This window comes from Thermomonas sp. (assembly GCF_029945965.1).
In the GTDB taxonomy this organism is placed as follows: Bacteria; Pseudomonadota; Gammaproteobacteria; order Xanthomonadales; family Xanthomonadaceae; genus Thermomonas.
In genome coordinates, this window is the sequence record NZ_JAQSDO010000019.1 from 1 (window position 1) to 57,671 (window position 57,671).

The 57,671-nt window shown below is 62.7% G+C and carries 51 protein-coding genes, 2 pseudogenes and 1 riboswitch (1 of these 54 running past the window's edge); of the genes and pseudogenes, 20 read left to right on the forward strand and 33 right to left on the reverse strand.

What is annotated here, in order from left to right; genetic code table 11:
* From PSV05_RS12015 to PSV05_RS12025, 3 genes and pseudogenes are all read left to right on the forward strand, one after another.
* Positions 1-786 (forward strand): hypothetical protein (locus tag PSV05_RS12015; RefSeq protein ID WP_300065546.1); only part of this gene is annotated, 786 nt, incomplete at its 5' end.
* Positions 787-914: 128 nt separating this feature from the next.
* Positions 915-2,003: pseudogene (locus PSV05_RS12020) on the forward strand (IS3 family transposase).
* 79 nt (positions 2,004-2,082) lie between these two features.
* Positions 2,083-2,211 (forward strand): annotated as a pseudogene (locus PSV05_RS12025) (DUF488 domain-containing protein); the annotation flags it as partial.
* Positions 2,212-2,214: 3 nt separating this feature from the next.
* On the opposite strand, the gene PSV05_RS12030 reads toward PSV05_RS12025, so the two are convergent.
* The 4 genes from PSV05_RS12030 to PSV05_RS12045 all read right to left on the reverse strand — a co-directional run bounded on the left by PSV05_RS12030 (position 2,215) and on the right by PSV05_RS12045 (position 6,118).
* The gene (locus tag PSV05_RS12030) at positions 2,215-2,889 is read right to left on the reverse strand and encodes a DNA-3-methyladenine glycosylase 2 family protein (RefSeq protein WP_300065548.1); all 675 of its coding nucleotides are present in this window, start codon (positions 2,887-2,889) and stop codon (positions 2,215-2,217) included.
* 87 nt (positions 2,890-2,976) lie between these two features.
* Positions 2,977-4,038, reverse strand: coding sequence for an SRPBCC family protein (locus PSV05_RS12035; protein WP_300065550.1), 1,062 nt, complete (start codon positions 4,036-4,038; stop codon positions 2,977-2,979).
* 230 nt (positions 4,039-4,268) lie between these two features.
* Positions 4,269-4,925, reverse strand: a complete 657-nt coding sequence (locus PSV05_RS12040; RefSeq protein WP_300065552.1) for a response regulator transcription factor — start codon at positions 4,923-4,925, stop codon at positions 4,269-4,271.
* Positions 4,922-6,118, reverse strand: coding sequence for a sensor histidine kinase (locus tag PSV05_RS12045; protein WP_300065554.1), 1,197 nt, complete (start codon positions 6,116-6,118; stop codon positions 4,922-4,924). The genes PSV05_RS12040 and PSV05_RS12045 overlap by 4 nt, the downstream gene beginning before the upstream one ends.
* 135 nt (positions 6,119-6,253) lie before the next feature.
* Here PSV05_RS12045 and PSV05_RS12050 point away from each other — a divergent pair, with 135 nt between their 5' ends.
* From PSV05_RS12050 to PSV05_RS12090, 9 genes are all read left to right on the forward strand, one after another.
* Positions 6,254-6,853: a GNAT family N-acetyltransferase gene (locus PSV05_RS12050; RefSeq protein WP_300065556.1), complete on the forward strand. Its 600-nt coding sequence runs from the start codon at positions 6,254-6,256 to the stop codon at positions 6,851-6,853.
* Positions 6,850-7,626: a septum site-determining protein MinC gene (gene minC, locus PSV05_RS12055; protein WP_300065558.1), complete on the forward strand. Its 777-nt coding sequence runs from the start codon at positions 6,850-6,852 to the stop codon at positions 7,624-7,626. The genes PSV05_RS12050 and minC overlap by 4 nt, the downstream gene beginning before the upstream one ends.
* Positions 7,627-7,658: 32 nt before the next feature.
* Positions 7,659-8,471 carry a septum site-determining protein MinD gene (gene minD / locus PSV05_RS12060; RefSeq protein ID WP_300065560.1) on the forward strand — a complete coding sequence of 271 codons (813 nt, stop codon included), beginning with the start codon at positions 7,659-7,661 and terminating at the stop codon, positions 8,469-8,471.
* A 2-nt stretch (positions 8,472-8,473) separates the two neighbouring features.
* Positions 8,474-8,740 carry a cell division topological specificity factor MinE gene (gene minE, locus PSV05_RS12065; protein WP_300065562.1) on the forward strand — a complete coding sequence of 89 codons (267 nt, stop codon included), beginning with the start codon at positions 8,474-8,476 and terminating at the stop codon, positions 8,738-8,740.
* 217 nt (positions 8,741-8,957) lie between these two features.
* Complete coding sequence (locus tag PSV05_RS12070) at positions 8,958-9,455, forward strand: hypothetical protein (RefSeq protein WP_300065728.1); 498 nt, start codon at positions 8,958-8,960, stop codon at positions 9,453-9,455.
* Between the two features lie 77 nt (positions 9,456-9,532).
* The gene (locus tag PSV05_RS12075) at positions 9,533-11,533 is read left to right on the forward strand and encodes a M2 family metallopeptidase (RefSeq protein WP_300065564.1); all 2,001 of its coding nucleotides are present in this window, start codon (positions 9,533-9,535) and stop codon (positions 11,531-11,533) included.
* Between the two features lie 141 nt (positions 11,534-11,674).
* A complete protein-coding gene (locus tag PSV05_RS12080) occupies positions 11,675-12,010 on the forward strand; it encodes a carboxypeptidase-like regulatory domain-containing protein (protein WP_300065566.1) in 336 nt (111 codons plus the stop codon).
* A 48-nt stretch (positions 12,011-12,058) separates the two neighbouring features.
* On the forward strand, positions 12,059-13,138 hold the full coding sequence (locus PSV05_RS12085; RefSeq protein WP_300065568.1) for an aromatic ring-hydroxylating dioxygenase subunit alpha: 1,080 nt from the start codon (positions 12,059-12,061) through the stop codon (positions 13,136-13,138).
* Positions 13,139-13,181: 43 nt separating this feature from the next.
* Entirely contained in the window at positions 13,182-14,525 is a 1,344-nt protein-coding gene (locus PSV05_RS12090) for an amino acid permease (RefSeq protein ID WP_300065570.1), read from the forward strand.
* 6 nt (positions 14,526-14,531) lie between these two features.
* On the opposite strand, the gene PSV05_RS12095 is transcribed toward PSV05_RS12090, so the two are convergent.
* On the reverse strand, positions 14,532-15,788 hold the full coding sequence (locus PSV05_RS12095; RefSeq protein ID WP_300065572.1) for a multidrug effflux MFS transporter: 1,257 nt from the start codon (positions 15,786-15,788) through the stop codon (positions 14,532-14,534).
* Positions 15,789-15,939: 151 nt separating this feature from the next.
* A riboswitch (glycine riboswitch) is annotated at positions 15,940-16,065 on the forward strand.
* Positions 16,066-16,154: 89 nt separating this feature from the next.
* Between PSV05_RS12095 and gcvP the strand changes: the two genes are divergently transcribed.
* A complete protein-coding gene (gcvP, locus tag PSV05_RS12100; RefSeq protein WP_300065574.1) occupies positions 16,155-19,073 on the forward strand; it encodes an aminomethyl-transferring glycine dehydrogenase in 2,919 nt (972 codons plus the stop codon).
* 258 nt (positions 19,074-19,331) lie between these two features.
* The gene (locus tag PSV05_RS12105) at positions 19,332-22,139 is read left to right on the forward strand and encodes a TonB-dependent receptor (RefSeq protein WP_300065576.1); all 2,808 of its coding nucleotides are present in this window, start codon (positions 19,332-19,334) and stop codon (positions 22,137-22,139) included.
* A 115-nt stretch (positions 22,140-22,254) separates the two neighbouring features.
* On the opposite strand, the gene PSV05_RS12110 is transcribed toward PSV05_RS12105, so the two are convergent.
* The 11 genes from PSV05_RS12110 to putP form a co-directional block, all read right to left on the reverse strand.
* The gene (locus tag PSV05_RS12110) at positions 22,255-22,875 is read right to left on the reverse strand and encodes a DUF938 domain-containing protein (RefSeq protein ID WP_300065578.1); all 621 of its coding nucleotides are present in this window, start codon (positions 22,873-22,875) and stop codon (positions 22,255-22,257) included.
* 83 nt (positions 22,876-22,958) lie between these two features.
* On the reverse strand, positions 22,959-25,622 hold the full coding sequence (locus PSV05_RS12115) for a M1 family metallopeptidase (protein ID WP_300065580.1): 2,664 nt from the start codon (positions 25,620-25,622) through the stop codon (positions 22,959-22,961).
* Between the two features lie 173 nt (positions 25,623-25,795).
* Complete coding sequence (locus PSV05_RS12120) at positions 25,796-26,524, reverse strand: PAS domain-containing protein (RefSeq protein ID WP_300065582.1); 729 nt, start codon at positions 26,522-26,524, stop codon at positions 25,796-25,798.
* 8 nt (positions 26,525-26,532) lie between these two features.
* Positions 26,533-27,825, reverse strand: a complete 1,293-nt coding sequence (locus PSV05_RS12125) for an adenylosuccinate synthase (protein WP_300065584.1) — start codon at positions 27,823-27,825, stop codon at positions 26,533-26,535.
* A gap of 198 nt (positions 27,826-28,023) precedes the next feature.
* Entirely contained in the window at positions 28,024-28,212 is a 189-nt protein-coding gene (locus PSV05_RS12130; protein ID WP_300065586.1) for a DUF2065 family protein, read from the reverse strand.
* Complete coding sequence (locus PSV05_RS12135; RefSeq protein WP_300065587.1) at positions 28,212-29,075, reverse strand: protease modulator HflC; 864 nt, start codon at positions 29,073-29,075, stop codon at positions 28,212-28,214. Before PSV05_RS12135 ends, PSV05_RS12130 begins: the two co-directional genes overlap by 1 nt.
* Positions 29,072-30,055, reverse strand: coding sequence for an FtsH protease activity modulator HflK (gene hflK, locus PSV05_RS12140; RefSeq protein WP_300065730.1), 984 nt, complete (start codon positions 30,053-30,055; stop codon positions 29,072-29,074). The genes PSV05_RS12135 and hflK overlap by 4 nt, the downstream gene beginning before the upstream one ends.
* 162 nt (positions 30,056-30,217) lie before the next feature.
* Positions 30,218-31,522, reverse strand: a complete 1,305-nt coding sequence (hflX, locus tag PSV05_RS12145) for a ribosome rescue GTPase HflX (RefSeq protein ID WP_300065589.1) — start codon at positions 31,520-31,522, stop codon at positions 30,218-30,220.
* Positions 31,523-31,656: 134 nt separating this feature from the next.
* The gene (gene hfq, locus PSV05_RS12150) at positions 31,657-31,947 is read right to left on the reverse strand and encodes an RNA chaperone Hfq (protein WP_300065591.1); all 291 of its coding nucleotides are present in this window, start codon (positions 31,945-31,947) and stop codon (positions 31,657-31,659) included.
* 148 nt (positions 31,948-32,095) lie between these two features.
* Entirely contained in the window at positions 32,096-33,055 is a 960-nt protein-coding gene (miaA, locus tag PSV05_RS12155) for a tRNA (adenosine(37)-N6)-dimethylallyltransferase MiaA (protein WP_300065593.1), read from the reverse strand.
* A 31-nt stretch (positions 33,056-33,086) separates the two neighbouring features.
* Complete coding sequence (gene putP / locus PSV05_RS12160) at positions 33,087-34,580, reverse strand: sodium/proline symporter PutP (RefSeq protein ID WP_300065595.1); 1,494 nt, start codon at positions 34,578-34,580, stop codon at positions 33,087-33,089.
* 231 nt (positions 34,581-34,811) lie between these two features.
* Here putP and PSV05_RS12165 point away from each other — a divergent pair, with 231 nt between their 5' ends.
* The gene (locus tag PSV05_RS12165) at positions 34,812-35,879 is read left to right on the forward strand and encodes an alkane 1-monooxygenase (RefSeq protein WP_300065597.1); all 1,068 of its coding nucleotides are present in this window, start codon (positions 34,812-34,814) and stop codon (positions 35,877-35,879) included.
* Between the two features lie 22 nt (positions 35,880-35,901).
* On the opposite strand, the gene folP is transcribed toward PSV05_RS12165, so the two are convergent.
* The 3 genes from folP to PSV05_RS12180 form a co-directional block, all read right to left on the reverse strand.
* A complete protein-coding gene (gene folP / locus PSV05_RS12170; protein ID WP_300065599.1) occupies positions 35,902-36,798 on the reverse strand; it encodes a dihydropteroate synthase in 897 nt (298 codons plus the stop codon).
* A gap of 68 nt (positions 36,799-36,866) precedes the next feature.
* Positions 36,867-38,759, reverse strand: a complete 1,893-nt coding sequence (gene ftsH, locus PSV05_RS12175) for an ATP-dependent zinc metalloprotease FtsH (RefSeq protein WP_300065601.1) — start codon at positions 38,757-38,759, stop codon at positions 36,867-36,869.
* A gap of 65 nt (positions 38,760-38,824) precedes the next feature.
* Positions 38,825-39,487 (reverse strand): SAM-dependent methyltransferase, encoded by a 663-nt coding sequence (locus tag PSV05_RS12180; RefSeq protein WP_300065603.1) that lies wholly within the window; start codon positions 39,485-39,487, stop codon positions 38,825-38,827.
* Between the two features lie 89 nt (positions 39,488-39,576).
* On the opposite strand from PSV05_RS12180, the gene yhbY reads away from it, so the two are divergent.
* Complete coding sequence (yhbY, locus tag PSV05_RS12185) at positions 39,577-39,882, forward strand: ribosome assembly RNA-binding protein YhbY (protein WP_300065605.1); 306 nt, start codon at positions 39,577-39,579, stop codon at positions 39,880-39,882.
* Positions 39,883-39,933: 51 nt separating this feature from the next.
* Positions 39,934-40,308 (forward strand): Mth938-like domain-containing protein, encoded by a 375-nt coding sequence (locus tag PSV05_RS12190; protein ID WP_300065607.1) that lies wholly within the window; start codon positions 39,934-39,936, stop codon positions 40,306-40,308.
* Here the strand turns inward: PSV05_RS12190 and PSV05_RS12195 are convergent, their stop codons facing one another.
* From PSV05_RS12195 to surE, 4 genes are read right to left on the reverse strand one after another with little or no spacing between them, the layout of a single operon-like run.
* The gene (locus tag PSV05_RS12195) at positions 40,309-41,091 is read right to left on the reverse strand and encodes a peptidoglycan DD-metalloendopeptidase family protein (RefSeq protein ID WP_300065609.1); all 783 of its coding nucleotides are present in this window, start codon (positions 41,089-41,091) and stop codon (positions 40,309-40,311) included.
* An 8-nt stretch (positions 41,092-41,099) separates the two neighbouring features.
* Positions 41,100-41,714, reverse strand: a complete 615-nt coding sequence (locus tag PSV05_RS12200; protein ID WP_300065611.1) for a YqaA family protein — start codon at positions 41,712-41,714, stop codon at positions 41,100-41,102.
* A complete protein-coding gene (locus tag PSV05_RS12205) occupies positions 41,711-42,394 on the reverse strand; it encodes a protein-L-isoaspartate(D-aspartate) O-methyltransferase (protein ID WP_300065613.1) in 684 nt (227 codons plus the stop codon). Before PSV05_RS12205 ends, PSV05_RS12200 begins: the two co-directional genes overlap by 4 nt.
* Positions 42,391-43,185, reverse strand: coding sequence for a 5'/3'-nucleotidase SurE (surE, locus tag PSV05_RS12210; RefSeq protein ID WP_300065615.1), 795 nt, complete (start codon positions 43,183-43,185; stop codon positions 42,391-42,393). Before surE ends, PSV05_RS12205 begins: the two co-directional genes overlap by 4 nt.
* Before the next feature lie 84 nt (positions 43,186-43,269).
* On the opposite strand from surE, the gene PSV05_RS12215 reads away from it, so the two are divergent.
* Complete coding sequence (locus PSV05_RS12215) at positions 43,270-43,833, forward strand: Smr/MutS family protein (RefSeq protein ID WP_300065732.1); 564 nt, start codon at positions 43,270-43,272, stop codon at positions 43,831-43,833.
* Here the strand turns inward: PSV05_RS12215 and truD are convergent.
* Genes truD through PSV05_RS12250 form a run of 7 tightly spaced genes read right to left on the reverse strand, consistent with a single transcriptional unit; the run spans position 43,816 to position 50,230 of the window.
* Complete coding sequence (gene truD / locus PSV05_RS12220) at positions 43,816-44,874, reverse strand: tRNA pseudouridine(13) synthase TruD (RefSeq protein ID WP_300065617.1); 1,059 nt, start codon at positions 44,872-44,874, stop codon at positions 43,816-43,818. The two genes, PSV05_RS12215 and truD, sit on opposite strands and share 18 nt — an antisense overlap.
* Positions 44,867-45,349 carry a 2-C-methyl-D-erythritol 2,4-cyclodiphosphate synthase gene (gene ispF, locus PSV05_RS12225; RefSeq protein ID WP_300065619.1) on the reverse strand — a complete coding sequence of 161 codons (483 nt, stop codon included), beginning with the start codon at positions 45,347-45,349 and terminating at the stop codon, positions 44,867-44,869. Before ispF ends, truD begins: the two co-directional genes overlap by 8 nt.
* On the reverse strand, positions 45,346-46,032 hold the full coding sequence (gene ispD, locus PSV05_RS12230) for a 2-C-methyl-D-erythritol 4-phosphate cytidylyltransferase (RefSeq protein WP_300065621.1): 687 nt from the start codon (positions 46,030-46,032) through the stop codon (positions 45,346-45,348). The genes ispF and ispD overlap by 4 nt, the downstream gene beginning before the upstream one ends.
* The gene (gene ftsB / locus PSV05_RS12235) at positions 46,029-46,370 is read right to left on the reverse strand and encodes a cell division protein FtsB (protein ID WP_300065623.1); all 342 of its coding nucleotides are present in this window, start codon (positions 46,368-46,370) and stop codon (positions 46,029-46,031) included. Before ftsB ends, ispD begins: the two co-directional genes overlap by 4 nt.
* Before the next feature lie 15 nt (positions 46,371-46,385).
* Positions 46,386-47,672 (reverse strand): phosphopyruvate hydratase, encoded by a 1,287-nt coding sequence (eno, locus tag PSV05_RS12240; protein ID WP_300065625.1) that lies wholly within the window; start codon positions 47,670-47,672, stop codon positions 46,386-46,388.
* A gap of 30 nt (positions 47,673-47,702) precedes the next feature.
* A complete protein-coding gene (kdsA, locus tag PSV05_RS12245; RefSeq protein ID WP_300065627.1) occupies positions 47,703-48,536 on the reverse strand; it encodes a 3-deoxy-8-phosphooctulonate synthase in 834 nt (277 codons plus the stop codon).
* On the reverse strand, positions 48,533-50,230 hold the full coding sequence (locus tag PSV05_RS12250) for a CTP synthase (RefSeq protein WP_300065629.1): 1,698 nt from the start codon (positions 50,228-50,230) through the stop codon (positions 48,533-48,535). Before PSV05_RS12250 ends, kdsA begins: the two co-directional genes overlap by 4 nt.
* A gap of 195 nt (positions 50,231-50,425) precedes the next feature.
* Between PSV05_RS12250 and parE the strand changes: the two genes are divergently transcribed.
* Both parE and PSV05_RS12260 read left to right on the forward strand, forming a co-directional pair.
* Positions 50,426-52,330, forward strand: coding sequence for a DNA topoisomerase IV subunit B (gene parE / locus PSV05_RS12255; protein ID WP_300065631.1), 1,905 nt, complete (start codon positions 50,426-50,428; stop codon positions 52,328-52,330).
* Between the two features lie 117 nt (positions 52,331-52,447).
* Positions 52,448-54,388 carry a prolyl oligopeptidase family serine peptidase gene (locus tag PSV05_RS12260; RefSeq protein WP_300065633.1) on the forward strand — a complete coding sequence of 647 codons (1,941 nt, stop codon included), beginning with the start codon at positions 52,448-52,450 and terminating at the stop codon, positions 54,386-54,388.
* 46 nt (positions 54,389-54,434) lie between these two features.
* Here the strand turns inward: PSV05_RS12260 and hutG are convergent, their stop codons facing one another.
* The 3 genes from hutG to PSV05_RS12275 form a co-directional block, all read right to left on the reverse strand.
* Entirely contained in the window at positions 54,435-55,217 is a 783-nt protein-coding gene (gene hutG / locus PSV05_RS12265) for an N-formylglutamate deformylase (protein ID WP_300065635.1), read from the reverse strand.
* 10 nt (positions 55,218-55,227) lie between these two features.
* Positions 55,228-56,520, reverse strand: a complete 1,293-nt coding sequence (locus PSV05_RS12270) for an FAD-dependent oxidoreductase (RefSeq protein ID WP_300065637.1) — start codon at positions 56,518-56,520, stop codon at positions 55,228-55,230.
* 74 nt (positions 56,521-56,594) lie between these two features.
* A protein-coding gene (locus PSV05_RS12275) for a DUF418 domain-containing protein (protein WP_300065639.1) crosses the window boundary here: on the reverse strand, positions 56,595-57,671 show its 3' portion. It continues 396 nt past the right edge of the window; only the last 1,077 of its 1,473 coding nucleotides appear in the window; its start codon lies off the right edge, out of view; the stop codon is at positions 56,595-56,597.

A 57,671-nucleotide genomic window follows, 5' to 3' on the forward strand; every position in this document is an offset into this window, starting at 1 on the left:
GGTGGGTCAATTTTGGTTGGAAACCCCGGGTCAGTTTTGCGTGGAAATCAACACCGAGACCGCTTCGCGGCCTCGCTCATGCGTTATCGTGTGCGACGCCGCTCGGCCACTGCGCAGTCCGGCTTAACTCAGGTGTTAGGTGTGCTCATGAAACAACTCATTCTCTTGACGCTACTTGTCCTCTTGTTCTCGGCATGTAGCACGACACGAATAGCAAACCAGTGCCAATATGACAGGGACGCAATGCTGTCCTTGGATGAAGATTCGTTTGATCAGGACCTATCGAATAGCGGCGGCGGCTGGAGAAGCATTGGCAACATTAAAGGCTGTGAACTAGCTGCCGCACAGCTAATTTCGGCATATCGTGCGAAACATCCATCGTCCAGTTCTGTCCTTGCATGGCATGAAGGGCAAATGCTCGCCTCTGCAAATCAATATTCTCGGGCAATACCGCTGTTTGAGATCGCGCGAAAAGATCCAGCTGAAGACAAAGCTGGCTGGAATCACTACGTGGACGCAACAGTCGCCTTTCTCCGGAGGGACAAAGTTGCACTCATTGCTGCAAAGGAAAAACTCGCGGCCACTCCTTATCCAGAAGGGACAGGCATGCCGCCGATCAAGAACGGCTACATAGAATTCCCTGCGCAGCCAGGACAACCCGTCATGAGAATACATTGGCCGCCCAACATTGATGTAGTTGAAGGCCTGATTAATTGCTTCGACAAGTCGTATATCGAGGCAGACGGTACGTCTTGTCGGCCCACTCCTCCTGATCCGCACACCTAACTATTCGTTCAAGCCGGGACCGCTTCGCGGCTCGGCTCATGCGCTATCGTGTAGCACATGGTAATCCCCCCACAGGTTAGCTGCCCCCAGAAGTGGAATTTTCTCGTAATCTTTCCCGAGGAGGTTCCATGAAGACATCGCGATTCACCGACAGCCAGATCATCGGCGTACTCAAGCAGGCTGAGGCAGGCACCCCGGTTCCGGAGTTGTGCCGCGAGCACGGAATCAGCTCGGCCACGTTCTACAAGTGGCGTAGCTAGTTCGGCGGCATGGACGTGTCCATGGTCGCCCGGATGAAGGAACTTGAGGACGAGAACCGGCGCCTGAAGAAGATGTATACCGAGGCTCAACTCAGCGCCGATCTTTTGAAGGAAGCAATGTCAAAAAAATGGTGAGGCCACCTCAACGCTGTGAGATGGCCCGATCAGCGATCGAGGGCAGGCGCACGACCATCCGGCATGCATGCCAGACCTTTGTGAGGTCAGCCAGACCTGCTATCGCTACCAGGCCAAGGCGAACGAGGAGAACGCCAAGATTGCGGACTGGCTAGTGTGGCTGACCACGGTCTATCGCGATTGGGGCTTTGGCCTGTGCTTCCTGCACCTGCGCAACGTGAAGGGCTTTGGCTGGAACCACAAGCGGGTCTACCGCATCTACCGGGAGCTGGAATTGAACCTGCGGATCAAGCCGAGGAAGCGGATCGTCCGGGAGAAGCCCGAACCACTGGCGGTGCCCGAGACGATCAACCAGGTGTGGTCGATGGACTTCATGCACGACCAGCTCAGCGACGGACGCAGCTTCCGGCTGTTCAATGTGTTGGACGACTTCAACCGTCAGGGTTTGTGCATTGAGGTTGACCTGTCGTTGCCTGCCAACCGCGTGATCCGGTCGCTGGAGCAGATCATCGAGTGGCGCGGCAAGCCACGTGTGATCCGCTGTGACAATGGCCCGGAGTACATCAGTGGCGCCTTGCTGGCCTAGGCAGAACGGGAGGGAATCCGCATCGAGCACATCCAATCTGGCAAGCCGCAGCAGAACGCCTATGTCGAACGCTACAACCGGACCGTGCGCTACGCCTGGCTCGCCAGAACCCTGTTCGAATCCATTGAGCAAGTGCAGGACAAAGCGGCGCGCTGGCTATGGACTTACAACCACGAGCGCCCGAACATGGCCTCGGCGGCATCACCCCAATGCAGAAACTGGCACTCGCCGCTTAACTCCACTTTTGATGTCAGCTAAAAATGGGGGGATTACCGTGCCTGAGCATTCATTCTGGAGGGCGCTGGCCTGGTGTTTGCCATTAGCCTCGTCTGATCGCTCGCAAGGCATTGCAGCGTCGGCTGCTATTGCGAGGATGAAGCGCATTGCCACCGCTGGATCCTGCTTGAACTGCTGCAAATCGCTGGCGCGGCGATCACCGACTGACTGCTAATCCTGCGAACGCTTGATGGGCTTGGCTGTCACGGCAGCTGTATCGGCGATCCGCCACAGGAAGAAGCTGGCGTAACTGCGATACGGTCCCCAACGTTCCCCACGCTCGGCCAGTTGCCTGGGCGTTGGCATGACCTCCAGTTTGTCGACCACCTGCGCGCCCTTGCGGATGCCGAGATCATCAATCGGCAGCACGTCAGGCCGACCAAGCCGGAACATCAACATCATTTCCACCGTCCAGCGTCCGATGCCGCGAATCGGCACCAACGCCTCGACGATTGCATCTTCATGCATCGTGGACATGCGGCGTAGGTCGGGAATCTCACCAGCGGCCTCCCGGAGCGACAGGTCACGCAACGCCAGCAGCTTGTTGCCGGAAACGCCGCAGGCGCGAAGTGTGGCGTCATCACAACGAGAAAGCGTGGCGCCGTGAAGGCGTTGACTTGTTATTGCAGTTTCGACCCGCCCGACAATCGTCGCAGCGGCCTTGCCGCTCAACTGCTGGTAAAGGATTGCACGGGCCAACGCGTCGACCGGATCGAACGACTTGCGCCAGCGTGGATCTGCTTCGATCGGGTCGATCCTGCGCATCCAGGTTCCAAGCTTGCGGTCGCGCTGGCACAAATAGTTGAATGCGGTCTCGGTATCGAATCCTCGTGCGTGGCGTGGCATCGTGCCCTTCCTTTCAATAATTTCATTCGCCAAAAAACAAACGCCGCGACAAGCGCGGCGTTTGTTGATCACGGCTACATCGACTGATTACTTCAAAGGCCAGTAGACGTCGAACTCACCGTTCTCGGTAAACGAACCCGTGATGCCGGACTTGTACGATTCGTATGGACGATCCGTGACCTCATAACCAGCGGTCAGCGCCCAAGCACGCAATGCATTACGTACGGTTTCCAGCTCAGCCATGTAGCCGGTGTAGGAGGCCATGGCAACCTTGCCAGGCTTGGTCTGCACGAATTGCACCGGACCCTGCAGGGCAATCTTGCCGGTTTCGCCGCCATCCTTCTTGCGGACAGGCTGGGCGACATCGAAATTGTAGGTTTCACGCCCCAAGTCGGTGGTGATGATCCGCATCGGGCCTGCTGCTTCCAGGCCATTGGCTTCCATCACCCGGCGGAGCCACTCGGTATTCGCGGTCAGCGAGGACTGGATCTGCGAGTTGCCACGGTCCACGTTGCCCGCGGCGACGAACAGTAGATCCTCGGCGGGGCGCTGAACCATCTTGGGCGCGCTCATCTTGGTGCCCGACACCGCGTAGTCGACGTTCGGCACCGCAGCGAGCATGGTGACGATGCGCGACAGGCCCAGCTTCATGTCGTCGCCCACGTTGCGGGCGACATACAGTCCTGAATAACGGCCGATCAGATCCCAGCCATAGTCAACGTCGAAGGTCTGGGTGATCTCGACGTTGCGGTTGTTGCGGCCGGTCGGTTTGAATCTGAACTCGGTGCGCTTGTTACTGCCACGCTCCTGGTTTTCGATCTTGTAGGAGACTTTCTCGCGCGCGAGGCTCTCGGTGATTTGCCACGAGCCCTTGCCGATATGCTTGTTCTCGGACACGTAGTCAAGACGCGCGCCGACACCGGAATCCGGTCCGGAGTAATTCAGCTGTACGCGCGGATCACGCAGGACCAGCGGGTTCCATGCCTTGAAGCGATGCAGGCTGTTCAAGGAATCGAACACAATCGTCATCTTGCGATTAGTCTCGATCTTCTCGAACAGATGCCGTTCCGACGGCAAGACCAAGGCCACGACCAGGTATAGCGCCGCGACGATTGCGAGGGAAATCAGGATCTCGAGCAAACGAGTCATTCAGGAATCTCCGGGAGGGCCGCTAGCGCGGTGGCCGCGCAGACCCGCCATCCTACCAAACCATCAGCGGCCCGGGCGAGGGGGAATGCCAAGAAATCGCGACCGATTGCACCAATTGCAGCTCGAATGCCTTTAGCACGACGCGCTTGTGGTCGCGTACGCCGAGCCTGGACAAGGGTGATAAGGACGCGGCCGCCGCACTGCCACGAGCAGGTCCTATTGACCGGCCACTAGACCAATTGCAGCTCGAATGCCTTCAATACCGCGCGCGTACGGTCGCGTACGCCGAGCTTGGACAGGATGTTGGAGACGTGGTTCTTGATAGTACCCTCGGCAACGCCCAGGGAATTGGCGATCTCCTTGTTGGAAAAGCCCGATGCCATCAGCCGCAGGATTTCAGTCTCGCGATCGGTCAATGGGTCGGGACGATCCAGGCTGACGAACTCGTTGCGCATGTGCTCTAACCCGGACAACAGACGCTGAGTCACCACCGGCTGTACCAGCGAGCCACCGCCGGCCACGGTCTGGATCGCGTTGACCAACTGCTCCAGCGAGACATCCTTGAGCAGATAACCCTTGGCGCCCGCCTTGATACCGGCCAGCACCAACTGGTCATCGTCGAATGTAGTCAGGATGATCGTCGGCGGCAGCGCCCCCATCCGGCCAAGTGCCTGTAAGGCTTCCAACCCCGACATCGCCGGCATGCGCATGTCCATCAAGACCACGTCGGGCTTGACCTGCGGGATGGTTTCGACTGCCTGGCGACCATCGGACGCCTCGGCGACGACCTCGATGCCTTCGGCAAGCGACAGCAGGGAACGGATGCCCTGGCGGACCAGGGTTTGGTCGTCGACCAGGAACACACTGATAGAGACGGGTGGAATCATGCGGCCACTCCTTCGGGGATGCCGGAATCGGCGTTGACGCCGGTCGGCAGGGTCATGGTGAGTTGGAAGCCTTGCCCGGCGCGGGTTTCGATCTCCAACTGACCGCCAAGCTGGCGCAGACGCTCGCGCATGCCCTGTAGTCCGTTGCCGTTTGCAAGCAGATCGGTGCCGGAACCATCATCGCGCACCTGCAGGGTGATGCATTGCCCATCATTGCCAGCATTCAGCCAAAGATTATGGGCGTTGGCATGCCGCACAGCATTGGTGATGGCTTCCTGCGCACAGCGCAGCAACACGTGCGCGCGCTCCGGATCGTCCACCGTCAACGGCTGCTGGACATCCATGTGGATGGCAAGCTTGGGTACGTTCTCGGCCAACGGGCGCAGTGCAGCGCCGAGGTCGATCGCCCCGCTGTCGCGCAATTGGCTGACCGCTTCACGCACGTCGGTGAGCAGCAGCCTGGCCAAGGTATGCGCCTGTTGCACGTGTTCCTTGACCCGCCCATCCGAAAGATGACCAGCCACTTCAAGATTCAGGCTGAGCGCAGTCAGGTGGTGGCCCAGCAGGTCATGCAATTCGCGGGAGATGCGGGTGCGCTCATTGACGCGCGCGCTTTCCGCCAGCAATGCCCGGGTCGAACGCAGTTCGGCATTGAGTCGGCGCTGTTCTTCCCGCGCTTCTGACTGCTGCAGCGCAACAAGACTGGTGATGAATACGAAGCCGGAGATGCCGGCATACAGCATCGACTGCATCATCGCTTCGAACAGCGGGAATCTCAGGCCAAGCATGAAGACCGGCACCACCGCCAACTGCGCGACCACCAGCCAGACCACACCCAATCGCAGCGGCAGCAACCAGGGCAGCACGCAGGCCGCAACCATCAACAGCACGCTACCAAGGCCGGATTCGCTGTAGAAGCCCAAACCAATCGCAGCCAACGTAGTGACTGTCAGCAGCAGATAGTCCAGTGCCTGCCGGCGCTGACCCAGGCCACGGGTCAGCCACCAGTAGCCGATGCCGAAGGCGAAATAGCACGCCCAGCCCTCCCAGGGCATGACATGGGTAACGCTTTCTTCGCCCAATGGCTCCTGCCACTGGGCGATCCACGAATACAGCAATGGCAGGCATGCCATGGCCCAGGTGAACAGGCCGGCGAAGCGCAACAGGCGGGTATGGGAGAGGCGTGCAAGCATGGCGTCTTATAACCCCTTCCGGCATCTGTGCGCCTGCACCGAAGGTCATGGCCGCCCGGATCGGTGCGTGCGATAATCACGAACAGGTCGCACGCGACCCGGATCATCCGCAACAAGCCACACGGAGCCAAAGGAATGTCGATCGCCATCCGCGACGTGCGCGAGCACGAGCTGGATTCCGTCCTCGCCCTCAACAACGCCGCGGGACCTGCGATCCTCCCTCTCGACGCAGCCAAACTGCGCCAGTTGTTCGAGTCCGCGGAGTATTTTCGCGTGGCCGAGCGTGACGGCACGCTTGCCGGTTTCCTGATCGGCTTCGGTTCCACCGCGAGCCATGAGAGCAGCAACTTCGACTGGTTTGGCCAACGCTATCCGGATTTCTTCTATATCGACCGCGTGGTGGTGGCCAGCCGTCGCCGCGGCGGTGGCGTGGGCCGCGCCTTGTACGCCGACGTGCAGAGCTATGCCGAATTGCGCTACCCGGAAATGGCTTGCGAAGTCTTCCTGCAGACCGGAACGGATCACGCATTGCTGTTCCATGGCAGCTTCGGCTTCCGCGAGGTCGGCCAGCATGTGATGCCAGGCCATGAACTGCGCGGCGCGATGCTGATGAAGCCGTTGTGCAGCTTCGCATGGGTGCGCGAGACCTATGGTGATGCCTTGCCGGACGAGTCCTGGCTGGCGCATCCGCGAATCCAGCCCCAGGCCCACCGTGCAACAGGTACCCGTGCATGAGTACGGCGGTCGATTATGCCCAGGCCGGCGAATTGAAATTTGGCCAGGTCGGCATCGCCAACCTCCGCGTGCGCACCCTCGATGTGGCGCAACTGGCTAACGAGATGCGTGAACGCGTGCAGCGTGCGCCCAATCTGTTCGGACGCGTGGCGGTGGTGCTGGATTTTGGCGGCTTGAGCAAGGTGCCCTCGCCGGAGGAAGCACGCGCCCTGGTCGAGGGTCTGCATGAAGCCGGTGTTTTCCCGGTGGCGTTGGCCTATGGCACCAAGGAAGTCGATCTCTTGTCGCAGGCACTTGGCCTGCCCTTGCTGGCCAAGTTCCGCGTGCAGTACGAACCAGTGAGCGGGTCTTCAGTCCCGGCTGCGACTCCAGCCACGACTGAAGCATCTCCTGCAAAGCCTTCCATCGTTTCAACTGCGACCAAGCCTTCCCTGCCCAAATCCGGCCCCGGCCTGGTGCATGCAACCCCGGTGCGCTCTGGCCAACAGGTCTACGCGGACAATCGCGACCTGACTGTGGTCAGCACGGTGGGAGCCGGCGCGGAAGTGATCGCCGACGGATCCATCCACATCTACGGCCCACTGCGCGGCCGCGCGCTGGCCGGTGCGCAGGGCGATGAAAGCGCACGCATCTTCTGCCGCGAGTTCCATGCCGAACTCGTCGCCGTGGCTGGACACTACAAGGTCTTGGAAGACATCCCGGCCGAGCTGCACGGCAAGCCCGTGCAGGTCTGGCTGGATCAAGGACAACTCAAGCTCGCCGCGCTCGACTGAGCGCGGACAACCCTTCAACGGAGAAAGCCAACTTGGCGGAAATCATCGTAGTCACATCGGGCAAGGGCGGGGTCGGCAAGACTACCTCCAGCGCCAGTATTGCCACTGGCCTGGCGCGTCGCGGCAAGAAGGTCGCAGTCATCGACTTCGATGTCGGCCTGCGCAACCTCGACCTGATCATGGGCTGCGAGCGCCGCGTGGTGTACGACTTCGTCAACGTGATCCATGGCGAAGCCTCGCTCAAGCAGGCGCTAATCAAGGACAAGCGCTACGACTGCCTGTTCGTGCTGGCGGCGTCGCAGACCCGTGACAAGGACGCGTTGACCAAGGAAGGCGTCGAGAAAGTCCTGAAGGACCTGGGCGATGAGGGCTTCGACTATATCGTCTGCGACTCCCCCGCCGGCATCGAGAAAGGCGCGTTCCTGGCCATGTACTTCGCCGACAAGGCGGTGGTAGTGGTCAACCCGGAAGTCTCCAGCGTGCGCGACTCCGACCGTATCCTCGGCCTGCTGGCGTCCAAGACCCGCCGCGCCGAACAGGACGACGGCGAGGTCGGCGCCTACCTGCTACTGACCCGCTACAGCCCATCGCGGGTGGAAGCCGGCGAGATGCTGTCGATCCTCGACGTCGAGGAAGTGCTTGGGCTCAAGACGATCGGGGTGATTCCGGAATCCGGCGACGTGCTCAACGCCTCCAACAAGGGCGAGCCGGTGATCATGGATGCCGAGTCGAATGCCGGCCAAGCCTACGACGACGCGGTGGCGCGAATCATGGGAGAAGACCGGCCGATGCGCTTCACCCAGGTCGAGCGCAAGGGTTTCTTCAGCAAGCTGTTCGGAGGTTGAGCATGTCGATATTTGATTTCCTCAAGCCCAAGAAGAACACCGCTTCGGTCGCCAAGGATCGCCTGCGCATCATCATCGCGCAGGAGCGCAAGAGCGAAGGCCAGCCTGACTACCTGCCGCTGCTGCGTCGCGAACTGCTGGAAGTGATCCGCAAGTACGTCAACGTGGATGTCGATGCGGTCAAGGTGGACGTGGTCAAGGATGGCGAGCACGACGTGCTGGATATTTCGGTCGCACTGCCGGAAGAACGCGCGCAAGCCAGCGCCTGAACTCACCTTCTACTCGCCCCGGCTTGGAGCCATAGGCACGCGACTTTCTCGGGCTCTAAATGCCTGTCGAAGTTCACCTGCCTATGGCCCCAAACCTCATCGAAACCGCGGCTTCCCGAGGTGTGCGAGACGGCAGGAGCTGGCGGCATGGGCGGGGCAGGATTCGCCGGCATTTCGAGCCAAGAAGACTGCCCCGCCCATGCTGCCAGCGACGACGATGCCTCCTCAATCCAACATTCTTACCCTGGCCGACATCGCATTCGACGATGCTGCGGCATTGTTGGCGCGATTCGGATTGAACCTGCAACGCGTCGCCGATGGCGACTCGATCCCCGGCAGCTATTGGGGCGAATGCGAGGCCGGGATCATCGGCAACACCGTGCATGCGCGCACCGACACGCCGGTGCATTCGCTGCTGCACGAAGCCTGCCACCTGATCGTGCTGCCGCCAGAGCGTCGCAGCGGCGTGCATACCGACGCCACCGACAGCATCGAGGAAGAAGATGCCGTCTGCGTGCTGCAGGTGCTGCTGGGCGATGCACTTCCAGACGTAGGGCGCGAACGGGTACTCGCCGACATGGATGCCTGGGGCTATACCTTCCGGCTGGAATCGGCGCGAGCCTATGTCGAACACGACGCCGAAACTGCCTGGGCCTGGCTGCATGAGCACGGCCTGGTTGATGCGGATCGCAAATTGATCCTGCCGCCGGTCTGAGACCTGGAACTTGCAGCCAGCTGCACGCGCGGTCTAGCCTTGCTGTCCCGGCGCATGCGCCGAACCAGGAAGCCGCCGTGACCCTACGCCCCGCCCTGCTTGCACTCGCCATCGTCGGCGCATTGGGCCTTGCCGCCTGCAAACCTGACGCAACGCCAGCCCCGACCACCTCCGGCATTCCCGCACCCCCTGCTTCGGAAACCGCAGACCAGTTCGTCGCGCGGGTCAACGATGAGCTGCGCAACATCAGCGCAGAACTCAATTCTGCGCAGTGGTTGTCGAGTACATATATCAATAGCGACAGCGAACTGGTCGCTGCCAAGGCCAACGAGCGTTGGCTGACCCAGCTCAACGCGTGGATCGAGCAATCCCGACGCTTCGACGGCCAGAAGCTGTCACCCGAAACCGCACGTTCGATCAAGCTGATCAAGCTGATGACCGCGATGCCGGCGCCGAAGGATCCGGCCAAACTGGCTGAGCTCACCAGGATTGCTACACGCATGGAAGGCATGTATGGCGCCGGCAGCTACTGCACGGGTGAAGGCGAAGCCCGGAGGTGCCGCGACCTCGGCCAGCTCAGCGATGTTCTGGCGACCAGCCGCGACTACGACGCACAGCTGGATGCCTTCAATGGCTGGCACACGATCAGCCAGCCGATGCGCAAGGACTACACGCGCTTCGCCCAACTCGTCAACGAAGGCGCGAAGGAAATGGGCTTCGCCGATGCCGGCGAAATGTGGCGTTCCGGCTACGACATGACTCCGGCCGAACTGGCTGCCGAGACCGATCGTTTATGGGATCAGGTCAAGCCACTGTACGAACAGCTGCATTGCTATGCCCGCGGCAAACTGGACGCCAAGTACGGGCCGGACAAGGGCGAAGTGGCCGGCGGGATGCTGCCTGCGCACCTGATGGGCAACATGTGGCAACAGGAGTGGGGCAACCTGTGGGACATCATGCAGCCCTACCCGGGCGCAGGTAGCCTGGACGTGAACTTCGCGCTGCAAGCAATCGCACATGCCGATCTCACCAGCGAACGCAACAAGCCGGTTGATACGGGCGAGTCCGCGGCCCAGCATGAGGTCAATGCCGAGCGTGCTGCCGCATTGGACACGGCCAAGAAGATGGCCGAACGCGCGCAGGATTTCTACGTCTCGTTGGGCATGCAGAAGTTGCCGCAAAGCTATTGGGAGAAGTCGCAATTCATCAAACCGCTGGATCGCGATGTGGTCTGCCACGCTAGCGCCTGGGACATGAACATGGCTGGCGACGTGCGCACCAAGATGTGCATCAACCCGACCGAGGAAGACCTGACCACGATCTACCACGAGCTCGGCCACCTGTATTACGACCTGGCCTACAACAAGCAGCCGCCGATCTTCCAGAACGCCGCGCACGACGGCTTCCACGAAGCCATTGGCGACACCATCGTGTTGGCGATGACGCCGAATTACATGCATTCGGTCGGTCTGGTCGGCGCGCAGCAGCAGAGCCACGAGGCCATGATCAACGCACAGATGCGGATGGCATTGTCGAAGGTCGCGTTCCTGCCATTCGGCTTGATGATCGACCGTTGGCGCTGGGGGGTATTCGATGGTTCGATCAAGCCGGAGAACTACAACAAGGCCTGGTGGGACCTGAAGGCCAAGTACCAAGGCGTGGCGCCGATCAGCCCACGCGGCGAAACCTATTTCGACCCGGGCGCGAAATACCACGTCCCGGCCAACACGCCGTACACCCGTTACTTCCTGGCCCGCATCCTGCAGTTCCAGTTCTACAAGTCGCTATGCGATGCATCCGGCTACAAGGGTCCGCTGTACGAATGCAGCTTCTACGGCAGCAAGGAAGCCGGCGAGAAATACTCGGCGATGTTGTCCAAGGGCGCCAGCCAACCCTGGCAGCAGACCATGAAGGAACTGACCGGCGGCGAAAAGATGGATGCCAGCGCGGTACTGGAATACTTCGCCCCGCTGCAGGAGTGGTTGAAGCAGCAAAATTCGACCCAGCAGTGCGGATGGACGAGCAGCGCTTCAAGCACACACGCTAATCCCCAGCCAAACCCGCCAGCAGCGGGATAACTGTCAACCAAGGGCCACTCAAGGGCCGGCGCAAGCCGGCCCTTGAGTGGATGTGCACCAGATCACCTGCAACATTGCTTTCGGCACATGCAAATGCCACGCAGGTATAGAATTGTTAAAAACCTCCAATCGACTGGCCATATGATGAAGTTCAAGATTCTTGTAATCGCCCTTGGCATGACCGTTGCGTCGTTGTCGCTTTCTGCCAACGCACAATCGACCTCTGGCAATATCACTGGCGAAGCCAAGGCCGGCGACACGATTTACGTGACCAATACCGGCACCGGCCTCAAGCGTGAAACAAAGATCAGCAAGGATGGCAAGTACCAGGTCCGCAATCTGCCGGCCGGTACCTATCAAGTGGTCCCCATGCATGCCGACGGCAGCTTCGAACCATCGCAGCAGCTGGACGTCCGCTCGGGCTCGAGCAGTCGCGTAATGCCGCTATCGAAATCCGCTGAAGCCAACACGCCGTAAGCGGGCGACATCTGGCGCGGTTACCTGATCGGCAGCCATACTGTCGCCATGGACGACTTAGCCCCGCAAGCCCTTGCCACCGCCACCGCACTGCCGGCGCGTTACTACGTTGACGCATCGATGCCGGCGATCGACCGCAGCATGGTGTTCGACCGTAGTTGGCAACTCATCGCGCATGCATGCCAATTGCGCGATGCCGGCGATCATGTAATCGGCAACCTCGCAGGCTTGCCGCTGATCGCGGTACGCGGTGCTGATACGGCCATTCGCGTGTTCCACAACGTCTGCCGACATCGTGCCGGACCGATCGCGCAATGCGACGGGCTTGCCGCTAAGTCATTGCGCTGCCGCTATCACGGCTGGAACTACGGCTTGGACGGCGTGCTGAAATCCGCGCCGGAAATGCAGGATGCGCTGGACTTCGAACCGTCCTCGATCCATTTGCCGCAACTCGCGGTGAAGATCTGGCAAGGTCTGGTGTTTGCCGCAGTGGACGAAGCGCAGGCACCGGATTTTGATACGTTCGTCGCGGGCATCGATGCCCGCCTCGGCGCCGATCGCGGTCTGGAACACTACGACCGCCATCATCGCGTCGGTTACGACATCGCCTGCAACTGGAAGGTCTATGTCGATAATTTCCTCGAGGGTTACCACGTTCCGCACGTGCACCCTGGCCTCAACCGCCTGCTCGACTACCGCAGCTACCGCACCGAGCTGATGCAGTGGCACAACCTGCAATGGAGCCCGCTGGAAAGCGATGCCTCGCTGTATGGCAATGGCGACGCGCTTTATTACTGGCTGTGGCCGAACACCATGCTCAACATCCTGCCCGGCCGCCTGCAGACCAATCGAGTCATTCCGCTGGGCGTGGATCATTGCCGGGTGGAATTCGATAGCTACTACGCGACAAGCGACGATGAAGCTGCCGATGCCAAGCGCAACGCCGACCTGGAGTTCAGCGACGAAGTCCAGCATGAGGACCTCGGCATCTGCGAGGACGTGCAGCGTGGCTTTGCATCCGGTTCGTATGTACCGGGCCGGCTGAACCCTTTGCGCGAATCTGGCGTGCATCATTTCCATGAGATGCTGCGCGCGGCCTATCGCGAAGCCGGGTCGAACGCCGCTTAATCGCGCGTCAAGCATAACCGGCAAATCACAACAGGGATTCCGCATGTCCGAGTCGCAGTACGCCTCAACCGACAGCGGTACCCAGGCAAGCGCCAAACCGCTCGGCTTGTGGATGGCCATCGCGCTGGTCGTGGGCAGCATGATCGGTAGCGGCGTGTTCCTGCTGCCCGCGGCGCTTGCACCTTATGGCGCAGCCAGCCTGGTCGGCTGGGGCATCAGCCTGTGTGGCGCACTGCTGCTGGCCGCGACCTTCGCCAAGCTTGCAGTGCACTGGCCGTGCACCGGCGGCCCTTACGCTTACGTACGCCGCAGCTTCGGTGATGGCGCCGGATTCGCAGTCGCCTGGAGTTACTGGATCTCGATCTGGTCCGGCCTGGCCGGGATCGCGGTCGCCTTCGCCGGCAGCATCGGCGCGATCTTCCCGGCGCTGACCGCGACGCCCGTGCGCGCGGCGACCTGTGCGTTGTGCGCCCTGTGGTTCTGCACCTTCGTCAACTTGGTCGGCTTGCGTTCGGCCGGGCGCATGCAGGTGCTGGTGACCACATTGAAACTGGTGCCGCTGCTGTTGTTCGGGCTCGTCGCGCTGTGGTTCGTCGATGCCAGCAACTATGTTCCGTTCAACCCCAGCGGCAAAAGCTTGCCACAGGTGGCACAGATCACGGTGATCCTGACCATGTGGGCCTTCGCTGGCCTCGAGGTCGCGACTGTGCCGGCCGGGGCAATCCGTGACCCCAAGCGCACCATTCCGCGCGCGACCATACTCGGCACTTTACTTGCCGGCATCGCCACCATCCTGGCCTGCACCACCGTGCTCGGGCTGGTGCCAGCGGACACCCTTGCGCAATCGGGCGCGCCAATGGCCGACGCCGCTGGTCGCTTGTGGGGACCGGGCGCAGCAATGGGAGTCGCGATACTGGCGGCGGTCTCGACCTTTGGCGCAATCAATGGCTGGGTGCTGGTTTGCGCGCAGGTCTCGTTGGCTGCCGCCGACGATGGTCTGTTTCCGAAGCGCTTCGCGCGCCTCGATGCCAATGGCTCGCCAGCCTTTGGGATCTTGATAGGCGCTGTCCTGGCGACAGTGCTGGTGATCGCCAGCTACAGCCGCTCACTGGTAGAGCTGTTCACCTTCATTCTGCTGATCTCGACCTCGGCGATCCTGCTGCCCTACGCCGCCAGCAGCGCGGCCTGGCTGCGCAGCCACGGCGGCAACGGCGGACGCACGGTCGCAGCACTGGCCCTGATCTACAGCGTCTATGCATTGTTCGGGGCTGGCGGCGAGGCACTGGCATGGGGCGCGGTGCTGCTGCTGGCCGGCGTGCCGGTGTATTTGTGGATGCGTCGAACAAATCGAGCAACAATCATCGCCGCACACGACCCGGCAGCCTGACCCGGATTACATCTCGTCGGTAGGTTCCAGCCCCATCACCTGCACGGATGATGCGGTGCGCAGGCGACGCTGATCGCGTTGCTCATGGCGCCAGACAATCCACGCCACGATGCTGAATGTCGATGAGGCCAGTGCCAGTCCAATGCCGGTGCCACTGACGAGCGAGGACAGCACACCCGCGATCACCGCATTGGACAACAAGCCGGTGAACGCCTGCAGCGACGACGCCCCGCCACGCTGCTGCGGATACATGTCCAGGATCGCCAAGGTGAGGATCGGGAATACCAGCGCGATGCCAAATGCATTGAGGCTGATCGGCAACACTGCCCATGGTAGCCGCGGCGCTTCGACCAGCAGGTTGTAGCCGACGTTCAGAAGTGCCGCGGTGCCGCAACAGATGAATCCGATGTTGGCCAGGCGCACGCCATCGATCCGGCCAGCGGCGCGCCCAGACGCGAATGCGCCCAGCATCATCCCGCTGATCATCGGGATGAAGAACCAACCGAACTGGCGCTCGTTCAGGTGCATCAGGTCCAGCACGAATGCGGGTGCCGAGGCGATGTAGAGGAACAGCGCGCCGAAGTTGAGCGCACCAGCGATCGACAGGCGCACGAAACGCGGGTTGCCGAGGATGCCCAGGTAATTGCGCAACAAGGCTGCCGGACGCAGGCGCACGCGCGCTTCGGGCGGATGGGTTTCCGGCAGCGAATACGCCGCCACCACCCACAGCACGGCCGCGAACACCGCCAGGAACCAGAAAATCGCCTGCCATTGGCTCCAGCCCACGATCCAGCCGCCGATGATCGGCGCGACCGCCGGCGCGATGCCGAAGATCATCGAGACATGGCTCATCAAGCGCTGGGCATCGTCGCCCTGCAGCACATCACGGATCACCGCGCGGCCCACGATCATGCCAACACCCGCGCTCAAGCCCTGCAACGCGCGGAACAGCAGCAGCATCGGCATCGAGGTGGACAGCGCACATCCAACCGATGCCAGCACGAACACCGCAAGGCCAGCCAGGATGACCCGCTTGCGACCAATCGCATCTGACAGCGGGCCATGCACCACGCTCATCGCCGCATACGCCAGCAGGTAGACGCTGATGGTCTGCTGCATCGCCAGCTTGCCTGCGCCCAGGTTGGCGCCGATCTGCGGGAATGCAGGAAAAATGGTGTCGATCGAGAACGGCCCGAACATCGCCAGCGCGCCAAGAATGGCGGCCAGCCGACCGTAGGACACCTTGTTCGCCGAGGCATGCATACATGCATGGTACGGCGTGCCTGGTAAGGGACGCGCCATGGAAGCGGCTCTAGCAGCTATAATTCCGCCTGTGCATGGTGGGAGAAGTGGCGCGTAGCGCTGCTGCCGAAGGCGCAACCGCCCGGAATCGCTCAGGCCCGATACCGCCGTGTGACCAAACTCTGGAGAGATCGGCAGCACACGCATGCCGGCGCCGAAGGGGCAAGAAGTCGCTGCAGGTTCCCCTCCCCTGCCTGCGCGCTTCCAAACTCTCAGGCAAAAGGACAGATGGGCGAACGGGGATTTCGAGCGGCGTAGCCGCGAGCCCGTGAGCGCCCATCGGCCAGTTGGCCGATGGGCAGGAACATTCCTCCTCAGCCCCTCCGGATGCCTGCTCTCATGTCGACCCGCACCCCGCTGCGCACGCTCGAACACCACGACGCTTTCATCGAACGCCACATCGGCCCGAACGATGCCGAGATCGCAACCATGCTTGCGCAGATCGGCCACGACTCGCTGGATGCGATGACCGATGCAATCGTGCCCAGCAACATCAAGTCGGCGGCCCCACTGGCCATGCCGGAGGCGATCAGCGAGGTCGAAGCACTTGCAAAGATTCGTGGACTGGCGACGCAGAACAAAGTCCTGCGCAGCACCATTGGACAGGGCTATTACGGCACCCACACACCGAACGTAATCCTGCGCAACATCCTCGAGAACCCAGCCTGGTACACGGCGTACACGCCTTATCAAGCGGAGATTTCGCAGGGCCGCATGGAAGCGCTGATCAACTTCCAGACCATGTGCGCCGAGCTGACCGGCATGCAGATCGCCAATGCCTCGTTACTCGATGAAGGCACCGCCGCCGCCGAAGCGATGACCCTGGCCAGGCGTTCGGCGAAGTCGAAGTCGAATGTGTTCTTCGTCTCCAGCGGCGTACATCCGCAGACCCTGGAAGTGGTCAAAACCCGCGCCGAACCGTTGGGCATCGAACTGGTGATCGGTGCCGATGCCGATGCGCACGCTGTAGACAGCTTCGGCGTACTACTTCAATACCCGGACACCTTTGGCGCCGCCAACGATTACGCTGCACTGGCCGATGCCGTGCATGCGCGTGGCGGTCTGGTCGCGGTGGCCACCGACTTGCTGGCGCTGACCTTGCTTGCGGCGCCCGGCGAATGGGGCGCGGACATCGTGGTCGGCAACAGCCAGCGCTTCGGCGTGCCGTTCGGTTTCGGTGGCCCGCATGCCGCGTTCATGGCCTGCCGCGATGCATTCAAGCGGTCGATGCCGGGCCGCTTGATCGGCGTCTCATTGGATGCCGAAGGCAAGATAGCCTACCGCTTGACCCTGCAGACCCGCGAGCAGCACATCCGCCGCGAAAAGGCGACCTCCAACATCTGCACCGCGCAGGTGCTGTTGGCAGTGATGGCCTCGATGTACGCGGTCTATCACGGCCCGCATGGGCTCATCCGTATTGCCAGCCGCACGCATCGGCTGGCCGCGATCCTCGCACGTGCACTGCGCGATGCCGGCGTGGCAGTGGGCAACGACTTCTTCGACACGTTGCACGTCACCGGCATCAATGCTGCGTCCATCCATGCCAAATCCGTCGCGGCTGGCTACAACCTGCGCCGCATCGACGGCTCAAGCGTCGGTATCAGCCTGGACGAAACCGCCACCCGCGAAGACGTGTTCGCGCTGGCCGCGGTGTTCGGTGCGCGTATTCCAGATATCGACGCAATGGACGCGAACACCGAAGACGGGTTGCCGACTGCACTGCTTCGCACCACGGCATTCATGCAACACCCGGTGTTCAACAGCCACCACAGCGAGCATGAAATCCTGCGCTACATGCGCGCGCTCGCGGACAAGGACCTGGCGATGGATCGGACGATGATCCCGCTGGGCAGCTGCACCATGAAGCTCAATGCCACCGCCGAGATGATTCCGGTGACCTGGCCGGAGTTCGGCAACATCCATCCACTCGCACCCGCCGACCAGGCGCAGGGCTACAAGGGCCTGATCGAGAGCCTTGAAGCGATGCTGGTGGAATGCACCGGCTACGATGCCGTCAGCCTGCAACCCAACTCCGGTGCGCAGGGCGAATACACCGGGCTGCTCGCAATTCGTGCCTACCATGCCTCGCGCGGACAGGCTCAGCGTGACATCTGCCTGATTCCGGAATCCGCGCATGGCACCAACCCGGCATCGGCGCAGCTGTGCGGGATGAGCGTCGTCGTCACCAAATGCGACAGCAATGGCAACGTCGATGTCGAGGACATCCGCCGCAACGCCGAAAAATACAGCGACCGCCTGGCTGCGCTGATGATCACCTATCCGTCCACCCACGGCGTGTTCGAAGAAGATGTGGTCGAGATCTGCGAAATCGTGCATGCGCACGGCGGACAGGTCTACACCGACGGCGCCAACATGAACGCGCTGGTCGGCGTGGCCAAGCCGGGCAAGTGGGGTTCGGACGTGTCCCACCTCAACTTGCACAAGACCTTCTGCATCCCGCACGGCGGCGGCGGCCCAGGTGTCGGCCCATGCGCGGTCAAGGCGCATCTGGCGCCATTCCTGCCGAAGACAGCCACCTACGATGCCTTCGCCACCGAGGGCGTTGGCGCTGGCAACATGGTCAGCGCTGCGAGTTATGGCTCGGCATCGATCCTGCCGATCAGCTGGATGTACATCACCTTGATGGGCGCGACCGGCCTGCGCAAGGCGACACAAGTGGCGATGCTCAATGCCAACTACATCGCCCGAAGGCTGGCACCGCACTACCCCACTCTTTACACCGGTCGCAACGGACTGGTGGCACACGAGTGCATCCTCGACCTTCGCCCGCTGGAAAAGCTCAGCGGCATCAGTGCCGAAGATGTGGCAAAACGCCTCATCGATTTCGGATTCCACGCGCCGACGTTGAGCTTCCCGGTCGCCGGCACGCTGATGGTGGAACCGACCGAGTCCGAGTCCCTGCATGAACTCGATCGCTTCATCGACGCCATGATCCAGATCCGCGACGAGATCCGCATGGTCGAGCGCGGCGAACTGGACCGCGAGGACAACCCGCTCAAGCACGCGCCGCATACCGCCACGCAAGCGGCAGCGGCCGAATGGACGCATGCCTACAGTCGCGAGCTGGCAGTGTTCCCGCTGGCCACGCTGCGCCTGCAGAAGTACTGGCCGCCAGTGGCGCGCGTGGACAATGTCTATGGCGACAAGAACGTGTTCTGCAGCTGCGTTCCGATCGGTGATTTCAAGGACGAACCGGAAGCCTTCAGCGAGCCCATGGCGGTGTGAGTCGCCTGAGCGAATGGGCCAGCATGGCCGCACGCTCCCCCTGTTCCCGTACTCCCCATATCAGCCTAGATTAGGCATGGGGACTTGCGCTTTTCCGATTCCGGAAGGGCTCGAGTAAAAGCCGCCGGCGCATGGGATGCCGGCGAGTGGATTGATACGGTTCCGCACATCCGGGGAGAAACATTGATGCACGCATTTTCGAAGCCGAGGTTCCAGCGCCTTTGCCTAGCGGTCCTTGCCGCATTGGCGATGCCGGCGATGGCACAGCAAGCCAATGAACAGGACACAAAGAAACAGGAACAGGTCAAGACCCTGGACCGAATGACGGTCACTGGTTCGCGCATCAAGCGCACGGACGTGGAGGCAGCATTGCCGATCACGATCATCCAGAAGGCTGAAATCGAAGCACAGGGCATCACCTCGGCGGAACAGCTGCTGCAGCAATTGAACATCGCCAGCAACGGTCCTGACAGCCTCTCCGCCAACAGCGGCATCGCGCCGCCCGGCACGCGAGGCAATAACGGTGTATCCGGTGCCAACCTGCGCGGGCAAGGTGCCGACGCAACGCTGGTCCTGCTCAATGGTCGCCGTGTGGCATCCCATGGGCTGGCCGGACAGGTAGTGGACCTGAACTCCATTCCCTTCGCCGCGATCGAGCGCGTCGAAGTGCTGCGTGATGGTGCTTCGGCGGTGTACGGCACCGACGCCATCGGTGGCGTGATCAACTTCATCACCCGCGACAACTACCAAGGCCTGTCAGTCACTGGCGGCGCTGATGTCACCCAGCAGGGCGGCGGCAACATTTTCCAGGCCAGCGTGCTTGGCGGATTCGGCGACCTGGATACCGACCGCTGGAACGTCTGGGCCGCGGTCAACGTCAAAAAGAACGAGATCCTGCGCGGCAACCAGCGCGATTTTGCCAACAGCTTCCAGCCGGATCGCGGCTTGTCGCCGGACTCGCGAGGCACGCCGTTCGCCACTATCGTCACCGGCACAGGCAGCCTGATTGGAGGCGGCCTTAAGGATCCTGCCTCCGCGCTCACCAAGACCTCGATCAACACGCTCGACCTGCCCGCAGGCGCCGGCTGCGAAAACGGCGGCGAGATGATGGGCCCGTACGATGACAAGATCTGGGCCAGCCCCGGCGCGAGTTTCGCTTGCGCATGGGATTACGGACGTGCGCGCACCATCCAGCAACCGGTACAGACCCTGCAGGGCATCGGCCGCGCCACCTTCAAGATCGGCGACCATCATCAGTTCTTCGCCGAATTCATGGGTTCAAAGGTCACGTCCAAGCGGGTCTTCGAGGCACAACAGATCTCGACCAGCATCGGCGCTGGTGCGACCGCGCTGGACGCCTATGAATTGAATGCGAGTACGAAGGCAACCTACGACTCAGTCTATAACTCACTGCTCAATTACTTCGGGCCACAGGCCAGCCTCGCCTACGGCGCTCCGATCAGATACCGCTGGCGTTGCGAAATCTGCGGCCCTCGCCAACTCGAAACCACGAGCCGCGCCTATCGCCTGCTGTTCGGGATGACCGGCACTGTCGGCACCTGGGACTACGACGTTGGCCTGTCGCGTGCGCAGAGCCGGGCCGAATCGGTGCTCGCGGGCGGCTACTACTTCACACCGCAGCTGAAGGCGGCCCTGAAAACTGGCTTGCTCAACCCGTTCCTGATGCCTGGCCAAGGCCAGTCCCAGGGGGCCTATTCGGCGTTGGCGGCTGCAGATGCCACCGGCCTGCAGTTGTATTCAGGCATTTCGACCACGACCACGTTCGACGCCAGCTTCAGCGGCAGCCTGGGCTTCAAGCTGTGGAGCAAGGAGGATGTGCAGGCCGCGGTTGGCATGGATCTCAGGCGTGAGGAGTACGAGTTCAGTGGCCCGGCAGCATGGTCAGCCGGCAATGCCTTCGTCTTCGGCGCCCCGGGTGACTCATCCAATTACCTGTCGCCAAGGCACCGCAACGTCAAGGCCTTGTTCGCCGAGTTCAACGTGCCGGTATTCGACAGCCTGGAGGTGAACCTCGCCGTGCGGCGCGACCAGTACGACGGTTTTGGTGGCAGCACCAATCCGAAGTACTCGTTCAAATGGAAACCCGTGGACTGGGTGGCTTTCCGTGGTTCGTACAGCACCGGTTTCAAGGTGCCGGATTTTGCCAAGCTGTTCCGCGGCATCACTGAAACCCAGTACACCGGCCTGGACCTGGCTGACCCGTCCATCTGCCCGAATGGCCGCTACAACCCGGACGTAGCCAATTGCAAGGTGCAGATCCGTCCCGACATCGTCACCGGCGGCAATCCGAACCTGCAACCGGAGGAAGCGAAGCAGAAGAGCATTGGCTTCGTGCTCGCACCGACATCCAACATCGATGTCAGCGTCGACTGGTGGGAGATCGAGCGATTCAACACCATCCGCAGCGGCTTCAGCCTGAGCACGATGACCTCGAACTACAACCTGTACGCATCGAACTTCATTCGCGATGCAAGCGGCAACATCATCCAGATCGACCAGCGCTACATCAACACCGGCGGAACCCTGACCAGTGGTATCGAGCTGGACGCAAATGTGCGCGGTGAACTCGCCGGCGGAACCTGGAATGCCCACCTCAACGGCAGTTATCTCGACACGTTCAAGACCAAGAGTTTCGACAACCTGCCCTACACCGGCAACCTGGTCGGCGAGTACGAGCGCTACTTCAACCTGCCGATCAAGTGGAAGCACACGCTGAGTTTCGGCTGGAACAAGGGCGACTGGGCGCACACACTGACCCAGGTCTATCGCGGTGGTTACAAGGATTACCTTCCGCCTGGCATCGTGAATGGATATGTGCCAGTGAACTTCAATCCGAAGGTCGACTCGTACACCACCTACAACTACAGCGTCAGCTGGACGGCCATCCAGCACCTGAAGGCGACCTTCGCCATTCGCAACCTGCTCAACACCGATCCGCCGTTCACCCTGCGCTATCTCGACGATGGCGACGGTGCCGGCTGGGAAGCTCGCGTCGCCGACCCACGCGGACGCTCCTTCAACCTGCTGGTGGAATACACGTTCTGATGATGTGACGGCAGCTCACCACTCCAGGCGGGGTGGTGAGCTTGCAGAGGTTGCGATTACTGCCACTTCAGCTCGATTCGCATCCTGCTTGATGCCGGTCGGGCTTCGAACACGCTCAACTACGCCGCCACACCAGCATGCGGTTGTTGGCCGGCATCGCCACGTCATCGATGCACTGCAGGCCGATACCGGTGGCCAGCGCATCAACCGCTTCGATATCGCGAATCCCGGAACGCGGATCACGCGACTTCAACGAAGCTTCGAATTCGCGGTTGCCTTCACTGCTAAAAGAGCCGCCTTCATTAAACGGCCCATACACGATCACCAGACCCTGATCGGAAAGCATCGCCGGCAAGCAGGCGAAAAGCGCCTGCACTTCCGGCCAATCCATGATGTGCAAAGTATTGGCAGTGAACACCGCATCGAACGGCAGTAATCCGGGAGCAAGTGCCGGGGTGAAATGCGGCGCGGGTTGCGCTACAGCCTGCAATGCAATCGGCGCTGGCGCATTGGCCAGCCCGGCTTCGTCCAGCCACTGCTGGATGCCCGCATGCTGGCTTATATGATCGCTGGATTGCCAGGTGAGCCATGGCATCGCCGCAGCAACATGCACCGCGTGCTGACCAGTGCCACTGCCGATTTCAAGCACATGACGCGCGCCGCCAAGATGGCGATGCAGTACATCGAGGATCGGATCGCGGTTGCGCTCGCAACTGGGCGAAAAGGGCTTTTCCATCAGGTCAGCTCCTGCCACATCAGCATGCGGATGCATGCATGATCACCCATCGCCCCGTTGCGGGGCGATGGGTGTCGCAGCGATCAGTACCCGTTCTTTTTCAACCAGGCATCAATCTGCGGCAGGCGTTGAGCACGCAGCTTGAACCCGGTCTTGATCGCGTTCATCACCGTCTCCGCGTCGCGGCGCGAGGTCGGCGCGATGTATGCATCCGCGTATGCCTTGATCTTGTCGACCATCTTCAAGTTCTTGGCGCCGTAACCCAGGCCCGGATAGAAGCGCGCGCGCGAAGTCGAGTCGACCAGCTTGTCTACCTGTTCACGATGCGCCACTGCGAAGTCGAACGCCATCTCGGAATGTTCACGCGACACCGAGCCGATCATCCCGGCACTGTTGGTCGCGCCCGGCTCTTCGGTCAGGGCCATGTCCAGCGCCCGCTGGGCCAGTGCCTTGTCCTTGGCCGCCGCAAGCAGGCCGTAATATTGGTCGCGGATCATCGACGACTTCTCGTCCTGCGCCATCTTGTGCAGCTTGTCCCAGGTCGCGGCGTCTGCGTTGCGCGCCACGATGCCCAGGATGGTGCGGCGAAGCTCCGGCGGCATTGCCTTCGGATCGGTTGCGGATTTGGCGAAACGGGCACGCGCCTCCGCGATCACCTTGTCGTCGCCCAGCGTGCTGAGGATACCGATCAGGCTGGAGCGCAACTGCTTGGTCGTGGCCGAATCGCCCTCGCGGTTTTCCCAGCCCAGTTGCTGGAACTTGGGCGACAACCGCGAAAGTGCAAACTTGCGAGCGGCGGCCTGGCGCTTGGGATTGCCCTCGAACATGTCATCCAGGCCACCCACGACGCCGGCCACCATCTGCCACAGGTTGGGCGAAGCATCCAGTGGCACCTTGGTGGTCAGGTCCAGCAAATCGGATTCGGGCTGCTGGCCCACTGCGGCCAGCGCGCTGGCATCCATCATCACGCCCAACTGGTCAACCACAGGCAGCTTGTTGAAGCCATCGCTCAGCACCTTGAACTGTGCTGGCGCGTACAGCGTGCGGTAGTAGCCCTTCTGCCCAGCATTCAACAACACCGGTGCGCCGCAGCCCGGCAGCTCAACGCTGGCCTTGTCGTCCACCAGCACATGCACCGCACTGCCACCGCTGCGCACGCTCACCGGCACATGCCAGCGCAACGGCACCTTGCCGGGACGGTCGATCGTGTATTCGCCCTGCTCCAGCGAGACCACGGTCTTGCCGGCCGTGCACGCGGCGCTGGCCTTGATCAACGGAATACCCGGTTGCAGGGTGAAGTCGTGCGCAACCTGGATGAACTGCTTGCCAGGTGCGGCCTTGTCGACTTCCCGCCAGAGGTCATCAGTCACTCCATTGCCGTAGGCATGCTGCTTGATGTAGCTGCGAACGCCATCGCGCCACGCATCGGAGCCGACGTAATCCTCCAGCATGCCGATCACTGCGGAACCCTTGCCATAGGTGATGCCGTCGAATGCCTGGCTAGCCTGTTCCACGGTCGCCACGTGCTGCACGATCGGGTGGGTGGTGACATAGCCGTCGCCACCCATCGCGCCACGACTGGTGTAGGCCGCGTCGACGTTGTCGATGTCCCATTCCGGATGCAGCTTCTGGGTGGTGCGGCCTTCCATCCAGGTGGCGAAGCCTTCGTTCAACCACAGGTCGTCCCACCACGCCATGGTCACCAGATCGCCGAACCACTGGTGGGCGATTTCGTGCGCAGCAGTGGTGAACACCCGCTGCTGGTCGGAAACATTGGAGATGCGCGGGTCCAGCAGCAACGAAGATTCAAAGGTGAAGATCGCGCCCCAGTTTTCCATCGCGCTGAAAAACTGGCTGCGGCCCGGCGCGGCGATGTTGTCGAGTTTGGGCAACGGATACTTCACGCCGAAGTAGTCATCGTATTCGCGCAGCACGTCGCGGCCGGCTTCCAGCGCGAACTGCGCCTGGTCGACCTTGCCCTTCTGCGCGATCACGCCGATCTGCACGCCGTTGTCGTCCAGCGTGGCCCGATCGAAGTCACCCATGCCCAGGAACAAAAGATATGTCGACATCTTCGGCGAGGTCTCGAACACCACCTGTTGCATGCTGTTGCCGGTGTCCTTCGTGCTGACCACCGGCATGTTGCTGACCACCATTTGGCCCGCGGGCGCATTGACCGTCAGGTCAAAGGTCGCCTTGAAGTTGGGCTCATCCCACGACGGAATGAAGCGGCGCGCATCGGAATTCTCGAACTGCGTATACAGCGCACGTTGCTTGCCGCCCTCGGTCTGGTAGTCGAGCGCGAAGAAGCCATTGGCCTGGGTGTTGATCACGCCAGTGTAGTTGGTGGACAGGGTGTAGCTGCCAGCCGCCAGCGGCTTTTCGAAGGTGAAAATCGCGGTCTGGTTGCCGGCATCCACGCTGACCTTGGCGGGCATGGGCTTGCCGCCCTTTGCTACCAGAGTGCTATTGGCAAACGTCATGTTGACCGCCTGCAAAACAATGCTCGAGGTCGGCTCCAGCACCTGCAGGTCGATCCTGACCTTGCCGTCGAAGGCCATCTTGTCCGCGTGCGGGGTGACCTCGATGGCGTAATGGCTCGGCCGCACATTGGCCGGCAGCTGGCTGGTGGCCTTGACCATCGGCGGGTTGGCAGCACGGGAGACCTCGGCCGCGGATTGCGCCGATGCGGTGGAGGCCAGCCCGGTAAGGGCCAAAGCAATTGCAGACACCAGCAGACGGCGCATTGAGAATCCTCGATCAAGTGGTGGGGATGGGCATGAATGGCCCATATCGCGTCGCATCATCCCGGCCCCGGGCGTGCCGCAACAGCCCCGGAAGTCATGCCTGACCGGATGTCGTTCAGATTGAGGCATGCCCAGGCACATGCGCATGGCGCGCCTGGCGCGAACAGCAGTCGTCAGGCCGGCAGGAACGCCAAGGTCAGGCCTTCGACCGCCCCACGCGCGTCATGCAGGGGTTCGCAGATCAGGTCGAATGCCATCGGCTTGCCGTCGGCCACCGAGATCCGGAGATCGGTGATGCGGCGACCTTCACCCAGCATCATCACTTCTGTCAGCTCGCCGGATTCGCACACACTGGAAAGCTGCGGATAAGCCGCCAGCAGCGACTGCTGCTCGACCACATCCATCGCTGCAAACCGCCGTGCTGCCGCAGTCGCGCGTTGAACCTTCAAGCCGGCACCGGCCAGCACCACCATGGCGACCGGCAACTGGTCGAACACGGCCTGGCTGAGGCTATTGGCTTCGAATGCAACACGGCCGACCTCATGGGCGAGCGCGATGCCGTCGATGCGGGTATTCACACCGACCCAGTGACTGATCCGACCTTGATCGTCATGCACGGTGTTCGCCCTGGCGATGAACCAGTAGTAGCGCTGGTCGCTACCATTGCGCAGGCGGAACAACTGCTCGTATGGCTCGCCGGTGGTGATCGAATGCGTCCATCGCGGCGCCGCCACCACGATGTCCTGCGGATGGACCGAGTTACCCCACCCTGTTCCGAGCAATTCTTCTTCGGGTACGCCCATGAATGCCGCGGCCTCGGCATTCACATAATTGAGCATGCCATCCGGCGCCGCGGTCCAGACCTGCGCCGGGATGTGCTCGTAGGCGTGGCGATATGGCATGGGACGCCTCAGGCGAAGGGATCCTGCAGGATGATATTTGCATCGCGGTCCGGGCCGGTACTGACGATGGCCAACGGGCAACCCGCCAGTTCCTCCAGCGCGCGCAGGTAGGCGCGCGCGGCGGCCGGCAGCTTGTCCCACTCGGTGATGCCGGCGGTGGATTCCTGCCAGCCCGGGAACTCCAGGTACACCGGCGTGCACTCGTCCCAGCCGTCAGCATCAAGCGGCGCGTATTCGGTGCGCTTTCCGCGATATTCGTAGGCAATGCAGATCTTCAGCTTTTCCATCCCGTCGAGGATGTCGAGCTTGGTGATGCACAGGCCGCTGAGACCATTGATCGCCACCGCGCGCTTGAGTGCAACGATGTCCATCCAGCCGCAGCGACGCGGCCGGCCAGTGGTCGCGCCATATTCCTGGCCGCGGTCACGGATGCCCTGGCCGACTTCGTCATCGAGTTCGGTCGGGAATGGGCCGCCGCCGACACGCGTCGCATACGCCTTGGCGATGCCAAGCACATAGTCGATCGCGTCCGCGCCTACGCCAGTCCCGGCCAGCGCGCCACCAACGGTGGTATTGCTGGAGGTGACATACGGATAAGTACCGTGATCGATGTCCAGCAGCGAACCCTGTGCACCCTCGAACAGCACCTTGCGGCCCTGCTTGCGCAGCTCGTGCAGGATGCCGGCCACGTCCGCCTTCATCGGCTCGACGTATTCGCCGAACGCCAATGCCTCGTCCAGGGTCTGCCGGTAATCGACCGCATCGACTTTCAGGTACTGGGTCAGCACGAAGTTGTGGTAATCCAGCGCCGAGCGCAGCTTTTCGGCGAGCTCGATCGGGTAATGCAGGTCAGCCACACGAATCCCGCGACGCGCCACCTTGTCCTCATACGCCGGGCCGATGCCGCGGCCGGTGGTGCCAATCGCCTTGCCACCGGCGGCCTTCTCGCGCGCCTGATCCAGGGCGACGTGGTACGGCATGATGATTGGCGTGGCCGGGCTGATCTTCAGCCGCGACCGCACCTCGACCCCATTGGCTTCGAGTTCCGCGATTTCCTTTTGCAGCGCACCCGGGTGCAGCACCACGCCGTTGCCAATCAGGCACAGCGCGTCATCGCGCAGGACGCCGGACGGGATCAGGTGCAGCACCGTCTTCTTGCCGCCGATTACCAGCGTATGCCCGGCGTTGTGGCCGCCCTGGAAGCGCACGACGGCGCCAATGTCCTGCGTCAGCAGGTCGACGATCTTGCCCTTGCCCTCATCGCCCCACTGGGCACCCAACACGACGACCGACTGACCCATTTCCGTACTCCACACGTGAGTGAGCCGAGGCGTGCCCCGGCTTTACGAAATTATCCGGGTTTCCTTCGCCGACGGCCAGCCCGGAAATGGGGTCGGAGTGGATTTCCTGCCAGCGTTGCTTGGATTTGCCCATGCGCTTGGTCAGGAAACTTCACTCTGACCCCATTTCCACTCATTTCCGGGTGTTGGAAACAGAACTCACCCGCCCCGCACCAGATACAACGACACCAGCCCCAGGATCAGCACCACCGCGCCGACCCGGCGCACGTGCTCGTTCGGCATTTGTTGCAATTGCTCGGCTGCGCGCTTCCACGCACCCGGGGCTGCAAACAGGAACAGGCCTTCCAGCACTGCGACCAGGCACAGTGCGCCCCACAGGTCCGACATCAGCGATCGGACTTCATGTACTGCAGGAAGGGGTCATCGCGGTCCAGCACGATCACGCTGTCGCCGCCGGAGAAGGACTTGCGATAGGCCTCCAGGCTGCGATGGAATGAGTAGAACGATGGGTCGCGTTGGGCGGCTTCGGCGTACAGGTGGGTGGCTGTGGCATCGCCCTCGCCGCGCAGCTTCTGCGCGTCGCGCTCGGCCTCGGCGGCGATCACGGCCTGCTCGCGGTCGGCTTGCGAGCGGATCTTCTGCGCCTCCTCCTCACCCTCGGCGCGCAGCTTGCTGGCGACCTGGTAGCGCTGGGCGCTCATCCGGCGGTAGACCTGTCCGATCACCTCGCCGCCCTCCGGCAGATCGATGCGCTTGATCCGCAGGTCGGTAATCTTGATCCCAAGGTTGGCGGCGCCACGGTTGATCAGCGCCAGCTGGTCTCCGACGATCTTGGCGCGGTCGCCGGACACGGCTTCCTGCAACGTGCGTGAGTTGATCTCGTTGCGCAGGGCGTCCTTGATGATCGGGGTCAGGCGCTGCACAGCGACGCTCTCGTCACCGCCGGTGGCGCGGTAGAACGCCTGCACGTCGCTGATCGCGCCAATGGCGAAGAAGTCGACGCTGACGTCCTTCTTCTCCGAGGTCAGGTAACGCTCGGGCTCCGCGTCCAGCACCTGCAGGCGTGTGTCGAAGACCTGCGCGGACTCAACCAGGGGGACCTTGAAATGCAGGCCCGGACCAACATTGGTGCTCACGATGCGGCCGAGCTTGAGCACCAGACCGGTCTGGCCCTCGTTGACCACATAGACAGAACCCAGCAACAGCAACAGGCCGACGACCAGCGCGGACATCCATGCGGAGAATTTCATCGGCTCGGCTCCTTGCGGCCATCGGGCCGGCCTTGGCGTGCGCTACGGACGTTGTCATCAGTTGCATTAACTGTAGGCGAGACCAGGTCCGGCACAATCGCGGTCGCCGGCGCCGGCATGCTGGCGCCCTTCGTGTCGCCCATCGGCACGTAGATCAGCTGGCGGCTATCGCCGCCAACGACCTTGCGGTTCCTGGACAGAACCTCTTCGACCGTTTCCAGCCACAGGCGCTTGCGGGTGACGTCGGGCGCGCTGGCATACTGTTGCTGCAGCAGGGTGAAGCGCTCCGAGTCACCGGTAGCGCGGGCGATGCTGGCGGTCTTGTAGCCCTCGGCCACGGTGCGCACGCGCGCTGCCAGGCCGCGGGCCTCGGGCACGATCTTGGCGGCGTAGGCCTCGGCCTCGCTGGTCACCCGCTGCTGGTCCTGTTGTGCGCTGTTGACGTCGTCAAAGGCCGGCTTGACCTCCTCGGGCGGACGCGCGTTGGGCAGGTTGAGCTCGGTGACGGCCAGGCCGGTCTTGTAGGCCTTCAGCGCGGCCTCGAGACGCTGCTTCGCGGCGATCGACAAGGGGCCGCGGGCGCTGAGCACGTTGTCCAGGTTGGAACGGCCAATCTGTTCGCGCACGGCGCTCAGGGTCGCCTGTTGCAGGACCCGGTCGGCGTCGCGGGTTCCGAACAGGTACAAGCGCGGATCGGCGACCCGGTACTGGACGTTGACCTCGACGCTGACGATGTTCTCATCACTGGTCAGCACCGGCACGGTGTCGTTGAAGGTCTTGATGGTGGTCGCGTTAACCTTGAACACGCGCTCGACCGGCCACGGAAACTTCAGATGCGGGCCGGGCTGCATCACCCGCGACAGCTGGCCGAAGCGCAGCACCACGCCGCGCTGCTGCTCTGCGACCAGCACGAAGCAGTTGAACGCCAGCCACAGGCCAAAGCCGATCAGCACCCAGCGAAGCACGCTGCCTTCGCTCATGCCGCCACCGAAACCGGGCAGACGATTGAGCAAGTTGCCGAGTCCGCGATTGCCACCACGATTGTTGCTGCCGGACGAACCGCCGGGTTTATTCCAGGCCATGCCTGCTCCATCGAGTGCCGCGTCCGCGGCAGGAAAGTGAGTGGGATTCTACCGGTTGCGTCAGTCCACGGCTTCCGCTTCCGGAATTGGCAGCAGGCTGCGCAATGGCGCGCCATCATCCTGTGCCGCCAGCCGCAAGGCGTCGGCGATCGGCAAGTCCAGTTGCAGGCGCCAGCCGTCAGCGTCATGGTCCTCGCCGCGCACCGCATCCAGTGCATGCAGGCGCGCGCGTAAACGGCCCGCATCGGTAGGCAGCAATACTTCGCCAACCACGCGCTGCAAGCCAAGTCGGTCGCCCAGTGCCTGCCGCAGCAGGTCCAGGCCGATGCCGTCGCGCGCCGACAGCCAGACTGCGGTGCGCTCGTCGCCGCGCTGATCGATGCGTGCGCTGGCGCCTTCAATGCGGTCGATCTTGTTGAACACCGTCAGCTGCGGGATCTCGCCCGCGCCGATTTCCTGCAGCACCTCGTCAACCTGACCGATGCGTTCGTCGCGCAGCGGATCGTCTGCATCGATCACATGCAGCAACAGGTCGGCTTCGCGCGCTTCGCTCAGGGTCGAACGGAACGCAGCGACCAGATCATGCGGCAGGTCGCGCACGAAACCGACGGTATCGGCCAGCACGACGCCGCCACCTGGCAGTTCAATCCGGCGCACAGTCGGGTCGAGGGTGGCAAACAGCTTGTCGGCGGCGTAGGCATCGGCGCCGGTCAGCGCATTGAATAATGTCGACTTGCCGGCATTGGTATAGCCGACCAGGGCCACCCGCGGCAGTTCACTGCGCACCCGCGCGCGACGCATCTGAGTGTGCTGGACTTCCACTTTTTCCAGACGTTTCTGCAGCACGTCTACGCGCTTCTGCAGCAGCCGGCGGTCGGTTTCCAGCTGGGTTTCACCCGGCCCGCGCAAGCCGATCGAGCCGCCACGCTGGCGCTCCAGGTGAGTCCAGCCGCGCACCAGCCGCGTGGCCATGTGCTTGAGTTGCGCCAACTCGACCTGCAGCTTGCCTTCGGCGCTGCGCGCACGCTGCGAGAAAATGTCCAATATGAGACCGGTGCGGTCGACCACGCGACGCTCCAGCGCACGTTCCAGGTTGCGCTCCTGCACCGGGCTCAACGTATGGTTGACCAGCACGAGGTCAGCGCCAGTCGCCTCGCAGGCCGCCTTCACTTCTTCGAGCTTGCCGGTGCCGATCAGGATCGCCGGATTCGGGCGATCAATCTTCGCGGTCAGTTCTGCCGCCACCGTAGCGCCGGCAGAACGCGCCAGCTCGCGGAATTCCTCGAACACGCCTTCGCCCGGCGGACCACCGGCGTGGGGCTGGATCAACAGGGCGTGTTCACCCTTGCGGGAGCGTTCAAACAAGGGCGTGAACCGTCGAAAGGCGGATTGTCATCGTCCCAGTTATGGGGCCACCCCGCGCGAACCCAAGCCTTGAACGATGCCTTGAACCGATGCCTTGCCGCCGATGTGGGGACTCAGGGGGGACTCAGGGGGACTCAGGGGGACTCAGGGGGACTCAGGGACTCAGGAGACTCGGCATCCGCGTCGTCGCCGTCCTCTTCTCCACCCGGCATGCTGATTCGCACGTTGCGCGCCGGCACCACGGTGGAAATGGCGTGCTTGTAGACCATCTGGCTGACCGTATTGCGCAGTAGCACCACGAACTGGTCGAACGATTCAACGGTGCCCTGCAGCTTGATGCCGTTGACCAGGTAGATCGACACCGGCACGCGCTCGCGCCGCAACGCATTCAGGAATGGATCCTGCAAAGACTGTCCCTTGGACATGTGGTTTCCCCGCACTGTTCTTGTTGTTTGTTGTTGTTTGAGTAATCGGCCAGACATCACTGTTGCAACTGCAATCAGCAAGCCTCCCCTGGCCCTGCACCGGTCCGCAAGCAGTGGCGCGACCCGATGGTAACGCACGCCGGAGGAATTACGTGCGTGGCGGGCCGAGGAATCCGGCCACGGCCGTGTCCAGTTGCGTGCGCTGGGTCACGGGATCGAACCAGCGTGCGTCCAGTTCTCCGCGCAGCCAGGTGAACTGGCGCTTGGCCAGCTGTCGGGTAGCGGCGATGGCGCGTTCGCGGAATGTGTTGGCATCGCCGCCTCCATCGAGGAGTTGCCATGCCTGCCGATAACCCACTGCACGTATCGCAGGCAACTGAAGTGGCGCCGGATGCGACGCCAGTCCTGGCAATCCGCGCAGGTCGCGCACCTCATCGAGGAATCCCTCGGCCAACATCGCATCGAAACGCGACTCGATGCGCGCATGCAGCGCGGCACGATCCGGCGGCGCCAGCGCCAGCTTCAGCGCCTTCCAGCACGGGGCTGCCTGTGGTGCGTCACGCTGCCATTCGCTGATCGCGCGACCGCTCAATCGATACACCTCCAGCGCGCGCTGGATGCGTTGCGCATCGGTGGCGTGGATGCGCAGCGCCGCCGCGGGATCGACACGTGCCAGCTCCGCATGCAGGGCTGCCCAACCCTTGGCTTGGGCCTCTGCAGTGATGGCCGCACGTTGCGCGGGGTCGGCTTCGGGCATCTGCGCCAGGCCTTCGAGCAGGGCGCGGAAGTACAGGCCGGTGCCGCCGGCGAGGATCGGCAATTTCCCGCGCGAAAGGATGCCGTCGATGGCGATTGCGGCATCGACCGCGAACTCCGCCGCCGAATACGGCTGCCACGGATCGCGCACGTCCATCAGGTGATGCGGGACTCGCGCCTGTTCCTCGCGGGTCGGCTTGGCCGCACCGATATCCAGGCCGCGATACACCAGCGCCGAATCGACGCTGACGATCTCGCCATCAAACCGTTCCGCAAGCGCAAGCGCATACGCGCTCTTGCCCGATGCGGTCGGGCCCATCAACGCGATGACGCGCGGCCGTGTATCCAGCATGGGCGTCATCGCATCGATCAAGTGCCCGGACTCAGTAGCCGGTCTCGCGCAGGCTCAGCCGCACCTGCTGGTGACGCGCCTGCACAGCTTGGCTGGGTGCCGGCGACAACAGGCTGCCGACAACAATGGCAATACTCGCCGTGATCACGCCGGGCACGATTTCGTACAGTGCACTACCGGTCTGCTTCCACAGGATCACGGTCAACGCACCAACCACCATCCCGGACAGCGCGCCGGTCTTGGTCATGCGCTGCCAGCCCAGCGAAAACAGCACCACCGGGCCGAATGCCGCGCCGAAGCCGGCCCAAGCGTAGCTGACCAGGCCCAGCACCAGGCTGTTCGGGTCACGCGCGATGAAAATCGCCAGCAGGGCCACCATCAGCACCATGCTGCGGCCGACCCAGACCAGCTCGCGCTCGCCTGCGCCGGGGCGCACGAAGCCGCGATAGAAATCCTCGGTCAACGCGCTGGAGCACACCAGCAGCTGGCAGGACAGCGTGCTCATGATCGCGGCCAGGATCGCCGACAGCAGGATGCCGGCAATCCATGGATTGAACAGCGCTTCGGCCAGCACGATGAACACGCGCTCGTGGTTCTCGTTGACGGCGCCGGCCAGCGCCGGGTGTTCGGCGAAATAGGCGATGCCGAAGAAGCCTGTGGCGAGCGAGCCGGCCAGGCACATCACCATCCAGCTCATGCCGATGCGCCGCGCCTGCGGAATTACCCTGAGCGAATCGGCAGCCATGAACCTGGCCAGGATATGCGGCTGCCCGAAGTAGCCCAGGCCCCAGGCGATCAGCGAAATGATGCCGACCAGGCCGAGATCACCGCCCTTGAACCAGTCAAGTTTCGCTGGGTCGAATTGCTCGATCACATGCAGGCTTTCACTCATCCCGCCACTGCTCATCACCACGATCACCGGGGTCAGCACCAGGGCGAAGATCATCAGCGTGGCCTGCACGGTGTCGGTCCAGCTCACCGCCAGGAAGCCGCCGATCAGCGTATAGAGGACCGTCGCGGCTGCGCCGTACCAGAGTGCTTGCGCATATGGCAGTCCGAACACACTCTCGAACAGGCGCGCGCCAGCAACAATGCCACTGGCCGCATACACCGCGAAGAACACCAGCACCACCAGCGCCGAAACGATCCGCAACAATTTGCCATCAGTCGCAAAACGCGTGGTGAAGAAGTCCGGCAGGGTCAGCGCGTTGTCGGTGCGCTCGGTATAGACGCGCAGAGGTCCTGCCACGAACCGCCAGTTGGCCCACGCGCCGAGCACCAGGCCGATCGCGATCCAGGACTCGGACACGCCACCCAGGTACATCGCGCCCGGCAGCCCCATCAGCAGCCAGCCGCTCATGTCCGAGGCACCCGCGGACAGCGCTGTCACGTATCCGCCCAGCGATCGCCCACCCAGGATGTAGTCATCGAAATTCTTGGTTCGACGCCAGGCGACGAACCCGATGCCCACCATCAGGAGTAGATAAATGCCGAACGTGATCAGCAGCGGCGTGGATGCGGTCATATGTGTCCCCTATGCAAAAAAGTCGCGGGGCAGCTTACCGCAGTGACCCGAACCCCCGCCTCAGCGCGAGTCCAGGTACAGCTTGAGCGCAGCGATTTGAGATCCATGCCGTGGCATTCGCCGCAACTGGTGAACGCGAGGTACTTTCCCTACGCCATCGGCCATGCCCTTGAATCCAGCGCGGGTTTGGTTAGTCTGGGCTTCCACACACCACGCCGAGACGACACCGCCATGCCGCTCTGGAAACGCCTGGGCTTCCTGTTCGTGTTCGTGGTGCCGGCCTTGATGCCAATGGCGGCGTGGCTTGGCACGCGTACCGGCATGCCCAACCTGACGGCATGGTTTCCGCTGTTCTTCCTGTTCGTGCTGTTGCCGCTGGCGGACTATACGCTGGGCCACGATCCGCGCAACGTCGATCGCAGCGCAAGCGCCACGCTGGAACACGACGGCTGGTTCAAGGGCATGACCCTGGCGGCCCTGCCTGCGCAACTAGGCGTGCTGGCGTGGTCGGGCTGGCATTTCGTGCATGCCGGTTTCGATGCCTCTGGCACGCTGGGCTGGCTGCTGTCGCAAGGTATTGTCGGCGGCGTGCTGGCCATCAATGTCGCCCACGAACTGATCCACAAGGACACTGCGCTGGAACGCGCAGCCGGTGGCTTGTTGCTGACCAGCGTCGGCTATCACGGCTTCAAGATCGAACACGTGCGTGGCCACCATGTGCATGTTTCCACGCCGGAAGACGCCTCCAGCGCCAGGTTCGGCCAGTCGCTCTGGCATTTCATGCCGCGGGCGCTGCTGCGCAATACCGCCAACGCCTGGAAACTGGAGACGGCGCGGTTGGCATTGCGTGGCAAGGGCTGGTGGTCGGCTGGCAACGAGCTGATCCGCTGGAGCCTGTTGTGGATCGTGCTTGCGTCAGCCTTTACGTCGTGGCTCGGGCCGATCGGGCTGGTGTTTTTCCTCGTGCAGGGATTCCTGGCCGCCTGCTCGCTGGAAATCATCAACTACATCGAGCACTACGGCCTTGAGCGTCGCCGGCTGGAATCAGGTCGCTATGAGCGCACTACCCATCTGCATTCCTGGAATTCCGACTACCTGCTCAGCAACCTGCTGTTGTTCCACCTGCAGCGGCATTCCGACCATCACGAAACCCCGCGCCGTCGTTACCAGGTGCTGTTGCACCATGCCGACAGTCCGCAACTTCCCGGCGGTTACGCCAGCATGTTCCTGCTCGCGCTGTGCCCACCGCTGTGGTTTCGTATCGTGAATCCGGTACTGGCGCGCTGGCGACAGGCCTGATCGCCGGTACCCATCAGCACGGTCAGTCGTCATCCGGCCAGCGGATCGCAGTTTTTGCATCCACGCGCGGCATCGGCACTGCGGCAACTGCGTTCCAGACCTTGAGCGCATCGACTGTCGCGGCCACGTCATGCACGCGCAGCAACAGCGCGCCACGTTGCGCGGCGATCAGGTGCGCGGCCACCGAGCCATGCACGCGTGCCTGCATGTCGTCGCGGCCAGTCAACTCGCGGATGCTGCGTTTGCGCGACAGGCCAGCCAGCACCGGCACGCCCAGTTCGGTGAAGCGTTGCAACTGGGCCAACAACTGCAGGTTGTGCTGGGTGGTCTTGCCGAATCCGAAACCCGGGTCAATCAGGATTCTTTTTTTGTCGATGCCGGCCATCTCGGCAGCGAAAATCCGTTCGGCCAGGAATCGATGCACATCGGCGACCACATCGTCGTACTCGGGTGCGTCCTGCATCGAACGCGGCTCACCCAGCATGTGCATCAGCACTACCGGCACACGCAGCTCGGCCGCTGCCTCCGGCGCACCGTCGCGGCGCAGCGCATAGACGTCGTTGATCATGCCGGCACCCGCCGCGACCGCTGCACGCATGACCTCGGGTTTCGAAGTATCGATGCTGATCGGCAGCGAGGTTTCCCGCGCCAGCCGCTCGATCACCGGAATCGTGCGGCGTAGTTCCTCGTCCAGCGGAACCTCTTCAGCACCAGGCCGCGTGCTTTCACCACCGATGTCGAGGATGTCCGCGCCCTCTTCTGCGAGGCGAAGGCCATGCGTGATCGCCGCATCAACATCGAAATGCACGCCGCCATCGGAAAACGAATCCGGAGTGACATTCACGATGCCCATGATCTGCGGGCGGTCGAGCTTCAGGATGCGACCGGCGCAGTCGAGTTGGGGGGATGTGTCGAACATGCGGTCATGCCAATGAAAAAGGTCAGAGCGGACTCTGGCCTTTTCATCGTGGCTCGGCAACTGGTGACTCAGGTCTGCTCGGCAGGCCCACCGATGATGATGGGCTTGGCTTCCTCGCGCGCCGGACCGCCCGGGCTCCAGCCCATCGGCGGCGGCGAATCGCGGCCTTCCATCACGGCGTCGATCATCGGCACGTCGATGGTTTCGTATTCCAGCAGCAACTTCGCCATCGTGTGCAGCTTGTCGATGTTGGCGGTCAGGATCGCGGTGGTGCGATCGAACGCCTTGTCGAGGATCGAACGCACGACTTCATCGATCCTGCGCGCGGTATCGTCCGACACGCTCTTGTGCTGGGTTACCGAGCGGCCGAGGAATACCTCGTCGTCTTCCTCGCCGAAGGTGATTGGGCCCAACTCGGACAGGCCCCACTTGGTGACCATGTTGCGCGCCATCTTGGTCGCGCGCTCGATGTCGTTGGACGCGCCGGTGGTCACTTTGTCATCGCCGAAGATCAGTTCCTCGGCAACGCGGCCGCCATACAGCGAGCACAACTGCGATTCGATCGCGGTGCGGTTGTAGCTGTACTTGTCGCCTTCCGGCAGGTACATGGTCACGCCCAGCGCACGACCGCGCGGGATAATCGTCACCTTGTAGACCGGGTCGTGTTCCGGCACCAGTCGGCCGACGATGGCATGCCCGGCCTCGTGGTAGGCAGTCAGGGTCTTTTCCTGCTCGCTCATCGCCATCGAGCGGTTCTCGGTGCCCATCATGATCTTGTCGCGCGCCTTGTCGAAGTGCGCCATGTGCACTTCCTTGCCATTGTCGCGGGCCGCGAACAACGCAGCCTCGTTGACCAGGTTGGCAAGGTCGGCGCCACTGAAGCCGGGAGTGCCGCGTGCAATCACCATCGGCACCACGTCGTCGGCCAACGGCACCTTGCGCATGTGTACCTTGAGGATCTGCTCGCGGCCACGCACGTCAGGCAGGCCGACCACGACCTGGCGGTCGAAACGACCCGGGCGCAGCAGTGCGGGGTCAAGCACGTCAGGGCGGTTGGTCGCGGCGACCACGATCACGCCTTCGCCGCCTTCGAAGCCGTCCATCTCCACCAGCAACTGGTTGAGGGTCTGCTCGCGCTCGTCATGACCGCCGCCGAGGCCAGCGCCACGATGACGACCGACCGCGTCGATCTCGTCGATGAAGATGATGCAGGGTGCATGCTTCTTGGCCTGCTCGAACATGTCGCGCACGCGACTGGCGCCGACGCCGACAAACATTTCGACGAAATCGGAACCGGAAATCGAGAAGAACGGCACCTTGGCTTCGCCGGCGATGGCTTTCGCAAGCAAGGTCTTGCCGGTACCGGGCGGGCCGACCATCAGCACGCCGCGCGGGATCTTGCCGCCCAGTTTCTGGAACTTGGACGGATCGCGCAGGAATTCAACCAGCTCGGAGACCTCATCCTTGGCCTCGTCGCAACCGGCCACGTCGGCGAAGGTGATCTTGGTCTGGTCTTCGTTGAGTAGCTTGGCCCGGGACTTGCCAAAGCTCATCGCGCCCTTGCCGCCGCCCTGTTGCATCTGCCGCATCATGAACAGCCAGAAGCCAATGATCAGGATCACCGGCAGGAAGTTCAGCACCAGCGACCAGAACGAAAATCCGGAGTCAGGCGGCGCCTGGTTGATCTCGACCTTGTGCGAAATCAGGTCGTTGATCAGGTCCTTGTCGCGCGCCGGCGCAGTGGTGGTGCCCTTGCTGCCATCGCTGGCCTCGAATGTGATCGTGCGCTCGTTGCTGGCGATATCGACCTTCTTGATGCGGTCGTTATCCACATCCCGCACGAACTGCGAATAGATCATTTCCTGGCTTGGGGCCAGCTTCGGGCTGAAGCTCTGGAACACCACCATCAGCACGACGGCGACGACCACCCACAGCAGCAAGTTCTTCGCAAGATCGTTCATGTCGTCCTTTTACGTCACCAGGATGATGGGCACAGGCCCACCCGATTTAGAGCACATCGCTACATCTAAGCCTTGATCTGCGCCAGCTTGGCCTGCGCCAGCGCGTACACCTCCGGCGAACGCTTGCGCGAGGCTGCCGGCTTGCGGATCGCCACCTTGGCATAACGCCGCCGCAGCTCCCGCACGTATTCGTCGAAGCCCACGCCCTGGAACAGCTTGATCAGGAACGTGCCGCCGATGCGAAGGTGACCATCCGCGAAGTCCATGGCCAGTTCGGCCAAGTGCATCATGCGCGGTTGATCCACCGCACCCATACCGCTCTTATTGGGGGCCATGTCGGACAAGACAAGGTCGACCGGTTCCCCGTGCAATGTCTCCAGCAGCCTCGATAGGACTTCATCGTCCCTGAAGTCGCCATGAAGGAACTCGACCCCGGCCAGGGTCGGCATCTCCAGGATGTCGCTGGCGATTACCCGGCCGGCGCGAACCTGCCCTTTGCCGGCCTCCATCTTGTCCAGCTCCTGGCGCACCCATTGCGACCAGCTGCCGGGCGCGGCCCCAAGGTCGACCACCACCATGCCCGGCTTGAGCAGGCGGTCGCGTTCGACCACTTCCTCCAGCTTGTACACGGCGCGCGAACGCAACCCTTCCGCCTGCGCCTTTTTCACGTAGGGATCGGAAAAGTGTTCCTTGAGCCAGCGTTGGCTCGACTTACTTCTTGAAGGCATGTCTGCGGGTGGCCATGGGCATTGAAGGCCGGGGCGATACGGGGCGCCATGATACCCTGCGCTTCTCCCAGCGCCCCATGACTACCTGTATGACCACCACCCTCACCAATACCCAGGCCCGCTTCCTGCGCGGCCAGGCGCACGATCTGAAAGCGATGCTGCAGGTGGGCGGCAAGGGCATCACCGATGCACTGGCAGCCGAAGTAGACGCAGCACTGGAACATCACGAACTGATCAAGATCAAGGTGGTTGCCGACGACCGCGAGCTGCGCGATGCGATGATCGCTGACCTCGCCACGCGCACCGGCGCTGCCCTGGTCCAGCGCATCGGCCATGTCGCGGTGTTCTACCGGCCTTCGACGGACATGCGCCATATCGTGCTGCCGCGGGGCTGATCGACTGACGCTGTCATCCCGGCACTCGCCGGATGACGATGGACCACCATCATGCAACTGAACCTTGAACGCCCCGATTACCAGTATTTCCTGCGTGGCGCCGATGGCGCCTCGGCGCTGGTCAACGACCGTAGGCTGAGCAGCAGTTTCGTGGTCGCGCCCAATTCGCTGGTCGAGGATTGGCCAGTCAGCGACGTCGCCTCGATGATGCCAAGCGACCTGGATACCTTGCTGGCATTGGAACCCGAGCTGCTGGTAATCGGCACCGGCGCGATCCAGAAATTCCCGCCCGCAGCGGTCATGGCGGCCAGCCTGCAGCGCGGGATCGGCATCGAAGTGATGACCAATGCAGCCGCCGCGCGCACTTATAGCGTGCTGGCCGGCGAAGGCCGGCGAGTGGCGGCGGGGTTCGTGTTTCCTGGCTGATCAGCGCTTCGGCAAATACTGTTGCGGATCGACTGGCTTGCCGTTGTAGCGAATCTCGAAATGCAGCATGTCGCGCGCGGCGCCGCTGCGGCCCATTTCCGCAATCTGCTGGCCGGCTTTCACCATCTGACCTTCGTTCACCAGTCGCGCGCGGTTATGCCCATAGGCCGACAGCCACTGGTCGTTGTGCTTGACGATGACCAGCTCGCCGTAGCCCACCAGCCCCGAACCGGAGTACACCACCACGCCGTCGGAGGCAGCGCGTACCGGTTGCCCACTCTTGCCGGCGATATCCACGCCCTGTCGGGTCGGGTCACCGCTGGCAAAGGTGTCGACCACCGCGCCATCAGCCGGCCAACGCCAAGCGACATTACTGGCGCTGGGCACCACCACCGAGCTGCTGGCCGGGCGTGAAGAGGCTGAGCTTGTTGTTGACCGTGGCGCAGGCGTGCCCGGCTTCACCGCAACGCCGGACTGGCTGCCCGGATACAGGCGCAGGCGCTGGCCCGGGTAGATCGTGTATGGCGAACCGATGTCGTTCCAGATCGCCAGATCGAGTGCGGTCAGGCCGTTCTCGGTGGCAATCCTGTAGACGTTCTGGCCACGCTGGACGACCACATTCGCGCCATATTTGGGTTCGGACACCTTGATCGGATGTTCGCCCGCCGGAATACGGTTGCCGCGCGCGGATTCGCGCACCACATGACTACGGCCGCAGCCGGCAAGCAGGGCGAACATGGCCAACGAGAAGGCCCAGGCAAGCGTGGTCTGTTGCAAACGCATGACCGACATCATGCCGCATGTCCCCGCAACAGCAACCAACCAACCAGTCCACCCAGCAAAACCAACGCTGACCAGCCGATCGGTTCGATGTAGCGATGCAGTGCCTTTTCCGCGCGCTCGCCACCGAAGCGGATGGCCAGCGCGACCAGGAACACGCGCTTGCCCCGGCCCACGAACATGCTGGTCAGGAACGGAAGCATCGGCACCCCGACAATGCCCGAGGCCCAGGTGAAGATCTTCAACGGGATCGGCGTGAACCCGGCGATCACCAGCAGCCAGAACGCCTTCCAAGGCGATTGCGCAAGGACCTCGCGCAAGGACGCGACCTGCGCATCAATACTGTCCAGCCAGCCCAGGCTTTCCAGCAGCGGCCTGACCAGTTCATAGGCGTAGTGGCCCAACAGATAGCCCACCACCGCACCCACCAGTGAACCAGCCAAGCTTAATGTGGCAAACCAGAAGCCGCGTTTCGGCTGCGACAGGCACATCGGCGCCAGCATCACTTCCGGCATCACCGGAAAAATAATCGCCTCCGCAAAACTGAGCCCGGCCAGCAACGCCGGCGCCTTCGGATGCCGCGACCACACCAGTGCGCGCAGATACAGCGGCCCGAACAGCTTCATGCATCCACCAACCCTGACAGCAATGGCACGAACACCACCGGTGCCAGGTCGCGTTGTTCAATGTGGCCATCCGCGTCTTTGTGCAGGCACAGCAAGGACTGTTCCGACGCACTCCCGACCGGCGCCACCAAGGTGCCGCCTGATGCCAGCTGCGCGCTCAAGGCGTCGACCAGGGCCGGCGCCGCGGCGGTAACGATGATGCCGTCGAACGGTCCTTCGTCGGCCCAGCCGATGCGGCCATCGTCATGCTTGCTGCGCACATGCAAACCCAGCGCGCGGAAGCGCTTGCGGGCCGTGCGCAACAGGTCGCCGATGCGCTCCACGGTGAACACTTCAATCCCCAGCGCCGCCAGGATCGCGGCCTGGTAGCCGGAGCCAGTGCCGATCTCAAGCACGCGCTTCGGCATGCCGGTTTCAAGCAAGGCCGCGGTCATCCGCGCCACCACCCACGGCTGCGAAATGGTCTGGCCGTTGCCGATCGGCAACGCAGTGTCCTCATAGGCACGCATCGCGAAGGCTTCGTCCACGAACTGGTGGCGCGGTACGGTGCGGATCACATTGAGCACGCGCTCGTCATCAATGCCGTTGCTGCGCAGGCGTTCGATCAACCGGTCGCGGACGCGCTGGCTGGTCATGCCCATGCCGACGTCGGCCGCCTGCAGGCGCAAACGCGAGATCACGATGCCTGCTCCGCTTGGGTTGGCACCAGCGTTGAAGCCAGCCCATCGACCCAGCTCGCGACCTGTTCCAGCGCCTGAAAGCGGGTCAGGTCGACATGGATCGGGGTAATTGCGATATGGCCATCGCGCACGGCCTGGAAATCAGTGCCCGGACCCGCGTCATGTTCGGGACCCGCCGCGCCGATCCACCACCAGTGGCGGCCGCGTGGATCCTGTTGCGGCGTGCACGGCTCGGCGCGGTGGCGATTGCCCAACCGGCTGGTCTGGAAGCCTTTGATCTCATGCCAAGGCAGGTCTGGAACGTTGACATTGAGGATGGTGTCGGCGGGAAGCGGTTCGGCCTTTAGCCGGGCAATGATCTCCACCGCCGCGCGCGCCGCGGTCTCGTAATGCCTGCCCTTGTGGCCTTCGGTGACCAGCGACATCGCCACCGCCGGCAAGCCCAGGAAGCGGCCTTCCATTGCTGCTGCCACCGTGCCCGAATAGATCACGTCATCGCCAAGGTTGGCGGTGTTGTTGATCCCGGATACCACGATATCTGGCTCGCGTTCGAGCATGCCGGTGATCGCCACATGCACGCAGTCGGTGGGCGTGCCGTAGACCTTCCAGGTCTGCTCATCCAGCTTGACCACCCGGATCGGGGCGTCCAGCGTGAGCGAATTGCTGGCACCGCTACGGTCGCGGTCCGGCGCGACCACCAGGACTTCATGGCCGGCTTCGCGCAGGCCTGCAGCCAGTGCACGGATTCCGGGGGCGTCGACGCCGTCGTCGTTGCTGACAAGGACCCGCATCGCGGCTTACGGCTTCGAAACTTTCTGCATGCGGCCATGATAACGGATGCCGGTGCCGGCTTCGGGCTGCGCTACCCTGACTGGATGCACAAGGCCCCGCCCGAACCCGAGTATTGCAACGATTCCGACGACGCCAGCCTGTTCCGCGAAGCGATCGGCGCCAATCGCGGCAAAGTGCGCGAACTTCCGCCCGCATCGCCACCACCGGCCCTGCCCAAGCCGAAGCCGTCGGCGAAAATGGCCCGCCTCGACGAGGACGCCGCCCGCGAAGAATTCCGCCACGTCGTCATTGCTGCACTGGAATCCGGCGACGTGCTGTCCTACCGACGCGAAGAAGTCTCGCCGATGCTGCTCAAGCGGCTGGCGCGAGGCGAATATGCGGCGCAGGAGGAACTCGACCTGCACGGCCTGCCGGCGCGCACCGCCGAAACCTTGCTGCGCGAGTTCCTGCGCGACTGCCGCACCCACGGTCTTGGTTGCGTGCGTATCGTGCACGGCAAGGGGCGCAATTCCGAAGAACGCCTGCCGGTGCTGAAAAACCTGGTTGACCGCGTGCTGCGCCATCGTGCCGACGTGATCGCCTTCCATTCGCCACCGGCTGCGCAAGGTGGGGCAGGTGCGGTGCTGGTGCTACTCGAGCGACGCTGATCCTGCGCCTGCGTTCGCGGCGTCGACAATCTCACCCAATTCCCTTAGCACCGTGGTCGCGTAGCAACCGGGCGGCAAGGCGAACGTGAGCACCAGCGCGTCGTCACTCAACCATTCCCATTCCAGCGCATCAGGCCGCAGGCGTAGCGCGCGCCGCTCCTGCTTCAGTCCGGCTTGCTCCAGGCCAGTACGCAGCCGCATCGCGGTATCGCCTTCCAGCGCTCGCAACTCGCAGGCCATTGCATCGCCCGTGCTGCGCAACTCGCCTTCGCCCCACAATGGCCCACTGGGATGGATGTCGAACGCATCCAGCCGTGCTTGCAGGTCAGCCGTCATCGGTTCCGGGCCGAACACGCTGCGGCTGCCGTCCAGCATCCAGACTTCGCCCTCCAGCGCGGCACTCCAGGTTCCCTCGGCAACACGCGCATCCAGCACACGGTTGAACAGTTCCGAACGCGCCGCCGACAGCAGCATCGAGCGTTCTTCGCGCCTGACCCTGTGGCCGGCGAACATCGCCACTGCCTTGGCCACGTTGCCACCACCACGGCCAAAGCGCTGTTCACCGAAATAATTGGGTACGCCTTGCATTGCGATCTGCTGCAGGCGCGCATCGGCAACATCGCGCCCGCCATCCACACCACGCAATACCAGTCGGAACCGATTGCCGGCCAATGCACCGCGTGGCAACTTGCGTGAATGCCAGGCATGGCCGAGCACGCGCAGCTCATCCGACTGCAAGGCAGCGATATCGGGCGCGACTTTTTTCGGCAGCCATACGCTGAAGCGCTGCACGGTCACTGCGTGCCGATCCTTCATCCCGGCCTGGCCAATCGCCGATTCGGCGACGCCTGCCCATTGCGCGATGCACTTCACCGCAAACGCGGTGTTCATGCCGCGCTTCTGGATGGTCAGCAGCAGGTGTTCGCCGCTACCGCTGGCTTCGAACGCATCGAGTTCATCAACTCGAAAATCTTCCGGTGTGCTGCGCATTCGCGCGCGCAGCACCGGCGCGCCGTGGGCGTGGGCCAATTCTTCAGCCACTGCACACCAGCAGGCACACCACCTGCGCGGCGATACCTTCGCCACGGCCGGTGAAACCCAGGGTCTCGGTAGTGGTCGCCTTGATGCTGACCGCATCCAGCGCGATGCCGAGGTCGGTGGCAATCGCCTCGCGCATGGCCTGTGCATGTGGCCCAACCTTGGGCTGCTCGCAGATGACGGTGATGTCCGCATTGCCGACCTGCCAACCGCGCTCGCGGATCAACGCATCGCAATGACGCAGGAACGCACGGCTGTCTGCATCTTTCCACTGCGGATCGGACGGCGGGAAATGCCGACCGATATCACCTAGCGCCAATGCGCCGAGGATGGCATCGCAGAGCGCATGCAGCACCACGTCGCCATCGCTGTGCGCCAGCACGCCACGCGTGTGCGGCACGCGCAGGCCACCGAGCATGACGTGGTCGCCTTCACCGAAGGCATGTACGTCAAAACCATGGCCAATGCGGACATTCATATGCGGCGCTCCAGCAGGAATTCGGCCAGTGCCAGGTCCGCCGGCGTGGTGACTTTGAGATTGTCTTCGCGGCCTTCGACCAGACGCGGATGCAGGCCGAGGCGTTCGACCGCCTGCGCGTCGTCAGTCACCGCCACGCCATCGGCGCGTGCAGCTTCCAGCGCACGCAGCAACAGGTCGCGACGGAAGGCCTGTGGCGTCAGCGCACGCCAGATGCCGTCGCGCGGTTCGGTCATGGCGATGCTTGCATTGGCATCGGATCGCTTGAGCGTGTCACGCACTGGCGCGGCGAGGATCGCGCCATCAGAATGGGCCATCGCGGCCTCGTGCAATCGCAAAATGTCGTCTGCACGCAGGTTAGGACGCGCGGCGTCGTGCACCAGCACGATGCAGTCGGCGGCAACACCAGCGGGCAATGCGTGCAATGCCGCGAGCACCGAGTCGGCGCGTTCGCTGCCCCCAATACAGGTCAGTACCGGCTTGCCATGCAGGCTTGTCCAGCCCGGCCAATGCGAGTCGTCCGCTGACAGCGCCACCACGACGCCTTCAATCGTCTCGTGCGACAGCAATGCATCCAGCGCATGTTCAATCAGCGCCTTGCCAGCCGCGTGCAGGTATTGCTTGGGAATATCGGCACCGAAGCGACACCCGCTACCGGCGGCAGGCACCAGCGCCCAACTCATCGCCCGGTTTCCGGTGCAGGTGGCGCTACCGGTGCAACCGGCGCGGATGACTGTGGACTCCCATCGACCACTCGATAGAACGTCTCGCCAGGCTTGACCATGCCCAGCTCGCTACGCGCACGCTCCTCGACCGCGGCGCCACCGGATTTCAGGTCGCCGACCTCGGCCACCAACGCCTCGTTGCGTTGCTGCAACTGCAGGTTCTCGGTGCGCTGGTGTTCGACCTGCGCGCGCAGGGCATCGACCTCATGACTGCCGCCGGTGCCGAACCACATGGTGTACTGCAGCCACGCCAGCAATGCGGCGAGCAACAACACCAGCAGGGCGGTCGCCTTCACTTTGGTTGGCTTGCGTCAGCGTGCCAACGACACGAACGCATCGCGTCCGGCGTAACGCGCGTCGGTGCCCAGCATCTCCTCGATGCGCAGCAACCGGTTGTACTTGGCCACGCGATCGGAGCGGCACAAAGAACCGGTCTTGATCTGGGTCGCGGTGGTCGCAACGGCGATGTCGGCAATCGTGGTGTCCTCGGTTTCGCCGGACCGATGCGACACCACGGCAGCATAGTGGGCCGCGTCGGCCATCGCGATCGTTTCCAGCGTTTCAGTCAGGGTGCCGATCTGGTTGACCTTGACCAGGATCGCGTTGGCGATGCCGCGCTCGATGCCTTGCTTGAAGATCTTGGGGTTGGTCACGAAGTTGTCATCACCGACCAGCTGGATCTTGCTGCCGAGCCGGTCGGTGAGCAGCTTCCAGCCATCGCCATCGCCTTCATCCATGCCATCTTCAATACTGATGATCGGGTATTCGGACGCCCAGTTGGCGAGGAAGTCGACGAACTGCTCGCTGGTCAGGCGCTTGCCTTCGCCGGTCAGGTTGTACTTGCCGTTCTCGAAGAACTCGCTGGCGGCCACGTCCAGGCCCAGCAGGATGTCCTCGCCAGCCTTGTAGCCGGCCTTGCCGATCGCTTCCAGAATCGTGTCCAGCGCTTCGACATTGCTGCGCAGATCGGGCGCGAATCCACCCTCGTCGCCTACTGCTGTACTCAGGCCATGGCCCTTCAGCACGGATTTGAGCGAATGGAAAATCTCGGTTCCCGCACGCAGCGCTTCGGAGAACGAATCGAAACCGACCGGCAGCACCATGAATTCCTGCAAGTCGACGTTGTTGTCGGCATGCGCGCCGCCATTGATGATATTCATCATCGGCACCGGCAGGCTGACCGCTGCGCCATTGGCCAGATGCTGCCACAGCGGCATTTTCTTCGACGCCGCCAAGGCATACGCATAGGCCAGCGACACCGCCAGCAGTGCATTCGCGCCGAGGCGCGCCTTGTTCTCGGTGCCGTCCAGGTCGATCAGGCGTCGATCCAGTTCGACCTGATCATGCGCATCGAAGCCGTGCAGCATGTTGGCGATCGGGCCGTTGACATTCGACACCGCCTTGAGCACGCCCTTGCCGCCGTAGCGGGTCTTGTCGCCATCGCGCAGCTCCACGGCTTCCTTGCTGCCGGTCGATGCGCCCGAGGGCACCATCGCGCGACCGAAGCTGCCATCGGCCAGGGTGATCTCCGCTTCAAGCGTGGGGTTGCCGCGGCTGTCGAGGATTTCGCGTGCGTGGACGTGGCTGATCTTGGTCATGTGGTCTTCGTGTGGCCTTCGTGTGGATGTTCAGAGACTAGCTTCGAGGAAACCATTGCGCTTGGTCGCGGCATCGAGTTCCAGCAAGGTTTCCAGCAATGCGCGCATCTTGTCGAGCGGCCACGCGTTCGGGCCATCGGAGAGTGCCTTGTTCGGGTCGGGATGGGTTTCCATGAACAGGCCGGAGATGCCCACCGCAACTGCCGCGCGCGCCAGCACCGGCACGAACTCGCGCTGGCCACCGCTGGTGCCACCTTGCCCGCCTGGCAACTGCACCGAATGGGTGGCATCGAACACCACCGGGCAACCGGTATCGCGCATCACCGCGAGGCTGCGCATGTCGGAGACAAGATTGTTGTAGCCGAAGCTGGCGCCGCGCTCACAGACCATGATGTTGTTGTTGCCAGTGGACTTGGCCTTCTCCACCACGGGCTTCATGTCCCACGGCGACAGGAACTGGCCTTTCTTGATATTGACGGGTTTCCCTGCGGCGCACACCTTGGTGATGAAATCGGTCTGGCGCACCAGGAACGCCGGTGTCTGCAGCACATCGACCACCGAGGCCACTTCATCCATCGGCGTGTATTCGTGCACATCTGTCAGCACTGGCACGCCCAGCTGGCGCTTGACCTCGGCCAGCACGCGCAGGCCCTCTTCCATGCCTGGGCCGCGGAAGCTGCCCAGCGAGGTGCGGTTGGCCTTGTCGAAGCTGGATTTGAAAATGAAGTTGATGCCCAGTGCCGAAGTGATTTCCTTCAGCTGGCCGGCGACATCCAGCTGCAACTGTTCTGACTCGATCACGCAAGGTCCGGCAATCAGGAACAGGGGCTGGTCAAGCCCGACTTCGAATCCGCACAAGTTCATGCCGATGCCTCCTTGAGCAACCGTCCGCCAGACACGCCTTGATTGGCCTTGTGCTCGCGCGCGGCGCGGATGAAGCCGACGAACAGCGGATGCCCGACACGCGGCGTCGACAGGAATTCCGGATGCGCCTGGCAACCCAGGAACCACGGGTGATTCGGCCACTCGACCATCTCGACCAGGGTGTCGTCCATCGACTTGGCCGAGAACACCAGGCCCGCGTCTTCCAGCTGGGTGCGGTAGCGATTGTTGAATTCATAGCGGTGGCGGTGGCGCTCGCCGACTACGTCCTTGCCGTACATGCGGTGGGCCAGCGTACCCGGCTTGAGCCGCTGCTCCTGCAGGCCAAGGCGCATGGTGCCGCCGAGATCGCTGTCCTCGTTGCGACGCTCGACGTCACCTGCCTGCGTGCGCCATTCGGTGATCAAGCCGATCACCGGATGCGCGGTCTCGCGATCGTTCTCGGTGCTGTTGGCACCGCTCAGGCCGGCAATATTACGGGCCACGTCGACCACCGCCGCCTGCATGCCGTAGCAGATGCCGAAATACGGCAACGCGTGCTCGCGCGCGTACTGCGAGGTCAGCACCTTGCCTTCGAAGCCGCGATCACCGAATCCGCCTGGTACCAGCACGCCATCCAGGCCCGCCAGCGCCGTGGCCGCGCCATCGCGCTCGATGTCTTCGGATTCCAGCCACTTCAGGTTGACCTTGGTGCGCTGGCGCACGCCGCCATGCTTGAGCGCCTCGCCCACCGATTTATAGGCGTCCTTGTGGTCCACGTACTTGCCGACGATGCCAATGGTGACTTCGTCGATCGGATGTTCGGACGCATCCACCACCGCCTGCCATTCGGACAGGTCGGCGTTAGGGTGCGCCTTGGATTCAAGGTGCAACTGCTCGACCACGATCTGGTCGAGTTTTTGCGCGTGCAACCACATCGGGATCTTGTAGATGTTGTCCATGTCCAGCGCCGAAATCACCGCGCGCTCGGGCACGTTGGTGAACAGCGCGATCTTGCGGCGCTCGCTCTCTGGCAACGGCTGCTCGCTGCGGCACAGCAGCACGTCGGGCTGGATGCCGATCGAGCGCAGCTCCTTGACCGAGTGCTGGGTCGGCTTGGTCTTCAGTTCGCCGGCCGCCGCGATATACGGGACCAGGGTCAGATGCATGTACATCGCCATCGTCGGGCCGCGTTCGGCGCGTAACTGACGGATGGCTTCGAGGAATGGCAGCGATTCGATGTCGCCGACAGTGCCGCCGATTTCCACCAATGCCACGTCGTAACCCTGAGTCGCCGCATCGATGCAACGCTTGATCTCGTCGGTCACGTGCGGGATCACCTGCACCGTGCCGCCGAGGTAGTCTCCGCGGCGTTCATTACGGATCACCGCCTCGTAGATCTTTCCGGTGCTGATCGAGTTCAGGCCGGACAGGCGGGTGTTGACGAAGCGCTCATAGTGGCCAAGGTCAAGGTCGGTCTCGGCGCCGTCGTCGGTGACGAATACCTCACCGTGCTGGAACGGGCTCATCGTGCCAGGATCGACGTTGAGGTAGGGATCCAGCTTCATCATCGTGACGCGCAGGCCACGGGCTTCAAGAATCGCAGCCAACGAAGCAGCGGCAATGCCTTTGCCGAGCGAGGACACCACGCCCCCGGTGACGAAGACGAGCGGAGTCTGGGATGCGGGGGAAGTCATGGCGGCAGGGCGTCGCTGGAAAGCCACATTCTAAGGGCAAGCGGCATCGCCTGCACGCTTTGGCCAGCGCGTCGGCAATGGAAGCCATTGATCGACAACAGGAATCCGCCAAACTTCGCACAGACCTTCGGATTTCCCTGCTTGACCCGGACCGCCCCGGCAGTAATCCTGCCGCGTCCCCTAGATGTGCGCCCAATGAGCAGCCGCTACAACGCCGAAGATATCGAAGTCCTGTCCGGGCTGGACCCGGTCAAGCGCCGCCCGGGCATGTATACCGACACCACCCGGCCCAATCACCTGGCGCAGGAAGTCATCGACAACGCGGTGGACGAGGCGCTGGCAGGCCACGCGCGCGGCATCGAAGTCATCATGCATGAGGACGGCAGTTGCGAAGTCAGCGACGACGGCCGCGGCATGCCGGTGGACATCCATCCGGAAGAGAAAATTCCCGGCATCGAGCTGATCCTCACCCGGCTGCATGCCGGCGGCAAGTTCAGCAACAAGAACTACACCTTCAGCGGCGGCCTGCATGGCGTGGGCGTGAGCGTGGTCAATGCGTTGTCGAATCATGTCGACGTGTTCATCAAGCGCGACGGCAACGAATACAAGATGTCGTTCAAGGATGGCGGCCGGGTTTCGAAACTCGAAGTGATCGGTAGCGTCGGCAAGAAGAACACCGGCACCCGCTTGCGGTTCTGGCCTGACCCGAAGTATTTCGATACGCCGAAATTCAACCTGCGCGCGCTCAAGCACCTGCTGCGGGCCAAGGCGGTGCTCTGCCCCGGGCTGACCGTCGGCCTGCTGGACGTTGTCAGCGGCGAGCGCTGCGAATGGCATTACGAAGACGGACTGAAGGACTATCTGCGCGGCGAACTCACGGATCACGAATTGCTGCCGCCGGAATTGTTCGTCGGTTCGCTGAAGAAAGACACCGAGATCGTCGACTGGGCGGTGGCCTGGGTCGTGGAAGGCGAGCTAATCCAGGAAAGCTACGTCAACCTGATCCCGACCTCCCAGCACGGCACCCATGTGAACGGCTTGCGTACTGGCTTCACCGACGCCCTGCGAGAGTTCTGCGACTTCCGCAACCTGCTACCCCGCGGCGTGAAGCTGGCGCCGGAAGACGTGTGGGACCGCGTTGCGTTCGTGTTGTCGGTGAAGATGACCGACCCGCAGTTCAGCGGCCAGACCAAGGAGCGGTTGAGTTCACGACAAGCCGCGGGTTTCGTCGAAGGCGCCGCGCACGATGCGTTCAGCCTGTGGCTGAACCAGCACACCGAATTCGGTGAACGGATCGCGCAACTAGCGATCGATCGCGCCAGCGCGCGCCTGAAGACCGAAAAGCAGATCGTCCGCAAGAAAGTGACCCAAGGCCCGGCCCTTCCCGGCAAGCTGGCCGACTGCATCTCGCAAGATCTCTCGCGCACCGAACTTTTTCTGGTCGAAGGCGACTCCGCCGGCGGTAGCGCGCGGCAGGCCCGCGACAAGGACTTCCAGGCGATCCTGCCCTTGCGCGGCAAGATTCTGAACACCTGGGAAGTGGCCTCTGGCCAGGTTCTGGCCTCCAACGAAGTGCACGACCTGGCGGTGGCTATCGGCTGTGATCCGGGCAAGGACGCGATCGACGGGCTGCGCTACGGCAAGGTGATTATCCTGGCCGATGCCGATTCCGACGGCTTGCATATCGCCACCCTGCTGACGGCGCTGTTCTTGAAGCACTTCCCGACACTGGTCGCGTCCGGTCATGTATTCGTGGCGATGCCGCCGCTGTTCCGGGTCGACGTGGGCAAGCAAGTGTTCTATGCGCTGGACGAAGAGGAAAAGCGCTTGTTGCTGGAGAAAATCGCGCGCGAGGCGAGCTCGCGCAAGGGCGCCAAGGGCGCAGTGAATGTCACCCGCTTCAAGGGCCTGGGCGAGATGAATCCGCAGCAATTGCGCGAATCGACCATGCACATCGACACTCGCCGCCTGGTCCAGCTGACCGTGGACGACGACGCCGGGACCCACGCACTGATGGACATGCTGCTGGCCAAGAAGCGCGCCGGCGACAGGAAGGCCTGGCTTGAGCTGAAGGGCGATTTGGCAACGCTGGAAGTCTGAGTCTTCATAGAACTGAATCAGGAATGCAGTGCATCACCCCTGATCCAACGGTATTCTCTTGACCAGCACGGATGCTGATCGGAAACGAATCTCAACCGAGTGGAAGGAAACCATCAAGTGAAACTGACCCAAGTAGCGGCAATTGCCGCTTTGCTGTTCGCCTCGTACGCTCAGGCGCAAACCGTCCCCGCTGAAGATTTTGCGAAACGGCCGGAAGCCTGGGAGGTTTCCTTGTCGCCGTCGGGGACCCAGGTCGCACTCGCGGTCCCGACACCGGATGGCAAAGAGACCCGGCTGGAAGTCGTCGATCTGGACACGGGCAAGTCGCAGGTCATGCGGTTCGGAAAACAGCAACACGTCTCCGATATCGTCTGGACCGCCGACGACCAGCTGGTCGTCTCGCGTGCCGAGCTTGTGCCGTTCAAGGCCAGGCCGATTTCGCAAGGTGAGCTCTATACGACCGACGTGAAGGCCAAGAATCAGGACGTATTGTTCGGCTTCGTCCCCGATATGGAAACCAAGCGCGGCAAGCGCAAGGACCACGGTATTTCGGTTATCACCAAGGTCCTGAACAACGAACCGGGCATGGCGTTGGTCGACTTCACCTGCTGGGATTGCGGCGAAGAGCCCGACACGGTCATTTTCAAGGTCGACACGCATACTGGGGTGCGCAAGGAAGTCGAACGCTCGAATAGCCTCGCCGGCTTCCAGTTCGATCAGACGGGGGAAGCGCGCCTACGCACTACACTGGACGAAAACGACGAACCGGTTCTCTACTATCGCCGCGAGAAGGGAAGTGACTGGACGCCGCTGCCGAAGTCCATCGCGGGTCGCACGATCAACAGCACGCGATTCGCGAACGACAACAACACCGCTTATGCCCTCGTCACGGACGCGCTTGAGCCTGCCCAAGCCTATCGCATCGACCTGAAGGCGGGCACTCGCACCAAACTGGCTGGCAACCCCGACATTGAAGTCAACGGCTTTATGTACGCAGGCTTTGGCGGCATTCCATTCGCGGTGACTTACGACGCTGCCAAACCTGAACTTCAGTACATCGACCCCAGTTCAGAGTGGGCGCAGTTGCACGCGGGGCTGATGAAGTCCTTCCCGGGCGAAATGCTTTCGTTCAACAGCTTCAGCCGGGACGGCAACAAGGTGCTGTTCAGCGTCTGGTCCGACCGCGACGTTGGTAGCTACTACGTCTATGACCGCAAGACCAAAAAAGCCCAGAACATCATCACTGCCAAGCCTTGGCTGAAAGCGGATGCAATGGCGCCTACCCGCCCGATCGAGTTCACCAACCGCGACGGGCAGAAACTGTTCGGGTTCTATACCGCCAAAGGCACCGGCCCGAAGCCCATGATCGTCATGGCTCACGGCGGACCCTATTACGTGCACGACACTTGGGGCTTCGACAACCAGGTGCAGTTCCTCGCCAGTCGTGGCTACTCCGTCCTGCAGGTTAACTACCGGGGCTCCGACGGCCGTGGCGAGGCGTTCGCGCGCTCCGGCTTCAAGGGCTGGGGCACGATCTTGCAGAACGACATCACCGATGGCGTGCGTTGGGCGATCGAACAGAAACTCGCGGATCCGCAACGCATCTGCAGCTTCGGGGCCAGCTTCGGTGGCTACACGGCTCTGATCCAGCCCATCCTGAATCCCGGCATGTACAAGTGCGCGATCGGGTACGTGGGCGTTTACGACCTGCCCCTGATGCGGAAAACCGACAAGAACTTGGGTCAGGCAAAGCGCGACACACGCTTCTTCGACCGCACCTTGGGCACCGACATGGATGCGCTGGCGAATATCTCCCCGGTCGAGCGGGTGAAAGACCTGCATGTACCGGTCATGCTCGTGCATGGAGCGGATGACAAGACCGCCGACTTCAATCAGTACAAGGCGATGGCTGCGTCCCTCAATGCCTCGGGTCACCCGGCGGAAACCTACGTGGCGGCTGGCGAGGGCCATGGTTTCGTGAAGCCCGAAAACGTGACCGAGCTGTACAAGAGGATGGAAGCCTTCCTCAACAAATACATCGGACCCGACGCGAAGTAAGTCACACCGATGCAATCACCAGAAGGGCCGCTTCGGCCGCCCTTTCTCATTCCAGCGTCGCACGCAGCAATGCCTGCAGCAACGGCTGCAATGCAGATGCTTTCCCACTATCGAATTCGAACGTCGCCTCGTCCATGTAGCAACGCTGGCTGGTTTCCAGTTGCACGGCGTCGATGCCGTTGATGGGTTCGCCATAGTGGCGGGTGATATGCCCACCCTTGAAGCGGCCGTTCGCCACCCAGTCATTTTGCGATTGCGCGGCCAACACGCCTTCAAGTTTTACCTGCAATGCAGCTGAGCAGCTCGCGCCATTGGCGGTGCCCAGGTTGAGGTCGGGAAGCCGTCCTTCGAACAGGAACGGCAGTTCGCTGCCCTTGATCGAATGCCCTTCCCACAGGGCAACGCGGCCATGCGCAGCGTGCAGTCGCGCCAACTCGCTGCGCAATGCGTCGTGATATGGCCGCCAGTAGCGCTCGATGCGCATGGACACTTCAGCCACATCGGGCTGCTGATTCGGCAGATACACCGGCTCACCGCTGAACTGCACGATCGGACAAAGGCCCGTCGTGTTCTGTCCCGGATACAGGCTGGTGTCATCCTGGCCGCGGTTGAGGTCGATCACGTAGCGCGACCAGCGCGGCACCAGGATCGACGCGCCCAGTTCGCGCGCGAAGTGGTACAGCCGCGCCACGTGCCAGTCAGTATCCGGTGCGCGCCGCGCCGATGGAGTCATCCGCGCAGCAAGTCCGTTCGGGATCTGGCTGCCGTCGTGCGGCAGGCTGACCAACAAAGGCGCACTGCCGCGATGCAGGGTGAAAACATCGCTCATGTCAGATACCTCACGAAAAACGCGCCGGATCGAATGATGTCGGATTCACCGACGGTTCGCGGCCCTGGATCAGGTCGGCCAGCAGTTGCCCGGTGCCCGTGCTCATGCCGACACCCATCATGCCGTGGCCGGTTGCCAGCCACAGGTGTCGGTGGCCGGGTGCGCGTCCGATCAGCGGGATGTCATCGCGACTCATCGGCCGCCAGCCATACCAGCGCTCGCGCACCTGTGGGCCAACCGGCTCATGCAGGAATTCGCGCGCGCCGCGTTCGAGCGCGCCAAGCCTGCGCTCGTTGAGGCGGGTGTCATAGCCGGAGAACTCCATCGTGCTGCCAAGCCGGAAACCGTCGCCCCACGTCGTGACGCAGACGGACCTGTCGCGCAGCATCAACGGGGTTTTCGGCACAAGCGCAGGTCGCGAATAGGTGATTGAGTAGCCCTTGCCTGGCTGGATCGCCTTGCGCAGCCAAGGCAGGCCAATGACATCGGCCAACCGTGGCGACCACGCACCAGTGGCGATCACCACATCGCGCGCACGCAATGTCCCGACCGCAGTCACCGCAGTAACCCGATCGCCATCCGGCTGCAGCGATTGCAATGCCGTGTCTTCGACGATCCTGCCGCCATGCTTGCGCACCAGCCGCGCCAGTTCAGCGACATAGCGGTCGGGCCGCAAGGATGCATCGCCCGTGAAGCGGATCGCACCGACCACGCCCGGCTTCAGTGCAGGCTCGTGCGCCTCGTAGGCAGGACCATCGAGAATCGTGAACGGGATGCCCAGTTCAAGCAGCAATGGCAAATCGTGCTGTTCCTTCTCCAATCGCCGGGGATCGCGGAACACATAGTCCTCGCCGCTTTCAACGAATTCGCATTCAATGCCGAAGTCGCGTACCCAATTCGCAAGCCGTACCCGCGAATCCGCCAGAAGCGCGTATTTCGCATGCGCACTGGCCAGCCAATCGCGCTGGTTGCAGCGCGCAGCGAATCCCAACAGCCAGCGCCACAGTGTCGGGTCGAAGCCTGGATGGACGTACAGAGGGGCATCCGGAGTCAGCATCCAGCGCATGGCGGTGCCGATCATCCCGGGCGCCGCCAGCGGTGGCGCATGGCTGGGCGTGATGGTCCCGCAATTACCATGCGATGCGCCGCCACCGATGCGGCCGGCATCGATCACCGTCACCTGCCGCCCCGCCTGCAACAACGCAAGCGCAGTGGCCAGCCCACTCACTCCGGCGCCAATCACCAGGACGTCGTTGTCGTCCTTGCCGATCTGGTCCACCGCGTCCTTGTTCGATCGCTCCATCCAGGTATCCGCTCATGCAGTGCTGGCAAGGCGCCAGCAGCATCCATGATACGAAACCGCTCGGGCAAAGTCGGTCAGGATGTCGCCAGTCGCATTGCCGGGCGCTTGCCATAGGTGGCCCAACGCCACAGCCACTCCATCGGCCCGTAACGGAACCGCGCCAGCCACCAGTGGCTGAAGGCGATCTGCAGTGCGAAAACCACCATGACGAACACCAGTTGCCATGCCCGGCCCAGGCCCCAATGGCCAAGCCCGTACCCATAAAAGAACAGTGTGCCGATCACTGACTGACTGAGGTAATTGGTCAGCGCCATGCGCCCGGTCGGCGCCAGTGGCGCGAGCAGCGCGCGGGCGCGTCCATGCCAAAGCAGGACCAGTGCGCCCACATAGCCCAGGCAAGCTGGCAGGTTGCCCAGCATCATCAGTCCCAGCGCTATCTGGAACACACTGTCATTGACGCCGCGCACATGCGTGGTGACGATGCCGGCACTGACCAGGCTGAGCCCGAGGCCAAGTGGCAAGCCAATCCAGGCTAGTTTGCGAAACAGCGGCAGGTGCTGTTCCGGATGTGCCATCACTCCTGATCGGATGAACCATGCGCCCAGCAGGAACATGCCCAGCACGATGATCGAGAACTCGAGATTCATTTCCATGTGCCCTGCGAAATCCTGGGCACGCAGCTTCACCGCTTCGGCATAAGTACCACCTCGCATCACCCGCTCATCCTCGACGACAGCGGCGACGTGCTCCTGCCGCTTCTCGGCCCGTTCCTTCAATTGCTTGGTGAGTGCTTCCTGTTTGGCAGGGGTATCCGCTGCAACTTGGGCAATCCGATCCCGCTCGGGTTCGGGTGGTTGCTTCATCTGCTCGAAGCCGCCCACCGTCATCATCAGGAAAGGCACCAGATACAAAGCCAAGCCGGCGTTGCGCATTCCTTTCAGCGGCCAGCGACGCAGGGAAGCGTCCACCACACACAGGACCAGCAGCGGCAACGCAATGATCGCGAACGGTTGCCACGGCGGTGATCCGGCCATGACCTTCGACAGCACCGCAAACAGCGCGGCCACACCCAGGCACGTGCCGGCGATCAGCAACAATACTTTCGGGCGGGTGTAGAACACGATCATCAACACCACGGCGCCCATTGCATA

Bases quoted from the DNA above. Each gene is read 5' to 3' on its own strand.
- PSV05_RS12030 (WP_300065548.1), bottom strand. From the start codon at position 2,889: ATGCCACGCCACGCACGAGGATTCGATACCGAGACCGCATTCAACTAT.
- PSV05_RS12035 (WP_300065550.1), bottom strand. From the start codon at position 4,038: ATGACTCGTTTGCTCGAGATCCTGATTTCCCTCGCAATCGTCGCGGCG.
- PSV05_RS12040 (WP_300065552.1), bottom strand. From the start codon at position 4,925: ATGATTCCACCCGTCTCTATCAGTGTGTTCCTGGTCGACGACCAAACC.
- PSV05_RS12045 (WP_300065554.1), bottom strand. From the start codon at position 6,118: ATGCTTGCACGCCTCTCCCATACCCGCCTGTTGCGCTTCGCCGGCCTG.
- PSV05_RS12050 (WP_300065556.1), top strand. From the start codon at position 6,254: ATGTCGATCGCCATCCGCGACGTGCGCGAGCACGAGCTGGATTCCGTC.
- minC (WP_300065558.1), top strand. From the start codon at position 6,850: ATGAGTACGGCGGTCGATTATGCCCAGGCCGGCGAATTGAAATTTGGC.
- minE (WP_300065562.1), top strand. From the start codon at position 8,474: ATGTCGATATTTGATTTCCTCAAGCCCAAGAAGAACACCGCTTCGGTC.
- PSV05_RS12070 (WP_300065728.1), top strand. From the start codon at position 8,958: ATGCCTCCTCAATCCAACATTCTTACCCTGGCCGACATCGCATTCGAC.
- PSV05_RS12080 (WP_300065566.1), top strand. From the start codon at position 11,675: ATGATGAAGTTCAAGATTCTTGTAATCGCCCTTGGCATGACCGTTGCG.
- PSV05_RS12085 (WP_300065568.1), top strand. From the start codon at position 12,059: ATGGACGACTTAGCCCCGCAAGCCCTTGCCACCGCCACCGCACTGCCG.
- PSV05_RS12090 (WP_300065570.1), top strand. From the start codon at position 13,182: ATGTCCGAGTCGCAGTACGCCTCAACCGACAGCGGTACCCAGGCAAGC.
- PSV05_RS12095 (WP_300065572.1), bottom strand. From the start codon at position 15,788: ATGCATGCCTCGGCGAACAAGGTGTCCTACGGTCGGCTGGCCGCCATT.
- gcvP (WP_300065574.1), top strand. From the start codon at position 16,155: ATGCCTGCTCTCATGTCGACCCGCACCCCGCTGCGCACGCTCGAACAC.
- PSV05_RS12105 (WP_300065576.1), top strand. From the start codon at position 19,332: ATGGCACAGCAAGCCAATGAACAGGACACAAAGAAACAGGAACAGGTC.
- PSV05_RS12110 (WP_300065578.1), bottom strand. From the start codon at position 22,875: ATGGAAAAGCCCTTTTCGCCCAGTTGCGAGCGCAACCGCGATCCGATC.
- PSV05_RS12115 (WP_300065580.1), bottom strand. From the start codon at position 25,622: ATGCGCCGTCTGCTGGTGTCTGCAATTGCTTTGGCCCTTACCGGGCTG.
- PSV05_RS12120 (WP_300065582.1), bottom strand. From the start codon at position 26,524: ATGCCATATCGCCACGCCTACGAGCACATCCCGGCGCAGGTCTGGACC.
- PSV05_RS12125 (WP_300065584.1), bottom strand. From the start codon at position 27,825: ATGGGTCAGTCGGTCGTCGTGTTGGGTGCCCAGTGGGGCGATGAGGGC.
- PSV05_RS12130 (WP_300065586.1), bottom strand. From the start codon at position 28,212: ATGTCGGACCTGTGGGGCGCACTGTGCCTGGTCGCAGTGCTGGAAGGC.
- PSV05_RS12135 (WP_300065587.1), bottom strand. From the start codon at position 29,075: ATGAAATTCTCCGCATGGATGTCCGCGCTGGTCGTCGGCCTGTTGCTG.
- hflK (WP_300065730.1), bottom strand. From the start codon at position 30,055: ATGAGCGAAGGCAGCGTGCTTCGCTGGGTGCTGATCGGCTTTGGCCTG.
- hfq (WP_300065591.1), bottom strand. From the start codon at position 31,947: ATGTCCAAGGGACAGTCTTTGCAGGATCCATTCCTGAATGCGTTGCGG.
- miaA (WP_300065593.1), bottom strand. From the start codon at position 33,055: ATGCTGGATACACGGCCGCGCGTCATCGCGTTGATGGGCCCGACCGCA.
- putP (WP_300065595.1), bottom strand. From the start codon at position 34,580: ATGACCGCATCCACGCCGCTGCTGATCACGTTCGGCATTTATCTACTC.
- PSV05_RS12165 (WP_300065597.1), top strand. From the start codon at position 34,812: ATGCCGCTCTGGAAACGCCTGGGCTTCCTGTTCGTGTTCGTGGTGCCG.
- folP (WP_300065599.1), bottom strand. From the start codon at position 36,798: ATGTTCGACACATCCCCCCAACTCGACTGCGCCGGTCGCATCCTGAAG.
- ftsH (WP_300065601.1), bottom strand. From the start codon at position 38,759: ATGAACGATCTTGCGAAGAACTTGCTGCTGTGGGTGGTCGTCGCCGTC.
- PSV05_RS12180 (WP_300065603.1), bottom strand. From the start codon at position 39,487: ATGCCTTCAAGAAGTAAGTCGAGCCAACGCTGGCTCAAGGAACACTTT.
- yhbY (WP_300065605.1), top strand. From the start codon at position 39,577: ATGACCACCACCCTCACCAATACCCAGGCCCGCTTCCTGCGCGGCCAG.
- PSV05_RS12190 (WP_300065607.1), top strand. From the start codon at position 39,934: ATGCAACTGAACCTTGAACGCCCCGATTACCAGTATTTCCTGCGTGGC.
- PSV05_RS12195 (WP_300065609.1), bottom strand. From the start codon at position 41,091: ATGCGTTTGCAACAGACCACGCTTGCCTGGGCCTTCTCGTTGGCCATG.
- PSV05_RS12200 (WP_300065611.1), bottom strand. From the start codon at position 41,714: ATGAAGCTGTTCGGGCCGCTGTATCTGCGCGCACTGGTGTGGTCGCGG.
- surE (WP_300065615.1), bottom strand. From the start codon at position 43,185: ATGCGGGTCCTTGTCAGCAACGACGACGGCGTCGACGCCCCCGGAATC.
- PSV05_RS12215 (WP_300065732.1), top strand. From the start codon at position 43,270: ATGCACAAGGCCCCGCCCGAACCCGAGTATTGCAACGATTCCGACGAC.
- ispF (WP_300065619.1), bottom strand. From the start codon at position 45,349: ATGAATGTCCGCATTGGCCATGGTTTTGACGTACATGCCTTCGGTGAA.
- ispD (WP_300065621.1), bottom strand. From the start codon at position 46,032: ATGAGTTGGGCGCTGGTGCCTGCCGCCGGTAGCGGGTGTCGCTTCGGT.
- eno (WP_300065625.1), bottom strand. From the start codon at position 47,672: ATGACCAAGATCAGCCACGTCCACGCACGCGAAATCCTCGACAGCCGC.
- kdsA (WP_300065627.1), bottom strand. From the start codon at position 48,536: ATGAACTTGTGCGGATTCGAAGTCGGGCTTGACCAGCCCCTGTTCCTG.
- PSV05_RS12250 (WP_300065629.1), bottom strand. From the start codon at position 50,230: ATGACTTCCCCCGCATCCCAGACTCCGCTCGTCTTCGTCACCGGGGGC.
- parE (WP_300065631.1), top strand. From the start codon at position 50,426: ATGAGCAGCCGCTACAACGCCGAAGATATCGAAGTCCTGTCCGGGCTG.
- hutG (WP_300065635.1), bottom strand. From the start codon at position 55,217: ATGAGCGATGTTTTCACCCTGCATCGCGGCAGTGCGCCTTTGTTGGTC.
- PSV05_RS12270 (WP_300065637.1), bottom strand. From the start codon at position 56,520: ATGGAGCGATCGAACAAGGACGCGGTGGACCAGATCGGCAAGGACGAC.